Source organism: Rhodoferax fermentans (assembly GCF_002017865.1).
Lineage (GTDB): Bacteria > Pseudomonadota > Gammaproteobacteria > Burkholderiales > Burkholderiaceae_C > Rhodoferax > Rhodoferax fermentans.
In genome coordinates, this window is the sequence record NZ_MTJN01000002.1 from 4402906 (window position 1) to 4447702 (window position 44797).

The 44797-nt window shown below is 58.0% G+C and carries 51 protein-coding genes and 4 pseudogenes (1 of these 55 cut by a window edge); 28 read left to right on the plus strand and 27 right to left on the minus strand.

Annotated features, from left to right (window positions below):
- The 4 genes in view from flhA to RF819_RS20560 are tightly spaced (each overlapping or abutting the next) and all read left to right on the plus strand, a layout consistent with a single transcriptional unit that may run on beyond the window.
- Positions 1-1265, plus strand: partial view of a flagellar biosynthesis protein FlhA gene (gene flhA, locus RF819_RS20545; RefSeq protein WP_078366654.1) — the 3' portion only. 823 nt of this gene lie to the left of the window's left edge; 1265 of the gene's 2088 nt are visible here — the last part of the coding sequence; its start codon lies off the left edge, out of view; the stop codon is at positions 1263-1265.
- The gene (flhF, locus tag RF819_RS20550; protein ID WP_078366655.1) at positions 1262-2701 is read left to right on the plus strand and encodes a flagellar biosynthesis GTPase FlhF; all 1440 of its coding nucleotides are present in this window, start codon (positions 1262-1264) and stop codon (positions 2699-2701) included. The genes flhA and flhF overlap by 4 nt, the downstream gene beginning before the upstream one ends.
- Positions 2694-3437, plus strand: a complete 744-nt coding sequence (locus tag RF819_RS20555; protein WP_078366656.1) for a hypothetical protein — start codon at positions 2694-2696, stop codon at positions 3435-3437. The genes flhF and RF819_RS20555 overlap by 8 nt, the downstream gene beginning before the upstream one ends.
- The gene (locus RF819_RS20560) at positions 3437-4153 is read left to right on the plus strand and encodes an RNA polymerase sigma factor FliA (protein ID WP_078366657.1); all 717 of its coding nucleotides are present in this window, start codon (positions 3437-3439) and stop codon (positions 4151-4153) included. Before RF819_RS20555 ends, RF819_RS20560 begins: the two co-directional genes overlap by 1 nt.
- Before the next feature lie 115 nt (positions 4154-4268).
- Here RF819_RS20560 and RF819_RS21375 read toward each other — a convergent pair whose 3' ends face one another.
- The 3 genes from RF819_RS21375 to flgA form a co-directional block, all read right to left on the minus strand.
- On the minus strand, positions 4269-4664 hold the full coding sequence (locus RF819_RS21375) for a hypothetical protein (RefSeq protein WP_078366658.1): 396 nt from the start codon (positions 4662-4664) through the stop codon (positions 4269-4271).
- Positions 4665-4710: 46 nt separating this feature from the next.
- Complete coding sequence (gene flgM / locus RF819_RS20570; RefSeq protein ID WP_078366659.1) at positions 4711-5043, minus strand: flagellar biosynthesis anti-sigma factor FlgM; 333 nt, start codon at positions 5041-5043, stop codon at positions 4711-4713.
- Positions 5044-5139: 96 nt separating this feature from the next.
- The gene (gene flgA / locus RF819_RS20575) at positions 5140-5880 is read right to left on the minus strand and encodes a flagellar basal body P-ring formation chaperone FlgA (RefSeq protein WP_078366660.1); all 741 of its coding nucleotides are present in this window, start codon (positions 5878-5880) and stop codon (positions 5140-5142) included.
- A gap of 183 nt (positions 5881-6063) precedes the next feature.
- On the opposite strand from flgA, the gene flgB reads away from it, so the two are divergent.
- From flgB to RF819_RS20635, 12 genes are all read left to right on the plus strand, one after another.
- Positions 6064-6513 (plus strand): flagellar basal body rod protein FlgB, encoded by a 450-nt coding sequence (gene flgB / locus RF819_RS20580; RefSeq protein ID WP_078366661.1) that lies wholly within the window; start codon positions 6064-6066, stop codon positions 6511-6513.
- Positions 6514-6537: 24 nt separating this feature from the next.
- Positions 6538-6942: a flagellar basal body rod protein FlgC gene (gene flgC / locus RF819_RS20585; RefSeq protein WP_078366662.1), complete on the plus strand. Its 405-nt coding sequence runs from the start codon at positions 6538-6540 to the stop codon at positions 6940-6942.
- Between the two features lie 18 nt (positions 6943-6960).
- Complete coding sequence (locus RF819_RS20590; RefSeq protein WP_078366663.1) at positions 6961-7614, plus strand: flagellar hook assembly protein FlgD; 654 nt, start codon at positions 6961-6963, stop codon at positions 7612-7614.
- A gap of 29 nt (positions 7615-7643) precedes the next feature.
- Positions 7644-8858, plus strand: a complete 1215-nt coding sequence (flgE, locus tag RF819_RS20595; protein ID WP_078366664.1) for a flagellar hook protein FlgE — start codon at positions 7644-7646, stop codon at positions 8856-8858.
- 38 nt (positions 8859-8896) lie between these two features.
- Entirely contained in the window at positions 8897-9637 is a 741-nt protein-coding gene (locus RF819_RS20600) for a flagellar basal body rod protein FlgF (protein ID WP_078366665.1), read from the plus strand.
- A 21-nt stretch (positions 9638-9658) separates the two neighbouring features.
- Positions 9659-10441, plus strand: a complete 783-nt coding sequence (gene flgG / locus RF819_RS20605; protein ID WP_078366666.1) for a flagellar basal-body rod protein FlgG — start codon at positions 9659-9661, stop codon at positions 10439-10441.
- A 93-nt stretch (positions 10442-10534) separates the two neighbouring features.
- Entirely contained in the window at positions 10535-11179 is a 645-nt protein-coding gene (locus tag RF819_RS20610; RefSeq protein WP_242472958.1) for a flagellar basal body L-ring protein FlgH, read from the plus strand.
- Between the two features lie 33 nt (positions 11180-11212).
- Positions 11213-12373 carry a flagellar basal body P-ring protein FlgI gene (locus RF819_RS20615; RefSeq protein WP_078366668.1) on the plus strand — a complete coding sequence of 387 codons (1161 nt, stop codon included), beginning with the start codon at positions 11213-11215 and terminating at the stop codon, positions 12371-12373.
- Positions 12373-13290 carry a flagellar assembly peptidoglycan hydrolase FlgJ gene (flgJ, locus tag RF819_RS20620; protein ID WP_078366669.1) on the plus strand — a complete coding sequence of 306 codons (918 nt, stop codon included), beginning with the start codon at positions 12373-12375 and terminating at the stop codon, positions 13288-13290. Before RF819_RS20615 ends, flgJ begins: the two co-directional genes overlap by 1 nt.
- The gene (gene flgK, locus RF819_RS20625) at positions 13287-15203 is read left to right on the plus strand and encodes a flagellar hook-associated protein FlgK (protein ID WP_078366670.1); all 1917 of its coding nucleotides are present in this window, start codon (positions 13287-13289) and stop codon (positions 15201-15203) included. Before flgJ ends, flgK begins: the two co-directional genes overlap by 4 nt.
- A gap of 23 nt (positions 15204-15226) precedes the next feature.
- Positions 15227-16549, plus strand: coding sequence for a flagellar hook-associated protein FlgL (gene flgL / locus RF819_RS20630; RefSeq protein ID WP_078366671.1), 1323 nt, complete (start codon positions 15227-15229; stop codon positions 16547-16549).
- Positions 16550-16552: 3 nt separating this feature from the next.
- Positions 16553-17854: an HDOD domain-containing protein gene (locus RF819_RS20635; RefSeq protein ID WP_078366672.1), complete on the plus strand. Its 1302-nt coding sequence runs from the start codon at positions 16553-16555 to the stop codon at positions 17852-17854.
- Here the strand turns inward: RF819_RS20635 and RF819_RS20640 are convergent.
- From RF819_RS20640 to RF819_RS20660, 5 genes are all read right to left on the minus strand, one after another.
- Positions 17796-18797: an ROK family protein gene (locus RF819_RS20640; protein ID WP_078366673.1), complete on the minus strand. Its 1002-nt coding sequence runs from the start codon at positions 18795-18797 to the stop codon at positions 17796-17798. The two genes, RF819_RS20635 and RF819_RS20640, sit on opposite strands and share 59 nt — an antisense overlap.
- Positions 18798-18834: 37 nt before the next feature.
- Positions 18835-19212: a phosphomannose isomerase type II C-terminal cupin domain gene (locus tag RF819_RS20645; RefSeq protein ID WP_338109564.1), complete on the minus strand. Its 378-nt coding sequence runs from the start codon at positions 19210-19212 to the stop codon at positions 18835-18837.
- 146 nt (positions 19213-19358) lie between these two features.
- Positions 19359-19799 carry a thioredoxin TrxC gene (gene trxC / locus RF819_RS20650; protein ID WP_078366674.1) on the minus strand — a complete coding sequence of 147 codons (441 nt, stop codon included), beginning with the start codon at positions 19797-19799 and terminating at the stop codon, positions 19359-19361.
- A 60-nt stretch (positions 19800-19859) separates the two neighbouring features.
- Positions 19860-20054, minus strand: a complete 195-nt coding sequence (locus tag RF819_RS20655; RefSeq protein ID WP_078366675.1) for a DUF2905 domain-containing protein — start codon at positions 20052-20054, stop codon at positions 19860-19862.
- Between the two features lie 45 nt (positions 20055-20099).
- Positions 20100-21242 carry a class I SAM-dependent methyltransferase gene (locus RF819_RS20660; protein ID WP_078367100.1) on the minus strand — a complete coding sequence of 381 codons (1143 nt, stop codon included), beginning with the start codon at positions 21240-21242 and terminating at the stop codon, positions 20100-20102.
- A gap of 20 nt (positions 21243-21262) precedes the next feature.
- Between RF819_RS20660 and RF819_RS20665 the strand changes: the two genes are divergently transcribed.
- From RF819_RS20665 to RF819_RS20705, 9 genes and pseudogenes are all read left to right on the plus strand, one after another.
- Complete coding sequence (locus RF819_RS20665; RefSeq protein ID WP_078366676.1) at positions 21263-22030, plus strand: SDR family NAD(P)-dependent oxidoreductase; 768 nt, start codon at positions 21263-21265, stop codon at positions 22028-22030.
- Positions 22030-22815: an SDR family NAD(P)-dependent oxidoreductase gene (locus RF819_RS20670; protein WP_200224232.1), complete on the plus strand. Its 786-nt coding sequence runs from the start codon at positions 22030-22032 to the stop codon at positions 22813-22815. The genes RF819_RS20665 and RF819_RS20670 overlap by 1 nt, the downstream gene beginning before the upstream one ends.
- Complete coding sequence (locus RF819_RS20675; RefSeq protein WP_078366678.1) at positions 22812-23210, plus strand: dihydroneopterin aldolase; 399 nt, start codon at positions 22812-22814, stop codon at positions 23208-23210. The genes RF819_RS20670 and RF819_RS20675 overlap by 4 nt, the downstream gene beginning before the upstream one ends.
- A gap of 16 nt (positions 23211-23226) precedes the next feature.
- Complete coding sequence (locus RF819_RS20680; protein WP_078366679.1) at positions 23227-23601, plus strand: dihydroneopterin aldolase; 375 nt, start codon at positions 23227-23229, stop codon at positions 23599-23601.
- 11 nt (positions 23602-23612) lie between these two features.
- A complete protein-coding gene (ttcA, locus tag RF819_RS20685) occupies positions 23613-24593 on the plus strand; it encodes a tRNA 2-thiocytidine(32) synthetase TtcA (RefSeq protein WP_078367101.1) in 981 nt (326 codons plus the stop codon).
- A 51-nt stretch (positions 24594-24644) separates the two neighbouring features.
- Positions 24645-25202: a DUF4136 domain-containing protein gene (locus tag RF819_RS20690; protein ID WP_158081319.1), complete on the plus strand. Its 558-nt coding sequence runs from the start codon at positions 24645-24647 to the stop codon at positions 25200-25202.
- Positions 25203-25288: 86 nt separating this feature from the next.
- Positions 25289-26593 (plus strand): HD-GYP domain-containing protein, encoded by a 1305-nt coding sequence (locus RF819_RS20695; protein WP_078366681.1) that lies wholly within the window; start codon positions 25289-25291, stop codon positions 26591-26593.
- A complete protein-coding gene (locus RF819_RS20700; RefSeq protein ID WP_078366682.1) occupies positions 26590-29037 on the plus strand; it encodes a sensor domain-containing protein in 2448 nt (815 codons plus the stop codon). Before RF819_RS20695 ends, RF819_RS20700 begins: the two co-directional genes overlap by 4 nt.
- Positions 29038-29117: 80 nt before the next feature.
- Positions 29118-29378, plus strand: a pseudogene (locus tag RF819_RS20705) (histidine phosphatase family protein); the annotation flags it as partial.
- 56 nt (positions 29379-29434) lie between these two features.
- Here the strand turns inward: RF819_RS20705 and RF819_RS20710 are convergent.
- The gene (locus RF819_RS20710; RefSeq protein WP_078365553.1) at positions 29435-32398 is read right to left on the minus strand and encodes a Tn3 family transposase; all 2964 of its coding nucleotides are present in this window, start codon (positions 32396-32398) and stop codon (positions 29435-29437) included.
- A gap of 156 nt (positions 32399-32554) precedes the next feature.
- On the opposite strand from RF819_RS20710, the gene RF819_RS20715 reads away from it, so the two are divergent.
- Positions 32555-33595, plus strand: coding sequence for a DMT family transporter (locus RF819_RS20715; protein ID WP_078365552.1), 1041 nt, complete (start codon positions 32555-32557; stop codon positions 33593-33595).
- A 170-nt stretch (positions 33596-33765) separates the two neighbouring features.
- Here RF819_RS20715 and RF819_RS21975 read toward each other — a convergent pair whose 3' ends face one another.
- From RF819_RS21975 to RF819_RS20725, 3 genes and pseudogenes are all read right to left on the minus strand, one after another.
- Positions 33766-33897, minus strand: coding sequence for a class I SAM-dependent methyltransferase (locus RF819_RS21975; protein ID WP_338109565.1), 132 nt, complete (start codon positions 33895-33897; stop codon positions 33766-33768).
- A 247-nt stretch (positions 33898-34144) separates the two neighbouring features.
- Positions 34145-34219: pseudogene (locus tag RF819_RS21840) on the minus strand (arsenate reductase); the annotation flags it as partial.
- 43 nt (positions 34220-34262) lie between these two features.
- Positions 34263-34826: pseudogene (locus RF819_RS20725) on the minus strand (arsenic resistance protein); the annotation flags it as partial.
- 135 nt (positions 34827-34961) lie between these two features.
- On the opposite strand from RF819_RS20725, the gene RF819_RS20730 reads away from it, so the two are divergent.
- Complete coding sequence (locus RF819_RS20730; protein ID WP_078365551.1) at positions 34962-35294, plus strand: YnfA family protein; 333 nt, start codon at positions 34962-34964, stop codon at positions 35292-35294.
- A 192-nt stretch (positions 35295-35486) separates the two neighbouring features.
- Here RF819_RS20730 and RF819_RS20735 read toward each other — a convergent pair whose 3' ends face one another.
- From RF819_RS20735 to RF819_RS20760, 7 genes and pseudogenes are all read right to left on the minus strand, one after another.
- Entirely contained in the window at positions 35487-36818 is a 1332-nt protein-coding gene (locus tag RF819_RS20735) for a M23 family metallopeptidase (RefSeq protein WP_078365550.1), read from the minus strand.
- Between the two features lie 6 nt (positions 36819-36824).
- Positions 36825-37121, minus strand: a complete 297-nt coding sequence (locus RF819_RS20740; protein WP_078365549.1) for a TFIIB-type zinc ribbon-containing protein — start codon at positions 37119-37121, stop codon at positions 36825-36827.
- Positions 37118-37423 carry a thioredoxin domain-containing protein gene (locus RF819_RS20745; protein ID WP_158081284.1) on the minus strand — a complete coding sequence of 102 codons (306 nt, stop codon included), beginning with the start codon at positions 37421-37423 and terminating at the stop codon, positions 37118-37120. Before RF819_RS20745 ends, RF819_RS20740 begins: the two co-directional genes overlap by 4 nt.
- Positions 37424-37572: 149 nt before the next feature.
- A complete protein-coding gene (locus RF819_RS20750; RefSeq protein WP_078365547.1) occupies positions 37573-38451 on the minus strand; it encodes a tetratricopeptide repeat protein in 879 nt (292 codons plus the stop codon).
- A gap of 46 nt (positions 38452-38497) precedes the next feature.
- Complete coding sequence (locus RF819_RS21980; RefSeq protein ID WP_242473005.1) at positions 38498-38629, minus strand: double zinc ribbon domain-containing protein; 132 nt, start codon at positions 38627-38629, stop codon at positions 38498-38500.
- Complete coding sequence (locus tag RF819_RS21985) at positions 38626-38799, minus strand: hypothetical protein (RefSeq protein WP_242473017.1); 174 nt, start codon at positions 38797-38799, stop codon at positions 38626-38628. Before RF819_RS21985 ends, RF819_RS21980 begins: the two co-directional genes overlap by 4 nt.
- A 50-nt stretch (positions 38800-38849) precedes the next feature.
- Positions 38850-40966, minus strand: a pseudogene (locus RF819_RS20760) (heavy metal translocating P-type ATPase).
- Between the two features lie 209 nt (positions 40967-41175).
- Between RF819_RS20760 and cadR the strand changes: the two are divergent.
- Positions 41176-41655, plus strand: coding sequence for a Cd(II)/Pb(II)-responsive transcriptional regulator (gene cadR / locus RF819_RS20765; protein ID WP_078366956.1), 480 nt, complete (start codon positions 41176-41178; stop codon positions 41653-41655).
- On the opposite strand, the gene RF819_RS20770 is transcribed toward cadR, so the two are convergent.
- The 8 genes from RF819_RS20770 to RF819_RS20790 all read right to left on the minus strand — a co-directional run.
- Positions 41656-42105, minus strand: coding sequence for a copper chaperone PCu(A)C (locus RF819_RS20770; RefSeq protein WP_078366955.1), 450 nt, complete (start codon positions 42103-42105; stop codon positions 41656-41658).
- 56 nt (positions 42106-42161) lie between these two features.
- Positions 42162-42425 (minus strand): hypothetical protein, encoded by a 264-nt coding sequence (locus tag RF819_RS21185; RefSeq protein WP_143541786.1) that lies wholly within the window; start codon positions 42423-42425, stop codon positions 42162-42164.
- Positions 42380-42667 carry a L,D-transpeptidase family protein gene (locus RF819_RS22065; protein WP_158081321.1) on the minus strand — a complete coding sequence of 96 codons (288 nt, stop codon included), beginning with the start codon at positions 42665-42667 and terminating at the stop codon, positions 42380-42382. Before RF819_RS22065 ends, RF819_RS21185 begins: the two co-directional genes overlap by 46 nt.
- Complete coding sequence (locus tag RF819_RS21470; RefSeq protein ID WP_169906416.1) at positions 42565-43074, minus strand: L,D-transpeptidase family protein; 510 nt, start codon at positions 43072-43074, stop codon at positions 42565-42567. Before RF819_RS21470 ends, RF819_RS22065 begins: the two co-directional genes overlap by 103 nt.
- A 396-nt stretch (positions 43075-43470) precedes the next feature.
- Positions 43471-43797 carry a DsbA family protein gene (locus tag RF819_RS21945; protein WP_280522504.1) on the minus strand — a complete coding sequence of 109 codons (327 nt, stop codon included), beginning with the start codon at positions 43795-43797 and terminating at the stop codon, positions 43471-43473.
- On the minus strand, positions 43695-44126 hold the full coding sequence (locus tag RF819_RS21950; RefSeq protein ID WP_342351598.1) for a DsbA family protein: 432 nt from the start codon (positions 44124-44126) through the stop codon (positions 43695-43697). Before RF819_RS21950 ends, RF819_RS21945 begins: the two co-directional genes overlap by 103 nt.
- The gene (locus tag RF819_RS20785) at positions 44123-44539 is read right to left on the minus strand and encodes a disulfide bond formation protein B (protein ID WP_078365542.1); all 417 of its coding nucleotides are present in this window, start codon (positions 44537-44539) and stop codon (positions 44123-44125) included. The genes RF819_RS21950 and RF819_RS20785 overlap by 4 nt, the downstream gene beginning before the upstream one ends.
- On the minus strand, positions 44536-44797 hold a 262-nt coding region (locus tag RF819_RS20790; RefSeq protein WP_211276189.1), incomplete at its 5' end, for a signal peptidase II. The genes RF819_RS20790 and RF819_RS20785, both read right to left, overlap by 4 nt.

Below are 44797 nucleotides of genomic sequence, written 5' to 3' on the forward strand. Positions count from 1 at the left end.
GCGATCTGAGCGGGCAGATTGTCAACCAGATGTTCATCTCGCCACGGGTGCTGGGCATCACCGCCACCATCATGGGCATTCTGGGGATCATCCCGGGCATGCCACATGTGGTGTTTATCGGCATCGCCTTGTTGCTGGGTTATGGCGCCTGGGCGCTGGCGCACAAGCCCGCACCCGTTGAAGAGGTCGCTGCGGCACCCGTCGCAGCAGCGGATGGCGAAGCCAGCTGGGACGATTTGCAGCCGGTCGACCAACTGGGGCTAGAGCTCGGTTACCGGCTGATCACCTTGGTGGACAAAAACCGCCAAGGTGATTTGTTAACCCGTATCAAAGGTGTACGCCGCAAATTCGCCCAGGAGGTTGGCTTTTTGCCGCCACCGGTCCATGTGCGTGACAACCTGGAACTCAAACCCAGTGGTTACCGCATCACCCTGCGTGGCGTGATTGTGGGTGAAGGTGAAGCCTTTCCTGGCATGTTTCTGGCCATCAACCCGGGTGGCATCAGCACCCCGTTGATCGGCACCCCCACCACCGACCCCGCATTTGGCCTGCCCGCACACTGGATCGATGCCCAGCAAAAAGAAGCGGCACAAATGGCTGGATTTACCGTGGTTGATTCCGAGACTGTGATGGCCACGCATTTGTCACACTTGATGCAAGTTCAAGCGGCGAAATTGCTCAGCCGAACAGAAACCCAACAACTGGTAGAACACGTGGCCAAGCAGGCACCCAAACTGATTGAAGAAGTCATCCCCAAAATGGTTCCGATTGCCGTCTTCCAGAAAGTGTTGCAGCTGTTGCTGGAAGAGTCCGTGCACATTCGGGACATTCGCACCATCATCGAGTCTTTGGCCGAGCATGCTGGCGCGACCAACGACCCGGCAGAGCTTGCCAAACGGGTGCGCGTGGCCCTGTCGCCCGCCATCGTGCAGCAGATTTACGGCCCAACCCATGAGCTCAACGTGATTGCCATCGACCCATCGCTGGAGCGCCTGCTGGTTCAAGCCTTGGGCAACACCACGGGTCAAGGCCAGGCACTGGACCCGGGTGTCGCTGACATCCTGACCAAAAAAGCCGCTGAAATGGCCCTCAAACAAGAAGAGATTGGTATTCCTGCCTGCCTGCTGGTGCCGGACCAGATCCGCAGCGCCATCGCCCGACTGGTGCGTCGTGTCGCACCGCGCTTGCAGGTGTTGGGTCACAGCGAAATACCTGAATCACACACCATCCGAATTGGCCCCATCCTTAAAGGCGCAGCATCATGAACATCCAACGCTTTACTGCCCCCACCGCCCGGGAAGCCCTCGCCAAAGCACGCATGGCTTTTGGGGACGGCACTTTGATTCTGTCCAACCGCCCCACCGCCTCGGGCGTTGAAGTGGTGGCCACGGGAGAGGACACGCTGGAAGCACTGGACCGCAACGAGGAAGCCCGGCAAAAACAGCGCCAGGCCCCAGCCAAAACCGCGCCAGCCGTCAACCCGGACAGCCAGGTGATCGAGGACACCGCCCAGTTGGCTATGAGCACCCTGTCGTTTCAAGACTATGTGCGTGAGCGCATGCTGCGCCGCCGTCACGAAGCTATGGCCGTTCAAACCACACCAGCGCAACAAGAGCTGTCAGAACCACCCGCGCGTGCGGCGATCCGCCCCACACCCACGCCAGTTGCACGCAACGTGTCGGTGACACCCGACATAGCCCCGATACAAGTGAAAAAGGCAGCCCCACGTGCACCCCTGGCAGCGCCTACGGCCGCCCCGTCGCAAGACATTGTGGACGAATTACACGCCATGAAAACGCTGATTGAGGACCGCTTCAACACCCTGACCTGGCTTGGCCAGGCACGGCAGAACCCGATCCACTCCAACCTGATGCTCAAGCTGATCCGCTCCGGCTATTCACCCGCGCTGGCAAGAACCATCATGGAACGTATGCCGGAAGACCTGAATGCCGCCGACGCCACACGTTGGGTCATGGACGTGCTGACCCGCAATCTGCGCACCGATGCAGCCTCCAGTGCCATCCATGAACAAGGGGGCACCTACGCACTGGTGGGCGCCACCGGCGTCGGAAAAACCACCACTGCTGCAAAATTGGCCGGGTTGTGCGCTCGCACGTACGGCCCGGCCAGCGTTGGTCTGATCACACTCGACACCTATCGGGTCGGTGCCCATGAACAGTTGCGCGCCTATGGCCGTATGCTGGGGGTGGTGGCCCATCTGGCACACGACCGTGCAGCCTTGCAAGACCTGCTGGGACTGCTGTCCAACAAAAAGATGGTGTTGATCGACACCACCGGCATTGCCCCCAATGATCCGCGCAAACGCGACATGATGGACACGCTGGACCTGCCAGAAATCCATCGCCTGCTGGTCCTCAATGCAGGTGGCCACGGGGACACCCTGGATGACATGGTCAATTCCTTCAAAACAACCGGTCTGCAACAAACGATCCTGTCCAAAACAGATGAGGCGGCCAAGATTGGGCCGGCACTGGACGCCACGATCCGCCACCAGCTGGTGCTCAGAGGCGTCACCACCGGCCAAAAGGTTCCCGAAGACTGGGAACGCGCAGATGCCAGCAACCTTGTTGCAATGTCGATGCGCTCACCGGCCAAATCGGCGTTTGACCCCAAGATGACAGATCTGGGCTTCTTCTTTGCCGAGTCCACCCGGATGCAACCGGGACAACTTCATGCTTGAACCTTGCATCAATCAGGCCGCTGGCTTGCAAAGCCTGGCTTTGCAACAGGTGCCCCGACTGATTGCGGTCACCAGCCATGGCCAGCAGCAAGGTGAGTTGCCTTTGCTTTGGGGTCTGTGTACCAGTTGGGTCAGCCAGGGTTTGTCAGTGATGGTGCTTGACGGCCACACCCCAGAGTCACCGGACAACCCTGGGCTGGCGCAATGGCTCAACAACCCGCTGGATCGCCAGATGGATGAGGGCAACCCGGTCTCGTGGTCCGTCATTCCTGCAGCATTGGGCTTGGCCCGTTTGTCGGTGCATGGTTTGCTGACCAGCCCGGTGGGGGAGTTATTCAAAGCCTACGCAGTGGTTCTGGTGTATGCCGACGCTGAATCGTTGACTCTGTTGCTGCGCGGCAGCGCCCTGGCGCCGCTGGTGGTCGTTCCACCGGCCCAGGCTGCCACGATCACCGCCTACCAGGCCCTGAAACAGCTGTTGGTGAATGGCCAACTGCGACCAACTGTTGCTAATATCGTGGCCGACGCCAACACCACCATGCCCAAGCCACTGTCCTCACCCGTCCAAACCGTGATGAACTGTGCCTCGAACCACCTGGGCTACCGCATCAAACCGGTGACCATCACCGCCAGCGCCCGCGCAGACCGCTCGCAGGACGATGTCACCCGGCTGGCCATGCAACTGCTTGAAAGTGCCATCCCGCTGAACCACGCGCCGCTGGGGAGGGTGCATTGATGTACACCGCCAAGGGACAACTGGACCGCAATGCACTGATTCGCCAGTACCAGCCCCTGGTACGCAAGCTGGCGCACCACATGATGGCCAAGCTGCCTGCCAACGTGCAGGTGGACGATCTGATCCAGGTCGGTTTGATTGGTCTGTCCGAAGCGCTGACACGGTTCGAGGCCACCCAGGGCGTGCAGTTTGAAACCTTTGCCACCCAACGCATCCGCGGCGCCATGCTGGACGAATTGCGCGAGAACGACTGGGTCTCTCGTGGCACACGCAAGAGCCAGAAAGACATCGAGGAGTCATTGCGCCGCCTGGAACACCGGCTGGGCCGTAGCCCGCTAGAGAGTGAAATCGCAGCCGATCTGGGCATGAGCCTGAGTGACTACCAGAGCCTGCTGGGCAAGGTCAAAGGTACCCAGCTGGTCTATCTGGAAGACATGAACCACGGTTCAGATGATGAAGACAGTTTTCTGGATCGGCATATGGGTGACACCGAGGCCGACCCCCTGAACATGCTGCGCAACCAACGCCTGCGCGAAGCCCTCGTGGCCGCCATCAAGAACCTGCCCGAACGTGAACAGTACATCATGAGCATGTACTACGAGCAAGACATGAACCTGAAAGAAATTGCAGCTGTGCTGGACGTGACCGAATCACGCATCTGCCAGTTACACAGCCAGTCGATTGCCCGCCTGCGGGCCAAAATGCGCACCCACTGAGCTGCAGCGGTATTGGCATACCTGCCAATCAGGCTCGCAGCCGGCCCGTCCGGACACCCTTGCCAAACACTTTGATGCACCCAGGGGTGCATCAAGGCAGCAACAACAGAACGAATTAGGCGCTGATCACCTGGAACTCACCACTTTGACGTCCGGCACTGCCATAGGGCTGGCGGCTGAACCGGCCCGCTGCGGGCGCATAGGTGGGATTGCGGGTGGCTGGAATCAGAGTGCCCAGCGAGATCTCGGCGAGAAAGCTGCGGCGCATCAAAGCCTCCCGACAGGCATCAAACGACGCCATCGTTTGGCGCACACGCAGCTTCAGCGGCGACGGCAGCTCCTGATTCAGCGCAGAAATTTGCGGCAAACGCGACAACTCAATAACAGCGGCTTGCAAATTGGCACTGGCATGGACCAGATCGCCGGAATCCGGGTCGAGCAAACAACGAGAGACTTGGTCGAGGTGGGCGTCAATGGTGTCCAGATGAGACTGGATCAAGCGGTTTGGCATGGTGCACCCCCTGAGCTAAAAGCCAGGGCAGTGTCACTGCCCCGAATCAAACGCTGCTGCGTTTCAACATGTCCTGCGCGTTGGACAACAACTTGTCGGCAATCACGCCGGGGTTGACCACATAGGTGCCATCCGAAATGGCTTGTTTGATGGTGCTGACCTTGGCCATGTCGACATCTGCCACGTCGCCGGACCCGTCCATTTCCAAAGACCGGGCCAGACTGGACACGGTCACCGCCACACCTGCTGTTGGCGCGCTTTTGGGAGCACTGGCGCCAGGTTTCACCTGCGTACCCGCCACCTGACCATTCTTGGCAGGTAAAGAAGCAGCGGTGCTGCTGATGGCAACGTGGTTGTCGGTGGGCTTGATGGTGGTCATGGTGGTCTCCAAAACTACTGTAAGAGTAGCCTCGTAGGAACACTTTCGGCAAAAACAGCCGCAACTTTAAACCTATTTGCAAAATCGCCCCAAAACTCACAACACAACCCTCACAGTGCGCTCGTCAGACACCGTCCCGGTGATGACCTGGCCATTCTCCATACGGACCATCGCATTCTGGCCAAGCACCCCGGCAGACAAGGCTTGCGCCCGGGCGGCAATCTTAAAACCGGGACCCACGGCCACCACCCGCACCTGGGCGCCGGTTTGAAAGACCTGCGGGGCCTTGACCATGTCCTGGCGCAGGGCCTGGCCGGTGGACAGCAGTCGGGTGGCGGCCTTGCCCACCCAGGCACTCTGGTTGGCCACAATGGCAGCGTTGCCCTCGGCCCAATCTACCTCCATCGCCATGGCATCAGAGGCCTGCAATGTGGTGCCGGGCGCCACCTGGCCTTTGATCACCCAGGCCGGGCCCATGGCCTTGACCGTGATCGGCAAAAAAACATTCCACTTGACAGCCCCCTGAACACAGCGCAAACCCAGACGCGTCTTGCCCCACAGCCGGACATTGGGCGGCAAATAGGGTTCAACATGGGCGCAGGGCGCCAAGGTCAGTCGGCGGTCCAGCTGGCCCACCACCACCTCCATGCGCAGCGGCAACTCGCTGCGTTGTTGAGACAGCATGTCATTGACCCAACGTTGCGCCGATACATACAGATCATCACCCTGGGCCGCGGGCGTGGCCGTCTGGGCATGGCTGGCATGCCATGAAAAAGCCGCCGCCCACAGGGTGGCGAGCATCAGGCGGCGAGACCATCGCAAGAAGTGATTCAACATGACGTACCCCTAGACAATGACAGTCATTGTCATCGTGACACCCTTGAATAGACGGCACAAGTAAACGGGGTTTGCCCCTTTATTCGGGGTTTAGAAAAGCGACAGCGTTTTCATAATCTGCCAGACCGTGATCCGCCCGCCTCACAAGCAGCGGCCCCAAATCACAGAAAGCAGAGGTGTTTGATGTTCGCGAAATTAACCAGTGGTTTGGACTTTCATGCCAAAGCCTTGGTGCTGCGTGCCGAACGCCAACGCATTCTGGCCAGCAACATGGCCAATGCAGACACCCCCGGCTATGCCTCGCGTGATTTCAATTTCAAAGAAGCCCTGAGCCAACAGACCCAAACAAGTGATAGCGAACTCTCCAAGGCTGGCAAGGGCTTGAGTCTCAAAAGTAGCACAGGCATCACCGACAGCAGGCACCTGCAGCTGCCCGCCGTGGTCAACAGTGAACTGAGCGGCAACAACGCCATGGGCTACGGCGTACAAACCCAGCCCAGCGTGGACGGCAACAGCGTCGACATGGACCGCGAACGGGCCAACTTTGTGGACAACTCGGTGCGTTACGAGTCCACCCTGCGCTTTATCAACGGCCAGTCCAAAACCATTTTGGCCGCCATTCAGGGTCAATAGACCTGACACCTGCGGAGCAACACCATGTCGATGTTTTCAATTTTCAACGTCTCCGGCAGCGCCGTCAGCGCCCAGTCGCAGCGCCTCAATGTGGTGGCCAGCAACCTGGCCAACGTGGATGCTGTCGCCGGGCCGGACGGCCAGGGCTACAAGGCCCGCCAGGTGGTGTTTCAGACCACCCCCATGGGTGGTGACGCCACGGCCGGGGTCAAGGTCAGCTCGATCACGGAGAGCAACGAGCCGTTCAAACGTGTGCACAACCCGAATCACCCCTCGGCCGATGCCGATGGTTATGTGAACTACTCCAACGTCAACCCGGTGGAGGAGATGGTGAACATGATCTCCGCCTCGCGTTCTTACCAGAACAACGTTGAAGTGATGAACACCGCCAAAACCCTGCTGCTCAAAACGCTGCAGATGGGTCAATAATTTTTCAAGGACACCCTCATGTTGACCGGAACCTCCTCTGCCACCAGCACCAGCTCATCGACCGTTGGCGCCAGCACCACCAACAAATCCAGCTCGGAGGTGGCGCAAGACCGTTTCCTCAAGCTGCTGGTGGCACAGCTCAACAACCAGGATCCGATGAACCCGATGGACAACGCCCAGATGACCAGTCAGATGGCGCAAATCAACACGGTGACCGGTATCCAGCAAGTGAACGACACGCTCAAGAACATGGGGGACCAGTTCACCGCCATGCAGATGCTGCAGGGCTCCAATATGGTTGGTCGCGACGTGCTGCTGGCGAGCAACACCCTGTCCATCAGCGAAGGCAAAGCCGCCGGTGTGGTGAGCCTGGCGGCACGTGCCGAGAGCGTCAAGGTCGACATCCTGTCGCCTGCCGGCACCGTGGTCGACACCATCAACCTGGGCGCGCTGGGGGCCGGTCAGCACAACTTCTCCTGGGATGCCTCCAAATACAGCGCCAGCGGTAACCCCACCTTCAAGGTCACCGCCACCCTGGGTGGCAAAGCCATCGACAACACCGCCATGGTCCGAGCCAAGGTGCAATCCGTCAGCAGCGAAGACGGCGTCATGAATGTGCAACTGGCGGGCCGCAGCGCGGTCCCCTACAGCAGCATCAAAGCCATTTTGTGATCACCCACTGATTTAACAAGGAACCCACCATGTCATTCCAAACCGGACTCTCAGGGCTCAACGCCTCCAGCCGCAGCCTGGACGTGATCGGCAACAACATCGCCAACGCCAACACCACCGGCATGAAGTCCTCGCGCACCGAGTTCGGTGACTTGGTGGCCTCATCACTGGGCGCCGCTGGCGGCAGCGCCGGAGCGGGTATTGGTGTCGCTGTGGCGGCCATTGCGCAGCAGTTCACGCAAGGCAACATCAACACCACCGGGAACAGTCTGGATGTGGCGATCAACGGCGGTGGTTTCTTCCAGCTAACCCAACCAGACGACTCGATCGCCTACACCCGCGACGGCTCCTTCAAGCTCGACAAAGATGGCTACATCATCACCAACACAGGCGCCAACCTGATGGGTTACCCAACAGACACCGCGGGCAACACCACCAGCACAAAGGCCGAAAAACTGCAGTTACCGACCACCGCACCCATCGCTGGCAAACAGACCACCAAAATCACCGCAGAATTCAATTTGGATGCCAGAGCGGTAGAGGCCGCATCGGTCACCCCCCCCACCCCGAGAGGTACCTACGGCACAGCACTGCCGGTGTATGACTCCCAGGGGACACCGGTTCCGCTCAATCTCTATTTCTCGAAGGCAGCCACCACCACCACCGACAACTGGGACGTGTATGACGTCGCCACCGGTGGCACGCCCTTGTTTCAATTGCAGTTTGATGGCAATGGCAAACTGGTGTCGCCCCTGACCCCCCCGACCCTGACGATTGCGACACCGTCACCGACCACGCCAAGCATCACAGCCACACTGGACATCAGCAAGGTATCCCAAGGTGGCTCGGCCTTTTCCGTCTCCAACTTGACGCAGGACGGCTACGCCCCAGGCGAGCTCACTGGCATCAGTATTGGTGAAACCGGCGTCATCACCACACGCTACTCCAACGGCCAAACCCAGTTCAAGGGGCAAATTGCCCTGACCGACTTCCGCAATGTGCAGGGCCTGCAGCCACTGGGCAACAACGCCTGGGCGTCGACCTATGCCTCTGGTGCAGCGGTGGAAGGCAAGCCGGGTGCGGGGCGCTTTGGCGGTTTGCGTGCTGGCGCGCTGGAAGAATCCAACGTCGACCTGACTTCCGAGCTGGTCAACATGATGACCGCACAGCGCACCTACCAAGCCAACGCCCAAACCATCAAGACACAGGATCAGATCATGTCGACGCTGGTCAACCTGCGTTGAAGCACCTGAAACTTTTGCGATTTTGACCAGGAGACACCATGGACCGTCTGATTTACACCGCCATGACCGGGGCCAGCGCCGCCGCCAATCGACAGGCTGTGTTGTCCAACAACCTGGCCAATGTCTCCACCAATGGTTTTCGGGCCGAGTTGTCCACCTACCGTGCCGTACCGGTGCGTGGTGAGGGCTCCACCACCCGGGTCATGGCGCTGGAAGCCACACCGGGCTTCTCGGACCTGCCCGGCGCTCCCCAGCGCACCGGTCGCGGCATGGACGCCATGACCACCGGCAACTCCTGGTTTGGGGTGCAAGGACTCGATGGCACTGAGGCTTACACCCGCAACGGCTCCCTGGAAGTGGACTCCGAGGGAACTCTCAAAACCAACACCGGCTTGACCATCCTGAGTGATGGCGGGGCACCCATCGTGGCCCCCATCGGCGCCGAAGTGACTCTCGGCAGCGACGGCACCGTGACCGCCAAGGTGGGCAAGCAGGCGCCCACCGGCATTGGCCGCCTCAAACTCGCCACCCCCACCGCCGAAGATCCGCTCAAGCGGGGTGAGGACGGCCTGTTTCGCACCACCTCGGGTGAGCCGATGCCCAATGACGCCAACGCTCGCCTGCAACTCGGGGTGATCGAGGGCTCCAACGTCAACGCGATTGAGACCATGGTTGGCATGATCCAGACCGCCCGCCAATTCGAGGCCCAAACCCGGCTGATGCAGACCGCCGAGCAGGACGACCGCGCTGCGGCTCAGTTGCTCGGCATGCAAGGCTGATTTTTTTCAGGACACACCATCATGATCAACTCTCTGTGGATTTCCAAAACCGGCATGGAAGCCCAGCAAATGCAGCTGGACGTGATTTCCAACAACTTGGCCAACGTGTCCACCAACGGCTTCAAACGCGCCACCGCTGTGTTTGAGGACCTGATGTACCAGAACCTGCGCCAGGTGGGGGCCAACAGCACCGAGCAGTCCACTCTGCCTACCGGCCTGCAGATCGGTCTGGGCGTGCGCACCGTGGCCACCAGTCGCTCCTTCACCCAGGGCAACTTGCAGCAGAGCAACAACAAGCTCGATGTAGCCATCCAGGGCGACGGCTTTTTTCAGGTGACGATGCCCGACGGCACCACCAGCTACACCCGTGATGGGGCTTTCCAGATCAACTCGGCTGGCGCCCTGGTCACCGCCACCGGCCTGGCGATTGCCAACGGGGTCACCGTGCCGGCCAACGCCACAGCAGTCACCATCGCCGGTGACGGCACCGTGTCTGCCACCATCCCGGGTACGACCGCGCCACAAGGTATTGGCACGATTGCACTGGCACGTTTCATCAACCCGGCCGGTCTGACACCACTAGGAGGCAACTTGTATGCCGAGAGCCTGGCCTCGGGTCAGCCGCAAGCGGGCACCGCTGGTGCGGATGGCATGGGCGCCCTGATGCAGGGTTTTCTGGAAACCTCCAACGTCAATGTGGTGCAGGAGCTGGTGACCATGATCCAGACCCAGCGCGCCTATGAAATGAACTCCAAGGCCATTCAGACCTCGGACCAGATGCTGCAAAAGCTGGGTCAAATTTAAGCGCGGAGGTTCACCATGCGCACACGTGCTAACTATTTTTATAGCAATAAGCCCTTTCATCTATTGGGCTTAACCTGCTTTTTATCCATATTCATGAGCGGGTGCTCCTCCTTGCCCCAGACGGTGGCGGTAGAGTTTCCTGACACCACGCCCAGCCGCCCGATCGCCTCCACCGAGCCGGTGGCCGGGCCAGCCAGTGGCAGCCTGTTCCAGAAGGCCAGCTACCGCCCGGCCTTTGAGGACGCACGCGCCCGCGTGGTGGGGGACCAGATCACGGTACGTATTGTGGAGAAGGTCACGGCCAAACAGGTGTCGTCATCCACTGCCAACCGCACCACTTCGGGTTCGGCCAGCGTGAGTGCGTTCCCGCTGATTTCTCCCGCCGACCTGGCCAACCTGAGCGCCGGTGTTGGCACCAAATCGGCCAACGACTTCTCGGGCAAAGGCGGCACCGAAAGTGCCAACACTTTTGAAGGCACCATCTCGGCCACCGTGATCGAGGTGCTGCCCAACGGCCACCTCCGGGTGGCGGGAGACAAGCAGATTGGTGTCAACCAGAATGTGGACGTGATGCGTTTCTCTGGCACGGTGGACCCACGTCTGATCCAGCCCGGCAATCTGGTCAATTCCACCCAGGTGGCCAACGCCCGCATGGAATCCAAAGGCCGCGGTGCACAGGCCGAAGCACAAACAGTTGGCTGGTTAACCCGGTTCTTTTTCAGCTTTTTGCCGTTCTAAAGTTGCGCAGAATCGTGCCGAGGGGTAATCCAAATGCACGCTACAGCCAACACACCACAGCCAACTTTTGCCACACGCTCACGCGGGGTGTGGCTTTTTGCCGGGTTGGCCTTGTTATTGGCCGCCAGCCTGCCGAACACGGCAGACGCCGCCCGCATTAAGGAAGTGGCCGCCGTTGAGGGCGTGCGCAGCAACCAGTTGACCGGCTTTGGGCTGGTGGTGGGCTTGGACGGTACCGGTGACCAAACCACCCAGATGCCCTACACCACCCAAGGCCTCACCAATTACCTGCAGCAACTCGGCATCACGCTGCCAGCGGCCAATGTCTCGCAGTTGCAGATGAAAAATGTCGCTGCGGTGCTGGTCACCGCTGAACTGCCCGCCTTTGCCCGGCCTGGACAAATGATTGATGTGAGTGTGTCGTCCATGGGCAACTCCAAATCCCTCAAAGGTGGCATGTTGATCTCGACCCCGCTCAAAGGGGCCGATGGCGAAATTTATGCCTTGGCCCAGGGCAGCCTGGTGGTGGCCGGTGCGGGCGCCGCAGCAGGTGGCAGCAAGGTGCAGGTGAACCACCTGAGTGCCGGGCGCATTCCCAATGGTGGACAGGTGGAACGGGTGGTACCAACACCGCTGCAGGAAAGCAACGGCATCACCCTGGGCTTGCAGGCGTCCGACTTTCAGACCGCACGCGGTGTGGCACTGGCCATCAACCGGCGTTTTGGCGCGGGTTCGGCCCAAGCCCTGGACGGCCGCACCATCCGGGTCAATGCCCCCACCGAGCCCGATGCACGTGTCACCTTCATGGCCGAACTTGAGGAGTTGCCACTGGAGAACTCGGTGCCCTCGGCCAAGGTGGTGATCAATTCACGCACCGGCTCGATTGTGATGAACCAGGCGGTGAGCCTGGGCGCCTGCGCCATCGCCCACGGCAATTTGTCGATCAGCATCTCCAACACCCCCACGGTGAGCCAGCCCAATGCGCTGTCACAAGGGCAGACCGCCGTCACCAACAAGGCCGACATCCAGATTCGCCAGGAACCGGGCATGCTGATCGAGTTGCCTGCTGCACCACAGCTGTCTGACGTGGTGCGTGCCCTCAACTCCCTGGGTGCCACGCCGCAAGACCTGTTGGCCATTCTGCAGGCGATCAAGGCCGCAGGTGCGCTCAACGCCGAGCTGGAGGTGATCTGATGAGCATCGGTCAAAGCACTTCGTTGTCCAACGCGCTGGCGGCGGACGCCAACTCGCTGGGCAAACTCAAACTGCAGGCGGGTCAGGACAGCCCGGCAGCGATCAAGGAAACCGCCAAACAGTTCGAGTCGCTGTTCATGCGAGAACTGATCAAGAGCATGCGTGGGGCCACCATGAAGTCCGGCATGCTGGACAACCCAGGCAGTGATCTGGGCACCGACTTGCTCGACCAGCAGTTTGCGGTACAGATGTCGGGCCAGCCTGGTGGCCTGTCCGACATGATTGCCGCACAACTGTCGCGCCAGATGGGTGTGGCCATGCCCGACGGTCCACTCAACGCCGGCAAACTGACCGCCCCGCCCATGAGCACGCTGCAAAAATCGGCGTCTCTGGCGGCATACAGCGCCAACGCGGTCAAACCCACCAGCAGCCAAAGCGGTTTTGTGGCGCGCCACACCGAGTCGGCGATCCGCATCGAGAAAGAAACGGGCATCCCAGCCAGCTATATGGTGGGACAAGCTGGCCACGAAACCGGCTGGGGTAAACACGAGATCAAGCTGCGCAACGGCCAGTCCGCCAACAACCTGTTTGGCATCAAGGCTGGTCCAGGCTGGAAGGGCAAGGTGGCCGAGGTCACCACCACCGAGTATGTCAACGGCGTGCCCGAAAAACGTGTGGCCAAGTTCCGCGCCTATGCCTCCACTGATGAGGCGTTTAGGGATTACGCCCGGCTGATCACCCAGTCACCGCGTTACGCCAAGGTCAGCCAGCAGACCGGTTCTGCCTATGCCTTTGCCAGCAGCCTGCAAAAAGCCGGCTACGCGACCGACCCCAACTATGCGGTCAAGGTCAGTCGCGCCATTGAAACCACCCAGCGTCTGCAAGCCCGCACCCAGGTTGTGGCCCAAACATCATGAGTGGCATTCTCAACGTCGCCACCCGCGCGCTGATGGCCAACCAGACCATCCTGCAAACCACGGGCAACAACATTGCCAACGTCAACACCCCGGGTTATTCGCGTCAGAACGCGGTGTTGCAAACCGTGGAAGGCCAATTCACTGGGGGTGGGTACATCGGCAAAGGGGTGGATGTGGTCACCATCCAGCGCAACTACAGCGCGTTCCTGACCCGCCAATCGGCCTTGGCCGGCGCCACCGCTTCAGGAGACAGCGCCCGCGCGGACAAGCTCAAACAGCTCGAAGCCCTGTTTCCCGGCGGCACCAATGGCCTGGGGGCATCGGTCAACGACATGCTCAACGCCTTTGCCGATGTGGCCAGTGCCCCCACCGACTTGACCGCACGCACCGTGGCGCTGACCCGTGTGGATGAGGCCGCATCACGCATGCGCAGTGCATCCACCACACTGGACGACTTGCAGCTGGCGGTCAAACAGGAGCTGGAGCAAAAAGTCAACGCCGTCAATAGCCTGGCCAACAGCATCGCCGCGGTCAATGACCAGATTGCCCGCGCCCAGGGCACCGGGCAGCAACCCAACGACTTGCTGGATCGCCGCGACCAACTGGTGCGGGAACTCAACAAGTACATCCAGACCTCATCGATTCCCGCCAGTGACGGCACCATGGGCATTTTTATCGGGGGCAGCCAGGCTCTGGTGCTAGGTACCAGCGTAGCGCCATTGAGCATCGTCAAAGACGATTTCGGCGACCCTTTGAAAAGCAAGCTGGCCATCACCCACACCGGAACAACCACCACGCTGGACGAAAACACGCTCGGCGGCGGCGAAGTGACCGGTTTGCTGAAGTTCCAGAACACCGATCTGGCAGAAGGCCGCAACCTTCTGGGTCGGCTGACCCTGGCCATCAGCACCAGCATGAATACGCAGCACGCACTGGGACTGGATCTGGATGGCAATCCCGGGGGAAAGCTCTTTACCGCAACAAACATCAATACCCCGAGCAACATCCTCAAGCCAAGCACCCAGGCAGCCAGCACAATCCTGACGCTGGGCATTGCCGATGTCACCAAGTTTGAAGCGTCAGACTACGAAATCACCTTTACCGGGGCCGCTGCGGGCAGCATCACACGCAAGTCCGATGGTGTGGTGACGGCATTCACGGCCGTCCCAATCACCATTGACGGCCTGACCATTGCCGCCGCCGGTGCCGCCAATGCGGGTGACCGCTTTCTGATCAAACCGTTCAGCACCGCCGCAAGCGACATCCGCGCCGAGTTTTCCACCCCACGCGCCTTGGCTGTCGCCAGCCCGATAGCGGGCAAGATGGGCACAACCAACACCGGCAGCCTGCAACTCGCCAGCCTCACGGCCAAAACCAACACGCCAACCCCGCCCCACCCCGCGCCGGTGACGATCTCATTCACGGGAGCCAATAGTTACACCCGCAGCGACGTCGCAGGCACCTTCACCTTCACCTCGGGACAGGCCATTGCGTCTGCCGATTGGTCGGTGGTTCTGCAGGGTGTGCCAAAAGCAGGGGATACCTTTACCGTGGTGGGCATCAAGGACACGGCCAACAACAACGGCATTGACTTCAAACTCAACGCTGGCAACGCGTCTTCCATGATGGGACTGCGCGACAAAGCCATGTTTGACGGCGCCGCTTTGACCGACGGTTACGCCAGCATGATTGCGCAGATCGGTATTCGCAGCCAAAGTGCCAATTACGCGGCTGAGGTCTCTGGCACCATCGCCGCTAATCTGGAAACCGATCGCACCGGTGTCTCGGGTGTCAACCTGGATGAAGAGGCCTCCAAGCTGCTGCAGTACCAACAGGCCTACCAGGCCTCGGCCAAGGTCATCCAAATTGCGCAGGGCATTTTTGACACCCTGATCCAGACCATGAGCCGCTGAACCAGCGCCATCCGGAGCACGACATGAGCAACTTCAGCCGCATTGGCACCGCCAACACCTACGACAGCGCCGTTCGCAACATTGCCCACCGGCAAAGCGCCTTGGCCAACCTGCAGGAAAACCTGACCTCGGGCAAACGTGTGGTACGTCCCAGCGACGACCCGACCGCCGCGGCCAATGCCGAACGGGCCATGACCCGCATCAGCCGCATTGCCACCGACCAGCGGGTGCTCGAATCCCAGCGCAACGCCATTGCCCAGGCTGAAAGCACTTTGGGTGAGGTGACCGATGTGCTGCAGCGTTTTCGTGAACTGGTCGTGAATGCGGGGGACGGTGTACACAGCAGCGCCGAGCGCCGGTCCATCGCACTGGAGTTGCAAGGCTTGCGTGACCAGGTCTTTTCGCTGGCCAACACCAAAGACACCAATGGGCTGCCGCTGTTTGGCGCCCTGGCCAGTGCGCTCGCGCCGTTTGTCGGGCCGCAGGCGGGCGCTCCAGACTACAACTTCCAGGGTTTGCCGGGCCAGTCCGCCAGCAACGAGGTGGCCATCCCCTTCACCCTCGATGGGGATGCCGCGTTCATGCATGACCCAACGCGTGACCGTGTGTTCAACGTGGACGTCAGCAACTCGGTAGATGGCTTGATCTCGGCAGACAGAACCCTGACCACCAGCGCCATCAAAGTGACCAATTCGGCCACTGTCAAGTCCACGGCTGCAGCCGCTGCGGCCGTGGCGCCGCCCAACAACGCGCCCTACCCCAGCTATGCGATTGCGTTCACGGCGGTTGACTCCACCACGGTGCCCGGCACCACCACCGCCACCTACAGCATCACAGAAACCCCGTCGGTGACGCCGCTTGGCGCTCCGGCACCGTTTGCCAACGTCACCGTCAGTTTTCCGACTGGCAGCACGTTTGACATCACCGGCATCCCGGGCATGTCCTTGACGGTCAAGGGCACGCCCAAGGTCAACGACACCGTCACCGTCGACTCCAGTCCCAGCGTGTTCAGTGTGCTCGACGATGCCATCAAAAACATCCGGGAAGCCCCCAACAACAACGGGGCAGCGCAGGCCGTGAGCCAGGCATTGAACAACATCGACATCGGCATGGAGCGCATCTCGGCAGCACGCGGTCAGGCGGGCGATCTGCTCAACCGCGCAGACCGCATCACCGCCAACCAGGAAAACCGCAGCATCCAGCTGGAAGCCGACCGTTCCCGTGCCGAAGACCTGGACATGATCAAAGGCATATCGGACTTCAACAACCAGCAAACCGGCTACCAGGCGGCGCTGCAAACCTATGCCAAGGTGCAGCAGCTCTCGCTGTTCAACTTCATCAGCTAAGCCATGGCGGCGGGCTTCATGAACGATGTCTCGCTGGCCTACCAGTTTTTGTGGAACGCGCAGCGCCAGCCGGAGCAGGTCTGGCTGTACCTGGAGCCATTGACCGCTGCCCCGGTGAACGCGCGTCATCTGTTGGCGGCTTTGCGTCGGCAGTGGTCGGCGCCCTGCGTCAAACTCACCCTGTCAAGCACCGACGCTGGTTTACTGTCGGACTTGCTGGCGCATACCCCCCTCGACCTGGCCCAGGTTGAAATTCCTGAACGGCTGCTGGCAGACCCGGCGATCACACAACAGGTGTTGCGTGCCCAACAACGGGGCTTGCAACTGGTCTGGCGCGGTGAACCTGGCACACAGCCCCGGCCCGACCTCACCCACAGCTTTGCACAAACCCTGCTGAGCCTGAGTGCAGAGGATGCGTTACACAACTTGCGTTTGCTGCGAGCACAGTCCACATCGGGCACCCCCGCCAGGGCTTCAACGGGCGCGTTTGCCAGTCACCTACTGCTCGACGGCGTGGCCAACGCCAGTTTGTTGAACTATTTCCTGGACCAGCAAGGTGCCAGTGCCCTGATGGGTTGGCCCTGTGAAGAGGTGATGTTTGCTTACCGCCAAACATCCGCCCAACCCGCTTGGCACGCATTACAAAGCTTGCTCGCGTTGATCGAGGACGATGCCGCGATCGAAGACGTGGCCTGTGCCATGAGCCAAGAGCCTCTGCTGGTTTATCGGCTGTTGCGCTTCGTCAATTCGGCAGGGTTGGCGCTCAAAGGCGAGATCACGGCCCTGCGCCACGCCCTGATGATGCTGGGTCTGGTTCGCATCAAAAGCTGGCTGCAGGCGCAGTTGCCCCAAGCCTCCAGAGACCTCAACCTGCACCCGATTGCCACGCTGACCGTGATGCGCGCCCGGTTCATGACCGAACTGCTGGACGCGGGCGCCGCCAGTGAACTGCAGGATGAACTGGCCCTGTGTGGCCTGCTGTCGCAGATGGACCTGCTGATGGGTGAGCCGCTGCAGCTGGTCCTGCAAGCGCTGGCTTTGGCACCACGGGTCAGTGCCGCATTGCTGAACCACAGTGGCCCGTACTGGCCCTATCTGGATCTGGCGATCACGCTGGAAAGTGGTCAAGCCCAGGCCACCCAGGCGGCCTGCCTGCGCCATGGGCTGGATGCCGAGAGCGTCAACCTCGCGCTGTTGCGCACCATCAGTACACCGTGCACCAGCCCTGCCGCACCCCGGGGCTTTGTCAGGCCACCAGGGCCAGCGCGCCAAAGTCACCCACACGCTCACCCAAGCCTGCACTGACCAGCTCACAGCCCTCGGTCAGCGGTGGCAGCTTGCCCTGCACCGCTGCGCGCAGGCGTGGCAGCAGGTAGTTGCGGTGGTGCCAGTAGACACTGCCGCCAATGCTGATGCGCGCCAGGTCGAGTGTGGCAATCATGCTGTAGAGCATCCGGCCCATCACCTGGCATACATCATCAATAATGGCGATAGCCCTTTCATCACCTGCATAGATTGCTTCAAAAAGAATAGCTGCATTGGCGTAACCCTCGGGAGCAAAACGGCGCGCCAGGGCGTTGCCGGCGATCAGGCCTTCGACATCACCCACATTGCCGCAGCCACACAAGGCAGTGTTGTTGTCGCTGACAAAAATGTGCCCGGCATGACCCGCGTTGCCGTTTTTGCCACGCAGCACATGGCCATCGACACAGACGCCGGTACCAATGCCGGTGCTCCAGGTCACATAAGCACAGTTGGCCATCGGCACACCCTGGTCTTGCAAGGCGCCCCAGCGCCGCTCGGCCTCCAACGCACCAATGCCATCGTTCTCAACCCGCACATGGCCAAAGGCCGCGCGCAGCGGGGCCTCCAGCAAAGCGGTTTTCCAGTCATTGGGCAGGCCACGCGCTGGCCCGGCCTGGCCACCACAGATGTTGGGAGCAGCCAGCTCCACCAGCCCCTGGTTCAGCACAAACGGGCCGCAAGACGACACACCGACCCGGGCAATGGCCTGCACCGGCACACCTGCCGCTGCACAGCTTTGGCCCACCAAGCGGATGATCTGCAAGGCCAGCGCGTCATTGCCACCGGTGGTGGCTGTGGGCTCGGCCACTTTGCCCCGTACACCTTGATCATCCACCACCTGGACGGCGACCTTGGTGCCCCCAATATCGACGCAGGCCACTGGCGGGCTGCCGGTGGGCAGGGCAAAACTCTCGATCGTGGGGATGGCTGAAAGCGTGTTCATGCTGTGTCTTCTCAAAAACAGGGAAAAGGAAAGAGGGTCAGATGCGGCCGTAATCATCGCTCAAACGGATGATGTCATCCTCATCCAGATAGTCGCCCAACTGGACTTCAACAATCTCCACCGGACCCGGGCTCAGGTTGGCCAGACGGTGGACCTGGCCCAAGGCGATGTCGCAGGACTGCCCCACACCCAGGTCAAACACCCGTTCATCGAGGGTGACCCGTGCCCTGCCCTGCACCACCACCCAATGCTCAGCACGGTGAGCGTGTTTTTGCAGGCTGATCTGTTGACCCGGAAACACACCGATGCGTTTGATCTTGACACCAGGCGTTTCGGACACAGTTTCAAACCATCCCCAGGGACGTTGCGTCCGTGGGTTGTCAGGTGGATTCAGGGGCGTCATGTTCCAGGCCATCTTGGTGCGAAGGCCCTGATGCTAACCCTTTCAACACGCGCCGATTACAGACTGATTTCAGCGACCCGCAGTTTGGCTTGGGGCAACAATCCACCAGAGCGAAAGCTTGCTGGCGCCAGCCCAACGGGCTCGGGGACGACCTGTGCTCAACGCGGCAGATTGGCCTGTGTCCAGCGCACGATGTCAGCCACCCCCATGGCCCCGGCTTGACGCGCCACCTCGCGCCCACCCACAAACAGGGCCAAGGTCGGAATGCTGCGGATCTGAAAGCGTGCAGCCAAGCTTTGGTTGGCCTCGGTATCGACCTTGGCCACCCGGATCTGCGGCTCCAGCTGTTTCGCCGCCTGCTCAAAACCCGGCGCCATCTGGCGACACGGGCCGCACCACGGCGCCCAGAAGTCGACCAGCACCGGGATCTGGTTGCGGCTGATGTGTTTGTCAAAACTGGCCTCATCCAGCGCGGTGGAGTGCGCTTCAAACAGCGGTTTGTGGCAACTGCCGCAATCTGGCGCGCTGCCCAATTGGCTGCGCGCCACCCGGTTGGTGGTGTGGCAATGGGGGCAAACGATGTGGAGGGAGTCGGTCATAGCAGCACCTTTCTGCCCTTCATGTGTCGCCTAAACCCGAGAAATCAAGCCTTGATCAGCTCACAACACTCTGGAAATACCGGCCGCGACCAGACTCAGGATGATCGTGGTGGCAAAAGGCAGAAAAATCTCTTTGCCAAAAATCTTGAAACGGATGTCGCCCGGCAAACGGCCAAAGCCCAGCTTCTGCAACCACGGCGTGAAACCATTGAGCACGATCAGCGCCAGCAGCACCACAATCAGCCAGCGGATCATGGCCGGGCTCCAGACAAGGTGCGCTGAAAAGGACGCGGCATGGCGTCAGAGCGTGTGGGTCTTATCACCATGCTCAAAACCCATCGCCTGCCAGGGCTCCCCCTTGTAAAAACCGATCACCTTGAACAACTCGCCCATTTCGTGCTCCATGATCAGTTTTTGCGCCATCACCCGGGTTGGCAGGTCGGCGGCTTCCAGGTAGGTCAACAGGCCGCAGTTCATCAGAAAACGCGCCTGGTTGCAGTAACCCAGCACGTCCAGCCCGGCGTTGTTACCCGCCAGCGCGATGCCGGTGAAATTGACGTGGGCGGTGATGTCCTTGTGCCCGACTGCCACCAACGGGTCGCTGTCTGCCTGGTGCGCCTGGTGGCACATCAGGGTGCCCATGTGGCGCTGCGGGTGGTAATACTCTGCCTCGGGAAAACCGTAGTCCAGCAAAAACACCGCGCCCGCGCTGAGTTTGTCGCCCAGGGTGCGGATGAAGGACTCACCCTGGGGGTGGATTTCGGTCAGGTAGTCGTGGCCGCCGGGGATGTCCAGCGGTGGCCGCAAGTCGGTGGGACGGTCTTGCCAGACGAAGGTCGGAGTGTCGTCTGGCGAAGGCGCGCCAAGTGCCACGCCGCGCTCGTTCCAGACACCTTGGTCACGGGCTAGCAGTTTGACCGGCATCGCATCGAGCACCTCGTTGCCCAGCACCACGCCTTGCATCGTGTCGGGCAAGGCATCGACCCAGCACACCACATCGGCGAACTCAGCCAACTTGGCTTGTTGGCGCGTGCGCAGGCTGCCGGAAATATCCACGATAGTATATTTTGATAGCACCACACCCTTCTCTTTCAAGGCCTGCAGCACTTGCAGCGCCAGAGCACCGGAGCCAGCACCAAACTCCCAGACCTCTGACGTGCCCGTCACCTGCAGCGCCTGCGCCACCTGGTTGGCCAGCGTCCAGCCAAACAGCGGTGTCATCTCGGGCGCGGTCACAAAATCGCTGCCCGCCTGGCGCTGGCCGTCCGACACGGTGTAGGGCAAGGGGCCAAATTTGGCACTGCCGTGCGCGTAGTAGCCCAGGCCGGGCGCATACAGCGCCTGGCTCATGAAGGCATCAAAAGGGAGCCACCCACCGGCCTCTGAGAGGCCTTGGGCGATGTGCGCTGCGAGCGCGTTCGTTAAACTTGGGGCTATTGTCATCACCACCGGATTGTCCCCGAATGTCTTCCACCTCGCCCCCAGCCAACCGCCAACGCACGGTTCTGATCACCGGCGCGGCCAAGCGCCTGGGCCGTGAGATCGCCCTGACCTTGGCCAAAGAGGGCTGGCGGGTCGCTGTGCACTACCGCGACTCGGTCGAAGAAGCAGCAAAAACCGTAGCAGACTGCAAAAGACTGGCAGGGGCTTGCGCTTCTTTTCGTGCCAATTTGGCGAGTGAAACCGCGGTGCGCAACCTGCTGCCCACGGTGATCGAGGAATTTGGCCATGTCGACGCGCTGGTCAACAGCGCCTCCACCTTTGAGCATGACACCGCTGCCACGTTCACCTTTGCCGCACTCGAAAAACATGTGCGCAGCAATGCCGGGGCCGCCATTTTGCTCAGCCACGCGCTGTTTGAGCACATGCAGTCCCAACGCGACGAGGCCAGAGGTGTGATCGTCAACCTGCTGGACCAGAAGCTGTGGAACCCGAGCCCGGACTTCATGAGTTACACCCTGTCCAAGGCCGCACTCGAAGCTGCCAACACCATGCTGGCGATTGAACTGGCGCCACGCATGCGCGTGGTCGGTGTGGCGCCGGGCCTGACCCTGGCCAGCCACCTGCTGCGCCCGGAAAACTTTGACACCCTCAACAAACTCTCGCCGCTGGGCCACTCCTCCACGGCGGCCGATGTGGCCGCCACAGTGTCCTTTGCGCTGAACAACAAGTCGATGACCGGCACCACCCTGGTGGTGGATGGCGGCCAGCATCTGGTCCGCGCGGCATAGTGGTCAAGACCGTCCTGATCACCGGAGGGGCACAGCGGCTGGGTGCAGTGCTGAGCCGCTGCTTCGCCCAGGCGGGCTGGCAGGTCTGGTGCCACTACCAGCACTCGGGTGCCGCCGCCGAAGCGCTGCGGGCTGAGCTGGCAGAACACGGACAGCAGCTGAACACGGTGCAGGCCGAGCTGGCCGATGAGACCCAGCGCCAGCAGATGATGGACCACATCGTGGCGACCACTGGGCCCCTGCACTGCCTGGTCAACAACGCCTCCAGCTTTGAGCCCGACACGGCAAAAGACTTCAACATCCAGGCCGCACGCCAGCAACTCGAGGTCAACCTGCTGGCGCCGATGGCGCTGACGGCAGCCATGGCCCGAAGCATTCCGGCCGATGACACCAGCGGTGAACGCAGCGTGATCCATGTGCTGGACCAGAAGGTGTTCAACCTCAATCCCGACTATTTCTCCTACACCAGCTCCAAGCTCGCGCTGGAGAGGCTGGTGGCGTTGCAGGCCCAGGCGCTGGCGCCGCAGTTGCGCGTCTGTGGTGTGGCACCCGGCCTGATGTTTGTCAGTGGCCCGCAAACCCAGGCCAACTTTGAACAGGCCAGCCGCATCAACCTGCTGCGCCGCCCGATCGACCCGGCACAGGTGGCAGCGAGCTGCCTGTTTCTGGCCACCAACCCCTGTGTCACCGGTATCACCCTCACTGTGGACAACGGCCAGCATCTGCTGCCGCTGCCACGCGACGTGATGTTTGTGGTGCAGGACCTGCAGAAAGGCGTCGCATGACTTCCTTCGACCCGAACACCTTGGCGCTGAGCTGCCGCAGGCTGTTTTTGCGCGACCATGTTGTGGACATGACCATCGGCGCCCATGCCTTTGAAAAAGGCCGCAAGCAGCGGGTGATCTTCAACGTCGAGTTATTTGTGCCCTATGCCTGCTCCACACCGACCACCGACCAGTTGGACGAGGTGGTGGACTACGACTATGTCCGCGAGGTGATTCACCAGCGGGTGCAGGCCGGGCACATCCAGCTGCAGGAAACCCTGTGCGACGACTTGGCCACACGCCTGCTGGCGCACCCGCAGGTGCTGGCGGTGCGCCTGTCCAGCTGCAAACCCGATGTGTATCCGGACTGCGCTGGTGTGGGTGTCGAAGTTTTCCGCGCCAAACCCTCTCTTTGATAAGCGACAACCCGCCATGAGCACCACCACCCAAGGGTTGCAAACCCTGACCCTCTCCGGGCTGCGCTTTGATGCCAGCCTGGGCATTCTGGAAACCGAAAAAACCGCCCCGCAACCGATCCTGGTGGATGCCGAACTCAATCTGGGCCTGCAGCCGCTGATGCCCCGCGACGACGACATCACCCACGTGCTGGACTACCGCAAAGTGCGCAAAATCATCATTGACGAATGCACCGCGCAGCACGTCAATCTGCTTGAGACACTGATTGGCAAGCTGGCACACCGCCTGATGCAACTGCCCAACGTGCAAGGTGTACGGGTGAAGATCGCCAAGCTGGAGATCTTTGCCGACTGCGAAGTCGCCATTCGTATGGAAACCGGGCAATGGTGAAGGACAAACCGATGACACAACTCTGGACCGAAGCCAACGACGACACCGCCTTGATCGACGACACGGCGCCCGCCACCAGCGAGCCAACACCTCAAAAAAGTGAGCGCGAAGTCGCCATGCGTGTAGCGCGTGAAGCCAACAAGCTTGAAAAACGCCTGTGCCGCCAGGTCGGCCAGGCGATCATCGACTTCAACATGATCGAAGAAGGTGACCGCGTCATGGTCTGCGTGAGTGGCGGCAAAGACAGCTTTGGCCTGCTCGACATCCTGATCAAGCTGCAAAAACGCGCACCGATCCACTTTGACATCGTCGCCGTCAACCTCGACCAGAAACAGCCCGGCTTTCCGGACCACATCCTGCCCGAGTACCTGAGCAAACTCGGCATCGAGTTCCACATCGAGACCCAGGACACCTACAGCATCGTCAAGAAGGTGGTGCCCGAGGGCAAAACCATGTGCAGCCTGTGCAGCCGCCTGCGCCGTGGCATCCTGTACCGCGTGGCCGACGAGCTCAAGATCACCAAGATCGCGCTGGGTCACCACCGCGACGACATGTTGCACACCTTCTTTTTGAACATGTTTTTTGCCGGCAAACTCAAGGGCATGCCGCCCAAATTGGTCAGTGACGACGGCGGCCACATCGTGATCCGCCCGCTCGCCAATGTGGCGGAGAAAGACCTGATCGCCTGGGCCGAACACCGCCAGTTTCCGATCATCCCTTGCAGTCTGTGTGGTAGTCAGGAAAATTTGCAGCGTCAGGAAATCAAGCGCATGATGCACCAGTGGGAACGTCAGTGGCCAGGCCGCACCGAGACCATGTTCACCGCCTTGCAAAACGTGGTGCCCTCGCACCTGATGGACCGCAAACGCCACGACTTCCACAACATCCAGGTCACCGGTGTCGCCGATGCCAATGGCGACAAGGTGTTTGACGAAGAGGACATCCCGTTGGCGACGCTGCCGGGCATCTCTCTGGTGAGCGCCAAGAGTTAAGCAACAAATCAGCCTCTAGCCCTTATGTACAAAGCGCTATCAGCTCTATTTTTGATAGTTCTCTTGCTGACTGGCTGCAGCGGCATGCGGGTGGTGGACAGCCAGGTCACCAGCTTTGCGCCCGCACGCGTTCCAGAGGGCAGCCGTTATACCTTCGAGCGCCTGCCCTCACAACAAAACAAGGCCACCGCGCAGGACCAGCTTGAAGCCATGGCCGAAGAGGCGCTGGCCAAAGTGGGGCTGAGCCGCGACGATCAGGCGGCTGGCTACAGCGTGCAGGTATCGGCCAGCCAGCGCGCCCAGCAGGACGTGCTGGATCGCCCGGCGCTGGGTTGGAACCTGGGCTGGATGGTCGGTAACGGCGGTGTGTCGGTGGGCCGTGGCGCCCTGTTTCCGGGGCTGGACGTGCGCACCAGTTACTGGCGCGAGGTGGGTCTGGTCATACGCAACCGTGCCACCCAAACCGTGGTGTTCGAGTCCCACGCCACCCACGATGGCCCCTGGTCTGACAGCGACGCGGTGTTGCCCGCCATGCTGGACGCCGCACTGCAGGGCTTTCCCGAACCGCCCACGGGCGTGCGTCGCGTCAACATCGAGATCGCCCGTTGAAACTCTGACTCGGCAGCGGCCTACCAGCCCCCTTGGGGCGGTGTTTCGTTTGTATGATCAGGCCCACATTAAAGAGTCTGTCGTTCATGGAAGAAATCCTGTCTGAAACCATTGATGTCGCGCATTTGATGCCCGGCATGTTCGTCGAACTTGAACTCGGCTGGCTGGCACACCCGTTTCCCACCGGTCAATTCAAAATCACCTCGCAAAAGCAGATCGACACCATCCGTGGACTCGGCTTGCAGCAGGTCCGAATCAACCCCGCCAAGAGTGATCGACCTGGCCAAGCGGATGCGCATGCCCCCATCACCCTCAGCCCCGTCACCCTCAGCCCAGAAGCACAACACCAGGCGGCGCAGGGACGAACCCAGCAACAGCTTGATGAACAGCGACGGCGCGAGCAACTCGCGGCCCAGGAACGTGACCAGATCGCCTGCGAACGCCGCTTTGGCCAGACCGTGCGCCAGTACAAACAGGCGCTGGAACAAGTTCACGCCAAACCCCAAGAAGTGATGGCGCAGTGTCGGCAGATGGTCGACGGGTTTGTGACGGACCTGCTGACGGCGGGCGAGTCTGCCATCCGCCTGCTGTCGGACAGCATGGGCGACAAACTGGCCCTGCACCCGGTCAACGTCAGCGTGATCTCCTTGCTGCTGGGTAAACAATTGGGCTTGAGCCGCTCAGAGCTGAGCGACCTCGGGTTGGCCGCGTTCTTCCATGACATTGGCAAGTCCGAATTGCCGGACAGGGTGCGCTGGCTGGAAGACAGTTTCTCGGCTCACGAGCACAAGGCTTACCAGGAACACGTGGCCCATGGGGTCATCCTGGGCAAACGGCTGGAGCTGCCACCCGCCGCCCTGGTTGCCATCGCGCAGCACCACGAGATGGCCGACGGCAGCGGGTTTCCCAAACGCATCCAAGGCGAATCGATGTCGCAGCTGGCCAAGATTTTGGCGTTGGTCAACCGTTATGAGGGCTTGTGCAACCCGAGCCGCCCCGTCGCAGCCATCACCCCGCATGAGGCGCTGGCGTTGATTTTTGCCCAGTACCGGACGCGCTTTGATACCACCGTGCTGCGTACCTTCATCCGCATGATGGGGGTGTACCCGCCGGGCTCGGTGGTGCAGCTCAGTGACGAGCGTTTTGCCACCGTGGTCTCGGTCAACTCGGCCCGGCCCCTCAAACCACGAATTTTTGTGTTTGACCCACAAGTGCCCAAACACGAAGCCCTGTTGCTGGACCTGGAAAGCAGGCCTGAACTGGGCATCAAACGCAGTCTCAAACCCAGCAGCCTGCCACGTGCTGCCTTGGATTACCTGTCACCGCGCCAACGCATTTGCTACTTTTTTGAGCGCGCCGTGGACCCCGCATTGGAAGGAACAGCAGCATGAAACGCATCTCCTGGAAGCCCCTGATCGAAGGGCTGCTGGAATCGGTCTGGCTGGTAGATCCGGTGGATTTGCGTATTCTGGCGGTGAACCAGGCTGGCTGTGACTTGCTGGGCCTGAGCCGGGACCAGATGCTGGGCAAACCCGTCATCGAACTGGCCGCCTCCCCCGAAGACCAGTTTTTCTGGGAAGACGTGGCCCAGGGGCTGGTCGACAGCATCCATTCAGAAACCCTGTTGCGTGGCTCTGACGGGCTGGCGGTGGCGGTGGAGCGGCGTGTCAGCCTGGTCTGGCCGGAAGCTGACCGCTCGGTCTATCTGGTGGGCCTGCGCGACCTGCGCCAACAGCGACACACCGAAAACGAGCTGGAAAAACGTGTGGCCGAGTTGCGTGCCACGCTGGAGTCCACCGCCGATGGCATCCTGGTCAGTGACCTCGACGGTGTGATCCGCAACTACAACCGCCACTTTGCCAAACTGTGGTCGGTGCCCGAGGCGATGCTGCTGCACCGCGACGACAAGGCGCTGTACGCCCATCTGGCCAGCCAGGTCAGCGATCCAGAACACTACCAGCAGCGCCTGCAAGAGATCAATGACAACCCCTTGCTGGAAGCCTCCGACATCCTGGTGCTCAACAATGGCCGTGTGCTCGAGCGGGTCACCCAGTCGCAGTACAGCCGTGGCCAAGCCACCGGGCGGGTGTTTTCGTTTCGGGACATCACCCAGAGCCTGCAGACCGAATCCCAGCTCAAACTGGCGGCCAAGGTGTTTGAATCCAGCCTGGAGGCGATCTTCATCACCAACCCTGAGCTGGGTATTCTGGCCGTCAACCCGGCCTGCGAGACCCTGACTCAGTATGCCCAGGACAAGCTGCAAGGGGCCAACCCGAGCGACTTCTTTTTTGACCCGCAACACGCTGAGGTGTTTGCCGAGATCCACAGCAAGCTGCTCGAGCACGGGCTCTGGCGCGGCCAGCTCTGTGTTCGCAAGGCCGACCTGTCAACCTGCGCAGCCCATGTCTCCTGGGTGCTGCTGCGAGACGACCGCGGCCGGGTGTCACACACCATCTGCTTTTTCCGTGACCTGACCGAAGAACACGCGGCCCAGAAACGCATCGAACAACTGGCCTACCACGACACCCTGACCGGCCTGCCCAACCGCCTGCTGCTGTCGCAGCGGGCCGGGTATGCGCTGCGCGTGGCCGAGCGCAATGGCTGCGAATGTGGTGTGTTTTTCATCGACCTGGACCGCTTCAAAAACATCAACGACTCGATGGGCCACACCTTTGGTGACCGGGTGCTGGTGGATGTGGCGCAGCGGCTCAAAAGCTGCCTGCGAGAGACCGATACCCTGTGTCGCCTGGGGGGAGACGAGTTTGTGATCTTCCTGCAGGAACTCGACGCCCGGGGTGCCGAGGTGCTGGCGCAGCGCATCCTGGAGGCGATGGTGGACGCCTTCCAGATCGACGACATGTCGTTTTCGGTAGGTTGCAGCATCGGTGTGGCGCTGTACCCGGAAGACGGCAAAACACTCGACACCCTGATCAAATGCGCCGACACCGCGATGTACCTGGTCAAGTCGCGCGGCCGAGGCAGCTTCCGGTTTTACCAACCGCAGATGAATGTCAACCTGCTGTCGCACCTGAAAATGGACCACGCCATGCGCCAAGCCATGGACAAAGGCCTGTTCCGGCTGCATTACCAACCGCAGATTTCACTGGCCAACGGCAGCCTGCAGGGCGCCGAGGCACTGATCCGCTGGACCGACGACGAACTCGGTGAAGTGCCACCCAGCATGTTCATCCCGCTGGCCGAAGAATCGGGCTTCATCACCACCCTGGGCACCTGGGTGCTGGAAGAGGCGGTGCGCCAGGCCAGCCAATGGCAAAACCGGGGCACACCGGTCACGGTGTCGGTCAATGTGTCGGCACTGCAGTTCCACCAGGCCGATTTTGTCGAGACGGTGGCGGCGGTGATTCGCGCCGCCGGGCTGGCGCCGCAGCTGCTCGAGCTTGAACTCACCGAGTCGATCCTGATCCGCGATGCCAACGAGACCCTGGGCCGGCTGCACGCCCTGGCCGATCTGGGCGTGGCGCTGTCGATTGATGACTTTGGCACCGGTTACTCCAGCCTGGCGTATCTGAAGCGTTTTCCGATCTCCAAACTCAAAATCGACCGCTCCTTTGTCACCGGCCTGCCCGACGACGAGGGAGACCGCGCCATTGTCAGCGCCACCATCGGCATGGCGCGCGGGCTCAAATTGAAAGTGGTTGCCGAAGGGGTCGAGACCGAAGCCCAGCGCGACTACCTGGCCAGCCTGGGCTGTGAGTCGTTCCAGGGCTTCCTGTGCACACCAGGCCTGAGCGCACCGGCATTTGAACGTTTCATCACCCGTTTGCCGGACACAGCCAGCATGCCGCTGGACCTCCAGAGACTTACAATTTCATAAGCCAAACAGGGCCATAGCCCTTGCACAAAAAGCCCAAATAGCTGCACTTTTTATAGCATTTGTCCATCCACACTGCCCCCATGCAAGTCACCCGCATCATTGCAATACGCCACGGTGAAACCGCTTGGAACGTGGACAAGCGCATTCAGGGCCAGCTGGACATTGGCCTCAACGACGTGGGCCAGTGGCAAGCGGCACAGGTGGCGCAAGCGCTCGGTGACGAAGAGGTCGACGCCCTCTACGCCAGCGACCTGTTGCGCGCTTGGCAAACAGCCCAGGCCATTGCCGGGGTAACGGGCTGCCCACCCACGCCGCACACCGGCCTGCGCGAGCGCGGGTTTGAGGGTCGGCCGTGATTCCTGAAAATTTCGCAGAAATGGGCTTAACCCATTGTTTTTCAAGAGAATTTGATCTTGTAGTCGATAGGTTCTATCGGCCTGGACAAATCCAATGTGTAGTCACCAAAGCGGTTGATATGCGTTGTGCGGTATGGTGACAATGATTTGAGAATCGGCTCACCCACCTCGTAGCCGTCTGCCTGCAGCTCCTTGAGTTTGCGCGACATCCATTGCACGTTGTGAAGAATGACCATGTTGGCCACCAACTGGCTGTATTTGATGACTTTGCGCTGCTCGTGTCTCAGGTTTTCAGCAATCACCCCTTCTCCACCGAAGAACAACCATTTCAGGAAGTGATTGAACTCTTCGCTCTTATTGGTTGCCGCGTGTATTGAGCGTCGCAACTCCAAGTCGTTGATGTAATTGAGCAGGAAAACTGTACGGATGGCCCGGCCAAGTTCTCGGAAAGCGAAATACAGCTTATTTTTCCGACTGAAGGTTCCCAATCTACGCAGGATCATGGACGGCGTGATTTTGCCCAGCTTGATTGACACCGCCACCCGCAACATATCCCGGTAGTGAACTGCGATCAAATCCCAGTCGATGTTGCCACGAAACAAGCTTTGAATGTGCTGGTATTGGATCGTCGGCTCTGCCTTGAAGAAAACCAATTCTTTGATGTTGCGAATGCGGGGCATGAGTTTTATGCCAAGCAAATGCGATAGCCCAAACACGGGCGCACTCTGCGCCTGAGTATCACCGTGCAAAATGTCCGGCTGGATATCTGACTCATTCTTGACCAGACCATCAAGAATGTAGACAGCCTCATATACCCCACAAGGGATGAAGTTGCCAAACAGCGCAATGTACATGTCAGACACGTGGTAATAGCCAATCCCACCGTAGCCGCCATAGCGCAAATGGTATTCGGACATGAGGTTTTGCTCATAAACATTCCATTTGGTGCCGTCCGCCGATGCGCTTTTGCCTGTTCCCCAATACTGAGGCAGAGAAAAGCGGTTGTAGGCATTGACCACCTTGAAGATGGCCTTATCCAGCCGCTCTTCTGTGACGTGGTGCAGGTTTAGCCAGGCAACCTGTTTTCTGGAAAGGCCCTTCACAGATAGAGCCGTCTGCGTCGGCCCGAGGTTGCAGCCATAGCAAAACAAGGTGGTTAGAAAACGCTTGCGTGGATCATCCACCTTGCCCTCGAAACCAGAGAGTGGCCCGAAAAGTTTATGTAAGTCCAGCCAGCGTTCTGTCTCGGTCAGGACATCCAAGATGCTGGCGGTGGCCATCGAATTCGTGATGGCGTGGTCGATCTCGGGCAAGCCTTCTGGGGGTGGCGCTCTTTCGGTGCGTCGAATAAGCAGGCCCGCCTCTGTGATTGCAACATGGTCATTGTCTGGGAAACGATCATCCACTCGTTGTGAGACATCGAGCATCTGCTGTTTGAGCTGTGTCACAAGTGCATCGCCCTCGACCGGTAGCCCAACCATGCTTGCGTAATCAGCCACCTCCGCCTCGAACTGCGTCCAGCTCACCAGGTGTTCCCGGTAGTCGTCGAACTGGTCACTGTTTTGGACATATAAGTCACCAGATTTCAGTTCCTCCATCACATGGGAAAATATGCACAGCTCAAGATACTTGCGATGCATCAGACCGAGTTGGGCACCTTTGCCCTCAATTAAGGTTCGCCACTTCTTGTCAACCAGCCAATCAAGGTTGACTGAATCTGCCCCGACGCTTGCAGGTATGTGTTCCTTGTGACTGGAGCGAAATTGCGCAACCCATGCGATGGCCCTTAACAGACTATCGTCCGTCGACGAAGACTTCAGTTTCATCGCATCCAGGCACTGGAACAGCAAGGCCCGTTTGCTGCGGTATGGCTGGAGCATGAAGGGGTAGTAATTGTTGCCAGCAAAAGCAATGTGCTCATCGCAGCGCTCAATCCATTTGACCGGATCATCGCCCAGCACGGTGCGCATTTTTTGAATGCATTCAGGCTCATCTGCTTCATCGTCAAAGACCGTCAGCATGTCGCGAAACTGTGCAATCAACAACTCCCCTTGTGCGACATGTTCCAGCTGATACTCTTTCAGACGCTCCCGCGAAACGTTGTGCATATTGCGTACGGATCGAATAAAGATATCCGCGATGTCATCAACGGCTTTTTGCAGCTGAGCGTGAATGAGCAAGACGGCCAGTGCATAGCGCTTTATTGGCTTGAGTGCCATCATCTCGCGCACATTCAGGGCCCTGGCTTCGAGCACGAACTGTGTTCTCTTGGAGACCGGGATATCCTCGGGCTTGGGCAGACTGTCGGCCAATTTGCGGACGGCTTCAATATGCGTCAGAAAGCTCACAACCTCTCGAACATTTGGTTGCTTGGGCTCGCGTTTGAGCTGTTCCCATTGGCTGCGCCCTGCTTGCGTCATGAACAGACGATCAATTTGCCCACGTTGCTGGTCATTCAGCGTGGACGTGATTTGGCGGTGTATGTCATCGTTTACCTTGGTTCTGGCTCGGTTTGCAGCGCGCGACAATGTCACGAAGCCGGGCAATTCGTAACGGTGATGGAGCAATTCCTCCAGAAGCACATTGATGATGTCTGGCAACTCCTGTTTGGTCTTGGCTGCCTTGGATGCTTGCTCATCCAGCCAGGCCTGCCCCTCAGAACCCAAAGTACGAACCCCAACATATTCCCGCAGCAGGCGCTGGTGGATCGACTTACTGCCAGACGAATCGTAGTTCCGCAATAAATGAGACTGGAACGCCGGGATGCGCAGGTGCTTGCAGACATGCTCAATGATGTTCCTGGGGACATTGACGAGCGTGATGAAATAGCCCAGTCGCTGCAGCACCTTGAGCTGGATGGCGATCAATGCCTGGGTCGTGGTCCTGCGGTATGCGTCAGCAATGAAGCCAAGTTCCTGCTGCGTCGGCGTAAAAAAAGCGAGCAGCTCTTTCTCGACAATCTCCGAACTCAGTTGGGGGTAGGCCGTTTCGTTGATGCTGCTCATCGGACTTGATATCTGATTGGCCTGTTACGTGGGGGCGCTGCGGCTGAGCTGCGGCTCCTGCGGCAGTTCGTAAATGCCGTCATAACGAATTTCATACCGAACTTTAGTCATTTGAATTGCCGAACTTTAGCCAAATATGTGCTGGACAATCAGCACATGAACCGTAATGTCCTCTTTGCACTGTCTGCCGCTGCCTTATTTGGCGCGAGCACACCGTTTGCCAAGCTGCTAGTCGGTGACATGTCCCCAGTTCTGCTCGCCGGTCTACTCTACCTGGGTAGTGGTGTGGGCCTGACCCTGATCCGCTTGGTACGGGATCGCGGTTGGCACGCATCTGGATTGCCCCGGGCGGAATGGCCCTGGTTGCTGGGGGCCATCCTATTTGGTGGTGTCTTGGGTCCCCTTGCCCTGATGTTTGGATTGACAAGTACCAGCGGATCGAGTGCCTCACTGCTGCTGAACCTGGAAGCTGTATTGACTGCCGCCATTGCCTGGCTGGTGTTCAAGGAGAACGCCGACAAGCGCATTGTGTTGGGTATGGTGGCCATCGTGGCCGGGGGTGTGGTGCTGTCTTGGCCTAGCCAAAGTACCAGCTCAGCGGACTGGGTGGGTCCCGTTCTGGTGGGCGTGGCATGCCTGTGCTGGGCAATTGACAACAACCTGACCCGCAAGGTTTCAGCATCGGATGCATTGTTTATTGCCGGTAGCAAGGGCATTGTGGCGGGACTGGTCAACAGTACATTGGCCGTAGCGCTGGGAGCGCAACTACCAAGCATGGCAACCGTCACCGCGACGATGGCTGTAGGCCTGCTGGGCTACGGGTTCAGCTTGGTGATGTTCGTCCTGGCATTGCGAGGTCTGGGGACGGCACGCACAGGCGCGTATTTTTCGACCGCACCATTCATCGGAGCCGCCATTGCATTGCTGGTGTTTGGGGAATCCACCGGGCTGGCGTTTTGGGTGGCGGCAGCGCTCATGGGTCTAGGGGTTTGGCTGCACCTGACGGAGACCCATGAACACGAGCATGACCATGAACCGCTGGAGCATGTGCACCCGCATAACCATGACGCGCACCATCAACACACCCACGATTCTGATTGGAATGGTGAAGGTGCCCATGTACACCCCCACAAGCATGTTGTCATCCGCCACAGCCATGGGCACTTCCCGGACATTCACCATCGGCATGGACACTGATTGCAATCAGGCGTGCCCCAGGCGAGATTGGGAATCATCGGATCAACACGAATAGGAGGACGGCATGCTTGACCGGCAAACCACAGACATGGTGAAAGCAGCCCTGCTGCTGCATACCATCAAAGCCGACCCGGACCGCCTTGACCTGGTTTTGGAGCTACAGCGACACTTCACTCCGCGTTGAGATCAATACCGGTTACGTGTTGGCCCGGAAGACTTGCCAACTGCCTGGTAAACCAACAGGTTCCGCATCCAACATCGAGTATCCGGCCCTTCGATGGAAGAGCCAGTTCTCTCGACAACAGGCGATATTCAGTGCCGCCGATCCAGCCCCCACGGGGGCTGTCATACCATGCATGAATCGGCAGGACTCAAAGCAGACCCTGCTCGAATCGCCTAACCCAGGGCCTGCTCCAGATCAGCGATCAAATCGTCGGCATCTTCCAGGCCGACCGACAAACGCAACATGGCTATTTTTGCCCAACCCCCGAAAATGTAAAAATTAGCCGAGGGGCTCTTCCTGCGTCTCCTTGAGCACCCTGACACTTTGGACCGTTGCATCAGGGCCAGGGTGTTGCGGGAGGTGCCGCAAGCGGGGTTGTGATAGATCGTAATGTTGGTCATATTTTTGCTCCTGCGTCGTTGGTAACTGCACCTTGCTCGTACCCCCCTTGGAGCGGTTCACGATGTTGACCACCAGCAGCATCACTGGCACCTCGATCAACACCCCCACCACCGTGGCCAGGGCGGCGCCGGAGTTGAAGCCAAACAGGCTGATGGCCGCCGCAACAGCCAGTTCGAAAAAGTTGCTGGCACCGATTAGCGCCGACGGGCAGGCAATGGCGTGTTTTTCGCCCACTGCGCGGTTCAAAAAATAGGCCAGGCCCGAGTTGAAAGCCACTTGAACCAAAATCGGTACCGCCAATAGTGCAAACACCAGCGGTTGTTTGAGGATGGCCTCACCTTGAAACGCAAACAAAAGCACCAGAGTAGCCAGCAGTGCGGTGATAGACCAGGGGTCGATCTTTTCCATGGTGGCATCAAAAGCGGCCTGACCTTTTTGCAGCAGAGACTTGCGCAATAGCTGCGCCAGGATCACCGGGATCACGATGTACAGCGCCACCGAGATCAGCAGCGTGTCCCACGGCATGGTGATGCTGGACAGGCCCTGCAAAAACGCCACCAACGGGGCAAAGGCAACAACCATGATGCTGTCGTTGAGCGCCACCTCCAGTCGGCCAATGGCCTGGAACACATCGGGTAGCCACTGGCCCAGCGCAATACCCACCACGATGCACAGGGCCATCCGTTTGGGTGTTCCAGCAGTATGCCAATATGATCCCCCCTCACTTCCGGTAGAAACATCGTGGATCTCGCAAAAATCGTTTTGCTCTTCGTGGCCGCCGCTCTTGCTGAAATCGTGGGGTGCTACCTGCCATGGCTGGTTCTCAAACAGGACAAAACCGCGTGGCTGCTGGCTCCTGCAGCGTTATCGCTGGGACTATTCGCCTGGCTGTTGACGCTCCATCCCAGTGCGGCTGGAAGAACGTATGCCGCTTACGGGGGGGTTTACATTGCGGTGGCCCTGGTGTGGCTCTACCTGGTAGACGGTGTGAGGCTGACTCGATGGGACATTGCTGGAGCTGGCATTGCGTTGGTGGGAATGGCCGTTATTGTTTTGCAACCCGCCAACTCCTAACAGCGAGCTCCATTTCAACCGAGATGAGTAGTTGCTGCATGTGCCGATGAGTGTTTGTGCCCGTTCATGCGCTGGCGTAGCACAGCAAACGTATCGAGCCCACCGATGTCGTCGTACTCAAATGGTTTGCTATTCACGTTGCATAAGTCGATTTGCTGGTAGCGCTGAGTCATAACCCACTTAGTCATCCCCTTATTCAACAGTAGTCATTGCCACAAGCGGGGCCACCTCAAGGTGCCGACGCATGGCCAACGCCATGCGTTTGAATTCGCTGCTATTCGTTGAAGATATCGATATATCAGCCGGTTGGCGCGCAATGTTGTCTGGGTCTTGCGGGCGGTCTTTCACTAAATATTCAAAGTGCAGGTTCGGTCCAGTGGCTGTGCCGGTTTGCCCCACTGACCCCAGCAACTCACCCAAGACCACGCGCTGGCCCTTTCGGACTTGAATGCGGCTCAAGTGAGCGTAAGCCGTGGCCTTTTGGTCGCGGTGTTTCACAAGTACAAATTTTCCGTAGCCCTTTTGCCAGCCAGCAAATGACACAATGCCATCGGCTGCACTGCGTATCGGCGTGCCCGAAGCTACAGCAAAGTCAATCCCCTCATGAGTCTTGGGTTTACCAAAGACAGGGTGGATTCGCATCCCGTAATCACTACTTACAGATGCATCCAGTGGTAGCTTCATTGCCTTGCGATCAATGCTTTGCCCGTCCAGTGTATAAAAACCGCCTTTTTGACCGGCCTGCTCGAACCACATAACTTGGTATCGCCTATCCTTTTTGACAAATTCAGCTCCCAACAACTTGCCAACGCGCAACACTTCGCCATCAGCCTCTAGGATCTCATAGACGACGCGAAAGCTATCACCGGCCCTCAATACATCTCGAAAGTCGGCCACTCTTGAATAAACACTGACTAGTTGCGTAGCAATGGTACCGGGCAGCTTGGCTTGCGCCGCTGCAGCGTTCAACGAATTGCGTACAGTAGCGCTGGCGAGTCGCACCGAGCTTTGTAGTTGCTCCATTTCCACCCGGGAGGTGTATCCATTGGCACCCCGCTCGACCACCAGACGAGAAAATTGAACTCCATCCGCATTTGGCCAGAGGGCTTTCAATCGCAGCAGTCGCTGCTGACCGTCTGCCTCAATCGAGACAAATTTCCCTGGGGTGCCTGCCAGCAGCGTACGCGATGCCTTATCGTTGACCAGAAATTTTGTTGCCGCGTTATCGCTGACCCCCAATCGCTGCAACAGGGTGTTAGCTGAATCTGAAGTACGAGTGAATTCGCTGCGGTAAAGCACCATCGGTACAACTGCTTCTTGGTCAATTGGTGCAGTTGTTGCGGTGGGGGTTACAGCTTCGATTAGCTGTCGAACGGGCAATGTTGAGTCAGCAGGTGACAGCGGTGCAATGCTGTAAGCCGTGACTCCTGATGCCAATAACAATACTACCAGCCCTATCGTCAGGCGACGATGATGCGGGTTGTCATTCAATGCAGAGGAAAGTGGACTGAAAAATCGTCTCATGACAATTTAGTCAAACAACTCACTTAACCACGACTTGCGTTTGCGATAACCGCCGTGGCCAGAATTGTGTTTATAGTCCGAGTCCACAAAGTCCGGTCGGCGAGTCGTTGGCTCGTAGTGCGACTGAACTGGTTGAGCTGATAGGGGGGGCTGAGTTGGCATGGCCTGAGCGCTGCGCTCAATCAGCTTGTCAAGTTCACCACGGTCCAGCCACACCCCTCGGCATGATGGACAGTAGTCAATCTCGATACCCTGGCGCTCAGTCATGACTAGCGTGGTTTCCGTACATTGAGGACATTTCATTTTTGCAATTCTCCTATTAAAGGGATTATTTCGTCGCGCAGTGCTTCATTAGTGATTGGTCCAATTTTCTTGTATCGAATAATCCCTCCTTTGTGGATTAAAAGGCTCTCGGGTACACCATACACCCCAAAGTCAATACCGGTGCGTCCGTCTTTGTCGGAGATTGTCATGTCATAGGAATATCCGTAACTTGCTAGCAACTTCAGGCCGTCGGCTTCTTTATCCTTGTAGTCCAGTCCTAACGATGGGGATTGTTTTTGTTTTGGCAAATTTGACCGATCAGCGATTTTTTCATTATTCAAAGTTCTTTGATAAAGATGCATTTGCATCGATTTTTATGTTGATAAGACAAGACTGCCGATATCGAATTGACATTGATGCAATTGTGTTAAATCTTGGAGGGAAATCGGAGTACGGGTAAATCCAACTTTTTACGACTTTCTTGTCAATATCAGTTTTCCCACTCGCCACCACTTCCGATTCCTGCACCGCCATCATCCCAAGTGGTGTCGTTCATTCCGAAGTTCGTCCCACCCATATCTGAGTTTGTGGGTATTGGTTCAAACTTGTTATCGCTTAACGAGTCAGATTGAACGGACGAACGACTTTGATCACCCATGAGGTTACGACCGATTGCTTGAGCTGCCATAACCCCAGCACCCACTGCCAGCCCTGTAGCAACTCCGCCTGCAATTCGACTTCCCAAACCGGGTTCAGAATGCGGTTGTGGGTAGCCGGGTTGGTATCCGGGCTGCGGATATGCGGGTTGCATGACACCACCGCCTGAACCGAACATCTGTGGTCCGCTTAATCCACTTTGTTGGATGAGTGCAGATTGTTGAGTGCAAGTGTTGACCTTGCGCCTGCGGAAAAAGAAAAAAGCAGCAGCAATCACACCACCGGTGAGAAGCAGAGGCATGAGCCAAGCTGCAGGTGTCTGTGTTTGTTGTGCCTTGAAGTTTGTGGGCAAGCTGGATGTAGATTTCAATGGTGGTTTGGCAGCAAGCTGCGCGCGCAGTGTCCGCAATGCTTCAGGTTTTATAAATGGGAGTCCAGGCGCATATTTTTCAGCGGTTGCCAATGATTCCCGAGCGCGGTCAAGCTGGCCTTGACGAGAGTACAGTTCTGCTTGGACAAAGAAGGCTTTGGCGCTGCTGGGATGAGAGATCAACACCTGCTGCACCATTACTTGCGCTTCATCCAGTTTCCCTGCCTGTGCCTTCGCATAAATTTCACTCATACTGGGACCTGTTTGCGCCATAGCCAGGCCCGCAAACATGATCGATACCACAATGACCAGCTTTGTGTAAATTTTGAAAATCGACAGCATTTAAGTTCCTTGTTAAAAGTCTTCCAGGTCAGTTTTAATTCGCGTTTCAAACGGATTGTTTACCGCATTGACCACAGAACTTGGCAGCGGCAGCAAGCGTCGTCCCACATTGAGTGCATCGCGCTGGTTGCATTGATCCGCCGCATTGAACGCAGAATCTTGCCGCTATCGGGTTCAATGCATTGCAGCCAGGGCAACTCGCGCCAACTGGATTTGCCGGTCCGGACGGACTTGATGGTCCGTAACCTCCACCGGTCGGGCCTCGATAGTGGCCCCCATGGTGATCATCATGGTGACCACCATGTCCACCACCATGTCCACCGCCGTGACGTCCAAATAGATTGTCAAAAATGCTCATGATTTCACTCTTTCATTTAAAAACTTTTTGCCGCCTTGAGTTACTTCTTCAGTAAACGCAGGCCGTTACCAACGACCAATAAACTTGCCCCCATATCCGCAAACACCGCCATCCACATCGATGCGCCATTGAACAATGCCAGCATCAGAAAAACTGCCTTGATACCAAGAGCCAGAGTAATGTTTTGCCAAAGAATGGCTTGCGTTTTGCGCGATAACACAATGGTTTCTGGGATACGCCGCAAGTCATCATTCATGATGACAACATCGGCGGCCTCCATGGCCGTATCCGTGCCCGCAACACCCATGGCAAAACCAATGTCTGAACGCGCCAATGCAGGCGCATCGTTGATACCGTCGCCGGTCATTGCAGTCAAACCGTATCGTTTTTGAAGCTCTTCGATAGCAGTCAGTTTGTCTTCTGGCAGCAAGTTTCCACGCGCATCATCAATGCCAGCCTGCTTGGCAATGGTCTTTGCGGTTGCCTCGTTGTCACCCGTTAACATGACGGAAGTGACACCCAGTGCGTGCAATTGGGCCAAAGCTTCTCGTGACGTTTCTTTAATGGTGTCGGCTACTGCAAAAATGGCCAGCACCTGGGTTTGCGATGCCAGCATGGTGACCGTGCGCCCCAGCGCTTCATGTTCCGCCAATCGTGCTTCGATGCTGCTGCTACATAGTTTTCGATCTTCCATCAAGCGGTGATTGCCGAGTATCAATAATTGCCCATCAACAAGGGCTTCTACCCCCTTCCTGCAACCACCTTGAAGTCTTGGAGAACACTATTTCCATGGTTGAGACTTTTCGCGATGGCTTTAGATACCGGGTGATCAGAATGCGCTGAAAGATCGCCTGCCCAACGTAAAACCTGCCACTCAGGTACTTCTGATTTAACAAACTCGGAATCCACCAAAACAGGCTTGCCCTCGGTGATTGTTCCCGTCTTGTCCAGCGCAAGTGCCTTGATTTTTCGGGCGCCTTCGAGGTGAACACCACCTTTAATCAAAATGCCGCGTCTGGCAGCGGCAGCCAGACCACTGACCACCGTGACTGGCGTAGAAATCACCAAAGCACACGGGCATGCAATCACCAGCAGAACCAACGCTTTGTAGACTGCTTGAGTCCAGGTCCAATCCATGAGCCAGGGTGTAAGTAAAGCGACCCCCAGAGCCAGGACGAACACAGCGGGTGTGTAGATGGCGGCAAATTTGTCAACAAACTGCTGTGTGGGTGCTCGTGAACCTTGCGCCTGTTCTACTGCGTGGATGATGCGGGAAAGCACTGAGTTACTGGGTAAGGCGGTTACGCGCACTTCAATAGTGGCTGTGGCATTGATCGTCCCGGCGAATACAGCATCACCTGGAGCCTTGTCCACTGGAATGCTCTCACCCGTCACAGACGCTTGATCTACGGATGTGCTGCCAATGGCAATAACCCCGTCAACAGGAATGCGTGCGCCAGGTTTGATGCGCACAACGGCATCCAGCACAACACTACCCACCGGAAACATTTGCCACGATCCATCGGACTGACGAATCTCCGCAGTCTCAGGGGTCAGATCCAGCAGGCTCTTGATGGCACCTCTGGCCCTGTCCACTGCACGCGCTTCAATCAACTCAGCGATGGCATAGAGTGCCATAACCATGGCAGCCTCTGGCCACTGACCGATCACAAATGCACCGGTGACCGCGACGGTCATCAACGCGTTGATATTGAGTCGAAAATTGCGCAGGGCGGCCAAGCCCTTGACGTAAGTGGAGAAACCAGCAAGTGCAATTGCACCCACAGAAAGCACCATTCCCAGTCCTTGGAAAATGCGTGTATCTGGAGCAAAGAATGCAATGGACTCTGCACCTACTGCCAGCGCTAGGGCCAGCACATATTTTTGAATTCCGCTTGGAAAGCTGGCATTGTTATGGTCATGATCATGTCCCTCGTGTCCGTGGTCGTGGCCATCTGAATCCTTCTCAGACGCATTGCTGCTTAGTGGCGTAGGCTTGAATCCAGCTTTGCGAATCGCAGCCAAAACGAGTGGCAATGATTCAGCCTCGGCATCAATCGAAAGCGTCCGAACTGCAAGTTGGAATTGAAGGCTGCGCACACCGGGAATATTGGCCACTGCATGGCGAATTTCCCCCTCCTCAGAGGAGCAATCCATGGTTGGGATTCGAAAAACAGGAACGCCTGCTTTTTACTTTGCGGCAATGCCTGAGACGAATCAGAAATTGAGGTTGCACATGCACTGCTACATCCGCATGTCGGCGTTGATGATGGTTTTGGAGGTGTCGTGATCATTGTCAATTCCTAGTTGAGCGGCAATTAGAAACCCTGTAGCCACTAAAGAGTCAAGCAGTTATGATTGCGGACATGAAAATCGGTGAACTAGCCAATCTGACGGGTGTACAAGTGGAGACTATTCGGCACTACGAGCGCGAGGGTTTGTTGCCGCACACCAAGCGATCTGAAGGAAACTACCGCGTCTATGACGAATCACATGGACAGCGCCTGTCGTTCATCCGCCACTGCCGCAGCCTGGACATGACCTTGGATGAAATCCGTGTCTTGCTCCGTTTCAGGGACGCACCCACTGGAAATTGCGGCGAAGTCAACGCGCTTTTGGACGAACACATAGGACACGTTGCGCTTCGGGTCAAAGAACTGCGGCAATTGGAAACGCAGCTCAAGGGGCTTCGTGAGACGTGCCGTAGCGCGCAGGATGCTGAGCACTGTGGAATTCTCAATGAACTCAACGTCATGGCGCAAAAACAAACGACTTCTTCGGTTGATATGTCGGGTCATGTGCAGGGTGCACATCCAGGTGTGAGGACTCGCAAACCCCTGGATTGATCATCGTTTTGGCTTTGTTAATGCCACAGGTGCATGAACATAGGTAGTTTCACTTTCGCCATTGGCATTTTTGAAAGTCAATGTTATTTGCGCTTCTCTGCCGGCCTTCAGCTGTTTCTTGAGGTCCATCATCATTAAGTGGTATCCGCCCGACTTGAGTTCCACTGGCTGATTTGCAGGCAGCTTTAGCCCGTCAACTGCGCGCATCCGCATGACATCGTTTTCCATTTTCATCTCATGGACTTCCACAACACCAGCAATGTCGGAACGCGCAGAGACCAGCGTCGTGTCCGTCTTTGATAACAGTTGCATGAAGGCTCCTGTCGCCTGTTGATTGGGTACTGTAGCCCGAACCCACGCTCCGGTGACGACAACTTCAGCGTGACTGACTGATGTTGCCATGGTTAAACACGCGGCTAAAAGTGCAAGGGGGATTTGGTGATTTTTCATATACATACTTTCTAAGTGGAGTTAAATTTGCCTGGTGTTCCAAGACTACGTTGTCATCAAACCAATCCTTCAAAGATGATCTTCCAGCCGCCAGGGCGGTGCTGCCAATATTGACGGACGGTGCGCCCTACCTTTTCGCCGTCCAGGACTTCACCAAAGGTCGCAACCATGGTTTCTGCTTCGTCCGACCATAGAATCAGGGAGATGTCTTTGAGGCTCGCTGGCTTGTTGCCCAACTTTTTTAGTTCTGCACGCAGACTCATGCTGAATGACGTTAAATCCTTGCCTTCTGCGCTGAAGTCATTGGCATAGAACTGCAAAAGTTCGCTTTCACGACCGTTTCTTTTGGCATTGGCCCAAGTCTGCAGAGTCTCTGAAATTGCTGCCTTTGACTCGCCAATTTGTCAGGGCGAACCCAGTTCAGATTTTTCTCAATAAGCACTGGTGTTGTCCGAACCTCTACTGTCCTGAGGATTCTTTCCAGATCAGGATTGGCAACAGCCACACAACCGTCTGTAGCCTGCGGGGCCCTGGTAAATTGACTCGAAGGTGTGCCGTGCAACCATATGCACCGCCAGTTTTCCCACGCCGCTGATCTAGAACGTTGGGGTAATTGACGGGCAATGCGCCTGATCCATACAAGTCCTTCAGGGTCTTGGGGTCAAGGTTACTGGTGATGAAGTAGACACCCAGCGGTGTTCGCCGGTCGCCCTCCACTGTTTTTCCAACCCCGGCTTTTCCGACTGAAATATAGTAGTTGGCAAGAAGACGCGTCCCTGTCGTTGTATTTTCAAAAAGATAAAGACGGGCCTTTCTGTGTCCACTGCGATGGGCGTGTTTGTTGCGGCTGGAAAGTGAAACGAATTGGGACGGTATAGCATCTGGTGGCGGAATTTGTTTGATCGCAGCAAGACGTAGTTGTGATTCCGCACGCAGATTCATCAAATTCTGCGCTCCAATCTTCGCCATATCAGAAGGGACGTCTCCGATAGTCTGAAGCGGCCTCGAACGGGCTGCAAGTAAGTCGCCGTACACAAGTTGTGCCAGCTGAAATTTGGATAGTCTTCAACCAACTTCTCCGCTTTGCGTAAGGCATCCCGACTGTTTGCCGCGCCGATCATTCGATAGACTTCAATTAGCCGTGCCTCAGCCTCACCGTCAACACGGCTTGTTGTACGTGCCTTTTCCTTCAACTTAAGCTTGGACTTGGGATTGGTCCTGAGTTGCACTGATCGAAAAAATCAGCGGAACACCCAAGAAAATCGCCAATACAGTTGCCCAGAGACAATTTTTTGCTTGTTTAAACGACATGGCCGGTTGATTGCAGTGGTTGTCGTTGGCAATCCGAATTGCAAGACTGGTTAGTCATTTCTTGTTTTTGGCGACTTCTTCAGCGACCAAAGAGGCAAGTTGATCGGGACCGAAGCTGGGTAGTCCTCGGCCGTTGACAAAAAATGTTGGGGTCTTTTTCACTTCCAGCGCAGTCAAGTCCTCAACGTCTTGTTTCAACACAGCCTCGACTTCTGCTGCTTGCGCATCATCCAACGCTTTCTTTATATCCAGACCTGTCTGGGCAGCAGCTTGATAGGCTACATCAAGGTTGGGCGAGCCATGACTGGCCCACGACGGCTGTGCAGCCAGAATTGTCTCAAGCGTTTGCCAATATTTATCCTGTCTCTTGGATGCCTCCAACAACTTACAACTTTGTCTGAGCCAGCATGGAATGGGGCATATCTGAGAACCAAGCGAACATCCTTGGGGTACTGCTTCATCAAATTTTTGACAATTGGATAGAAGTCCCGACAGGTTTCACATGCTGGATCAAAGAACTCAACGATAGTCACTGGTGCGTCACTTGGCCCCAATGATGGGGAATGGAAACGAACCATTCGGTTTTCGGCCTTACTGACCTTTTCCGTCTGGGAATTTTGGACACGTTTTTGATAGAAATTCATTCCCAATAAAAATACCGCAACCACAATGCCTAGCAGAACTGCGACAGTCATTTTTTTTGAATTCATTTTGAAGTCCTCTTGATGTATAGAAAAAGCAATAAGGTGACGGTGAGAAAGGCGGTCAGCGAAAGCCAGGGAATCTGCAATCCATTGAGGATTTCCAGCTTTTGTTCAGTACAAGACACGCCTAAACCGCAGGGAATCCAGGCCTTTGATACAAAACCGGCAATCAATAGGGTGTGGTATCCAGCCACCATGACCCCACCCAACGCCAGAGCCAGCCCGTAAATTGCTCCGCGTCGATCGTTGCTGTAGCAGGCAAGGCCCAGCACGACAGCTAAGGGGAACATGAAAATTCGTTGGTACCAACACAGCACACACGGTGCCATTCCCATGACCTCGCCAATGAACAGAGCGCTGGCCGTTGCAGTGGCTGCAATCAGCCAAGCGAAAACAAGCAAGTTCCAATTGCGCTTCATACTTTAGCGTCGGCTTTTGTTGACGTTGAATGCGCAGGTGAGCTGTTCCTGTAGAGCAAGATCCATACACATACGGCACAGACAATGTAGCTGTCAGCTAAGTTGAACGCTGGCCAATGCCATTCACGCCAATGGACATCGAGGAAGTCCACTACTGCACCAGCTTGGATTCGATCAATCAGATTGCTTGCGCCGCCAGCCAACCAAGCCACCCAACCAACGCTCAACTGGTTCCATGTTTTTGTACATGCAGACCAG

What these genes read in the sequence shown, in the direction of transcription:
- RF819_RS20770 (WP_078366955.1), bottom strand. Translation starts at nt 42,105, where the DNA reads ATGAAAAATCACCAAATCCCCCTTGCACTTTTAGCCGCGTGTTTAACC.
- RF819_RS21470 (WP_169906416.1), bottom strand. Translation starts at nt 43,074, where the DNA reads ATGGCGAAGATTGGAGCGCAGAATTTGATGAATCTGCGTGCGGAATCA.
- RF819_RS20655 (WP_078366675.1), bottom strand. Translation starts at nt 20,054, where the DNA reads ATGATCCGCTGGCTGATTGTGGTGCTGCTGGCGCTGATCGTGCTCAAT.
- RF819_RS20600 (WP_078366665.1), top strand. Translation starts at nt 8,897, where the DNA reads ATGGACCGTCTGATTTACACCGCCATGACCGGGGCCAGCGCCGCCGCC.
- trxC (WP_078366674.1), bottom strand. Translation starts at nt 19,799, where the DNA reads ATGACCGACTCCCTCCACATCGTTTGCCCCCATTGCCACACCACCAAC.
- RF819_RS20590 (WP_078366663.1), top strand. Translation starts at nt 6,961, where the DNA reads ATGTTGACCGGAACCTCCTCTGCCACCAGCACCAGCTCATCGACCGTT.
- RF819_RS20750 (WP_078365547.1), bottom strand. Translation starts at nt 38,451, where the DNA reads ATGCTGTCGATTTTCAAAATTTACACAAAGCTGGTCATTGTGGTATCG.
- RF819_RS20700 (WP_078366682.1), top strand. Translation starts at nt 26,590, where the DNA reads ATGAAACGCATCTCCTGGAAGCCCCTGATCGAAGGGCTGCTGGAATCG.
- RF819_RS21950 (WP_342351598.1), bottom strand. Translation starts at nt 44,126, where the DNA reads ATGAATTCAAAAAAAATGACTGTCGCAGTTCTGCTAGGCATTGTGGTT.
- RF819_RS20560 (WP_078366657.1), top strand. Translation starts at nt 3,437, where the DNA reads ATGTACACCGCCAAGGGACAACTGGACCGCAATGCACTGATTCGCCAG.
- flgE (WP_078366664.1), top strand. Translation starts at nt 7,644, where the DNA reads ATGTCATTCCAAACCGGACTCTCAGGGCTCAACGCCTCCAGCCGCAGC.
- flgK (WP_078366670.1), top strand. Translation starts at nt 13,287, where the DNA reads ATGAGTGGCATTCTCAACGTCGCCACCCGCGCGCTGATGGCCAACCAG.
- RF819_RS20695 (WP_078366681.1), top strand. Translation starts at nt 25,289, where the DNA reads ATGGAAGAAATCCTGTCTGAAACCATTGATGTCGCGCATTTGATGCCC.
- flgL (WP_078366671.1), top strand. Translation starts at nt 15,227, where the DNA reads ATGAGCAACTTCAGCCGCATTGGCACCGCCAACACCTACGACAGCGCC.
- RF819_RS20640 (WP_078366673.1), bottom strand. Translation starts at nt 18,797, where the DNA reads ATGAACACGCTTTCAGCCATCCCCACGATCGAGAGTTTTGCCCTGCCC.
- flgB (WP_078366661.1), top strand. Translation starts at nt 6,064, where the DNA reads ATGTTCGCGAAATTAACCAGTGGTTTGGACTTTCATGCCAAAGCCTTG.
- RF819_RS20635 (WP_078366672.1), top strand. Translation starts at nt 16,553, where the DNA reads ATGGCGGCGGGCTTCATGAACGATGTCTCGCTGGCCTACCAGTTTTTG.
- RF819_RS20665 (WP_078366676.1), top strand. Translation starts at nt 21,263, where the DNA reads ATGTCTTCCACCTCGCCCCCAGCCAACCGCCAACGCACGGTTCTGATC.
- flgM (WP_078366659.1), bottom strand. Translation starts at nt 5,043, where the DNA reads ATGACCACCATCAAGCCCACCGACAACCACGTTGCCATCAGCAGCACC.
- cadR (WP_078366956.1), top strand. Translation starts at nt 41,176, where the DNA reads ATGAAAATCGGTGAACTAGCCAATCTGACGGGTGTACAAGTGGAGACT.
- ttcA (WP_078367101.1), top strand. Translation starts at nt 23,613, where the DNA reads ATGACACAACTCTGGACCGAAGCCAACGACGACACCGCCTTGATCGAC.
- RF819_RS20615 (WP_078366668.1), top strand. Translation starts at nt 11,213, where the DNA reads ATGCACGCTACAGCCAACACACCACAGCCAACTTTTGCCACACGCTCA.
- RF819_RS20740 (WP_078365549.1), bottom strand. Translation starts at nt 37,121, where the DNA reads ATGAAATGTCCTCAATGTACGGAAACCACGCTAGTCATGACTGAGCGC.
- RF819_RS20555 (WP_078366656.1), top strand. Translation starts at nt 2,694, where the DNA reads ATGCTTGAACCTTGCATCAATCAGGCCGCTGGCTTGCAAAGCCTGGCT.
- RF819_RS20735 (WP_078365550.1), bottom strand. Translation starts at nt 36,818, where the DNA reads ATGAGACGATTTTTCAGTCCACTTTCCTCTGCATTGAATGACAACCCG.
- RF819_RS20660 (WP_078367100.1), bottom strand. Translation starts at nt 21,242, where the DNA reads ATGACAATAGCCCCAAGTTTAACGAACGCGCTCGCAGCGCACATCGCC.
- flgA (WP_078366660.1), bottom strand. Translation starts at nt 5,880, where the DNA reads ATGTTGAATCACTTCTTGCGATGGTCTCGCCGCCTGATGCTCGCCACC.
- RF819_RS21375 (WP_078366658.1), bottom strand. Translation starts at nt 4,664, where the DNA reads ATGCCAAACCGCTTGATCCAGTCTCATCTGGACACCATTGACGCCCAC.
- flgC (WP_078366662.1), top strand. Translation starts at nt 6,538, where the DNA reads ATGTCGATGTTTTCAATTTTCAACGTCTCCGGCAGCGCCGTCAGCGCC.
- RF819_RS20715 (WP_078365552.1), top strand. Translation starts at nt 32,555, where the DNA reads ATGAACCGTAATGTCCTCTTTGCACTGTCTGCCGCTGCCTTATTTGGC.
- RF819_RS20610 (WP_242472958.1), top strand. Translation starts at nt 10,535, where the DNA reads ATGAGCGGGTGCTCCTCCTTGCCCCAGACGGTGGCGGTAGAGTTTCCT.
- RF819_RS20710 (WP_078365553.1), bottom strand. Translation starts at nt 32,398, where the DNA reads ATGAGCAGCATCAACGAAACGGCCTACCCCCAACTGAGTTCGGAGATT.
- RF819_RS20675 (WP_078366678.1), top strand. Translation starts at nt 22,812, where the DNA reads ATGACTTCCTTCGACCCGAACACCTTGGCGCTGAGCTGCCGCAGGCTG.
- RF819_RS20645 (WP_338109564.1), bottom strand. Translation starts at nt 19,212, where the DNA reads ATGGCCTGGAACATGACGCCCCTGAATCCACCTGACAACCCACGGACG.
- flgJ (WP_078366669.1), top strand. Translation starts at nt 12,373, where the DNA reads ATGAGCATCGGTCAAAGCACTTCGTTGTCCAACGCGCTGGCGGCGGAC.
- flgG (WP_078366666.1), top strand. Translation starts at nt 9,659, where the DNA reads ATGATCAACTCTCTGTGGATTTCCAAAACCGGCATGGAAGCCCAGCAA.
- flhF (WP_078366655.1), top strand. Translation starts at nt 1,262, where the DNA reads ATGAACATCCAACGCTTTACTGCCCCCACCGCCCGGGAAGCCCTCGCC.
- RF819_RS20680 (WP_078366679.1), top strand. Translation starts at nt 23,227, where the DNA reads ATGAGCACCACCACCCAAGGGTTGCAAACCCTGACCCTCTCCGGGCTG.
- RF819_RS20785 (WP_078365542.1), bottom strand. Translation starts at nt 44,539, where the DNA reads ATGAAGCGCAATTGGAACTTGCTTGTTTTCGCTTGGCTGATTGCAGCC.